The sequence below is a fragment of the Bacillus cereus group sp. MYBK15-3 genome (assembly GCF_051916765.1).
GTDB classification, from domain to species: domain Bacteria; phylum Bacillota; class Bacilli; order Bacillales; family Bacillaceae_G; genus Bacillus_A; species Bacillus_A cereus.
On record NZ_JBQAHG010000004.1, the window covers coordinates 115,343 to 173,013 of the forward strand.

The following is a 57,671-nucleotide window of genomic DNA, read 5'->3' on the forward strand; positions in this document are numbered from 1 at the left end:
TCTGTCATACCTTTTTTGATTTCGAATGATACTGGCTCTGTTAGTTTTTTGTAACCTGGTAAGCTTTCTTTCTCTACTAATTTGTACTTTCCTACAGATAAGTCTGAGATTTTTGCTTTACCATTTTTATCTGTCTTTACTTCCGTTACTACTTTTCCTTGTTCGTCTTGTACTTCGAAGACTACGCCTTCTAATGCTTTTTGATTATCTTTATCTACTTTTGTGATTTCTACATTTCCCTTGTCTAACATTTCGTTTTCTACTGTTAAAGCAAGAGATTTTGTCATGCCTTTTTCAATTTGGAAAGTAATCGTATCTACTAATTGTTTATATCCTTTTGGTGCTTTTACTTCTACTAACTTGTATGTGCCGACTGATAAATTAGTAACTTGTACTTGTCCTTTTTTATCTGTCGTTATTTTAGCGACTACTTGTCCTGCTTCATCTTGAATTTCAAAGACTACATCAGCTAAAGCATCTTTATTTTCTTTATCTACTTTTGTAATTTCTACATTTCCTGTATCCACTAATTCATTTTCTACTGTTAGCTTTAGCGCTGTTACTCTACCCTTTTCAATTTCGAATGAAATTGGCTTTTCTAGTGGTTTGTATCCTGCCGGTGTTTCTACTTCCACCAACTCATACTTCCCGATAGATAAATCTGAAACGTTTGCTTTTCCTTCTTTATCCGTCGTTACTTTTGCAACTACTTTTCCTTTTAAATCACGTACTTCAAATACAACATTTTCTAATGGTGCTTTACTATCTTTATCTATTTTTGTTATCTCGACATTCCCTGTATCCACCATTTCATTTTCTACTTTTAATGATAGGACTTCGGTCATGCCTTTTTTGATTTCAAATGATATTGGTTTTTCTAATTTTTTATAACCAGGTAAACTTTCTACCTCTACTAATTCATACTTTCCTACAAGTAAATCTGAAACATTTGCTTTTCCATCTTTATCTGTCGTTACTTTTGTAACTTCATTATCCTTTTCATCTTGGACGATGAATGTTACTCCCGCTAACGGTGCTTTATTATCTTTATCTATCTTTGTTATCTCTATATTTCCCGTATCTACCATTTCATTTTCTATTTTTAATGATAGAACTTCGGTCATGCCTTTTTTGATTTCAAACGATACTGGCTCTGTTAATTTTTTATAGCCTGGTAAACTTTCTTTCTCTACTAATTTATACTTTCCTACTAATAGATCTGAGATTTTTGCTTTACCATCTTTATCTGTTTTTACTTCCTTTACTACTGTTCCAGCTTCATCTTGCACTTCAAAGACTACGCCTTTTAATGCTTTTTTGCTGTCTTTATCTATTTTTGTAATTTCTACTGAACCTTTATCTAACTGTTCATTTTCTACTTTCAATGATAGGACTGTTGTCATACCTTTTGTAATTTCGAATGATACTGGATCTGTTAGCTTTTTGTAGCCTGGTAAACTTTTCGTCTCTACTAATTTGTACTTTCCTACTGATAGATCTGAGATTTTTGCTTTACCATCTTTATCTGTTTTTACTTCTGTTACTACTTTTCCTTGCTCATCTTGCACTTCGAAGACTACGCCTTCTAATACTTTTTGGCTATCTTTATCTATTTTTGTAATTTCTACTGAGCCTTTGTCTAACTGCTCATTTTCTACTTTTATCGATACAGCTTTTGTCATACCTTTTGTAATTTCAAATGGTACTGGTTCTGTTAGCTTTTTATAACCTGGTAAGCTTTTCGTCTCTACTAATTTGTACTTTCCTACTGATAGATCTGAAACGTTTGCTTTTCCATCTTTATCTGTTACTACTTTTCTTACTACTCCATCTTTCTCATCTTGGACTTCAAATTCGACACCCGCTAATACTGCCCCGTTTTCTTTGTCCACTTTTGTGATTTCTATATTACCTTTGTCAACCATTGCATTTTCCACTTGTATTGGGAATATGCCGTCCCCTGTTACATTTACTTCGAACTCTGTTTCTTTTAATTGGTATCCTTCAGGTGCTTTCGTTTCTTTTAAAATATATTTTCCTAGTGCTAACGGTTTAGAGGTTGCCTTACCATCTTTATCTGTAACAATATGTTCGACTACTACACCGTCTTTTACTATATCAAACTCTGCATTTGCTAATGGTTTCTCACCATTTTCCGAATCAATTTTCTTTACTTCAATTTGACCCTTTTGCACAGTATTTTTAATTTCAATTGTTTTTGTTTCTCCAGCTTGAAGTGTAACCTCTACTGGGCTTGTTAATTTTTGATATCCTTCTGGTGCTACTGTTTCATAAACTTTATACGTCCCCGGAGCTAAAGTTTGAGGTACTGAAAAACCTTTTTCGTCCGTTGTCAGTTTTGCAACAACTTCATTTGCACTATTTCGAACTTCAAATTCGGCACCTTTTAACCCTTTGCTCGGATTCTCAGAATCTATTTTATGAAGCGATACTGTACCATCTTTTGGAGCTTCAGGCGGCGTAATAGTTACTTCTTTTGATGTTAATGTTTTATCATCAAAATGTAATTCTGCTTTATTAGGAATCTTCTTATCTACGTAAGAAGATAAGTCTGCATTATTTTTAATTTTCGCCTTGATACTAAGATTAATTATCTGGTCTTCATACGACTTATAATCAAAATTCTCACCAAACGTAAATGTTACTTCACTTCTTTGTTTATCTATATTTAACGTTCCTTTAGAAGTAATATCTTGGCCATTTTGATCATACACTTTTGCCTCTAATACTTCTAAAACATCTTCTAAATCATCACTAATTACCATTGATGTGTATTTAGGAGGATCGTTTGGTATATGTGTACCAACTTGATATTGAATAACTTGATTCATTTGTGTTAGCTGCTCATTCTCTACAAGCTTGCCATTCTCATCAACTATATTTTTTTCAATGCTAGGTGGATTATCGTCACCTGAACCGGATCCTCCCCCACCACTCACAAATACTTGTCCTACTTTTTCTTCAGTTTTAATATTTTTACCTTCTAATTTCACAGTATTTTTATGAGGTTTTGCAGCAGGATTTGTAACCTTTGTTTTATATCTTAAAATATAGCCTTTTGAACTGTCTGGAAATTCAATTGTAAATCCAGTCTTTGTTGCATTTATTTTAATGTTAGATAAATTTGCTGGCTTAATATTTGTTGGTGCATAACCATCTTCAAATACAGCCTCTTCTAATAATACGCTGTCTGTAATTAACTCATGCCCAGGTCCTAATGTATCTGTTAATTTAAGATCTTGCATTTCTGTTCCAGTTGCATTTACATATACAAGCCAATCAGCAATAGACGGATCTTCTTGATTATAAGAACCCCATTTCAATAGATTTTCCGTATTGGGTTGTGGCTTCGGTCTCTCTGTCGTATTACTTACATTTACTTCTTTATTTACGATTTGACCATCAACGTTAAATTCTAATGGAATTTCTTTAACACCATCATATGCTTCTAGACCAAAGTAGAATTCTACGAATAAAGAACCTTTAATGTTGTTCTTTCCTTCTACGTAATCACCCATAGTACACGTTAATAGACCCTTTTTCATCTCACATGTACCAACTGTTTTTCCTTCAGCATCTTTTAAAGGAAAACTCATATTCATAAGGTCTTTTCGAAACTCTTTTGGCATATCAATTGTGAATTGATCTCCACTTTTTATTTTTTCTTTAGCTGACCACTTCACTTCTACTTTCATACCATCTGAGGCTTGATATGGTTCAGATGTCGTGCCATCAGTACGGGAAATATTAATTTCGTCCACTGGACTTTTCATCACAGCAGCTTGAATAACTGGAGCCCACACATTCAGCACTGAAAATAATACTAGAAAAACTAATGAAACCATTGAAATATGTCTTTTAGTACTTTTCATTTGCATAGTTCCCTCCTAAATTTTTATATTTATATAACAAAAAAAGATCGTCCGGTTGCATCAAAAATGTGCAACCAGACGATCTTAGTAACCAATATGTATTACCGTAGACTCTAAGCTTTGCGGCCTATCCTTTCGAATAGTGTGCTAAAAATATCTTTTATTCTTTTTTTGTTTCATTTTCCTCTTAAACCAAATATTACTATACCGTCTGGACGGTTATAATTCAATACTCTATAAAATTGTTCTATTTTTCTAATAAAAAAAATAATTCACCACTACATTAAAGAAGCAATGGTGAATTTTTTTAAAATTATATAGTTCGCATATTCTATTTATATGAATTACTAATAAGAGCTTGAATTACTTTTTCTCTTAACTCGGGGCTTAGTCTTCCAACCCCTAAATATTCCGAATACCATAATCCATCTGCTGCTAATCTAATAATTGTTGCACAAACTGAATCTATCTCATCATTCTCTATATTCTTTTGCAGTTGCTGAAATGATTGTTGTAATGGCTCAAGTAATTCAGGTTTTAACATGAGTGCTGCCATCATACTGCTAGACAACTCTTCTGTTCTTCTCTCATTACTTAATCTTTCCTCTACAAAAGAGCGAACCCATCTCCCTTTCCTCTCTGAGTCTTCCGCTACTTTATTGTAAATGGCCCCTTCATAATCCTCTACCCCTCGGACTATCATACCTTCTATTAAAGCTTCTTTATTTGAAAAGTGATACAATAATCCACCTTTGCTTAAACCCGCCTCTTTTGCCACTGCTTCCAAGGTTAATTTAGCAACCCCTTTACATTGTACAATTTGAGAAGCGGCCGTCAAAATCTTTTGCCGCGTTATGCTTATACTCATTCCTTTTTAAAACCCCATTTCTACTAAATTTATATAAATACGAATCTTATTTTTAATATTGTTGATTACTACTAAGTATTTTCTTTATACAACAAAAGCTTCATTACCTTTGAATTTTTAGTTACTTATTCTATTAAAAATTTCCATATCATTCAATATGATAACATTAAATATACAAAGCTGACTATACATCTATACTTTTGTATTTATTGAAAATATATCCATTAATAAAATTTACCGATTTATTCCTTCTTATTACTTTAAGACAGCATTAATTCTTTCAGTACTAAATAAAAAATGTTATTACTCCCATTAAATTGAGTAATAACATTCTACTTAACAAATTCGCTGCCAACTAGCATCCTTCACATCTTCACTAGTCGGTTTTCTAACTGATCCAATAAAGTGAAACTTTATATCCGCAACATGGACAGGTGTATTTCATTTTGTCACTCCATTATTAACTTGTTTTCCCATATATTCCGACTCACAAAGAATGTAACAGCACAAATCATAGTTATCCCCATGAAAAATGTATTAGAATCTTCATATGTAGTTGGAATGCCTACCGTTACGAAAACAATACTAAAAGCTAAAAATAGATATAATAATAAAGATATAATATAGCTTAGTTTAAATCGTAAAATGATACCTCTAAACAATAGCTCACCAAGTAGACAGCCACCTAAAATAATAGGTACTCCGAAATACAATGTAAGGACTCCCATTTGCGCAGTAGATTGAATTATCTTTCCAATTATGTTCGGCGAAACCAGCTCACTATCGTTTCCCATCCTATCATATAAATCAAGTGCTGTTGCTGAAATAAAGAAACTTAATATAGAAAATGAATACGGTATTAAAAATTTGCTCACTCTCATTCACCTCGCTTTTTTCTTTACATATATTATTCATTATTTCCTATCATTTTTACATAAAAAAATAACCCTCTATGATAAAACATAGAGGGAAGCATTTCTATATAAAAATCTATACCTTATCCTGAAGTGAATCCCGAAAATAGGACAAATATCAAAACACCTAAACCATTTGCTATCTGCTCCCTACATTCTTTAGGGTAGATAGTTTATATGTTTTATTAGAAAGTAGTGCCTTCTTTTTTATAATATTCTTTTGAAATCTCTTCATAAAATGCGGCTGATGTCGCGTAGAAATAAGGTGCTAACCATAAGAAACCGATTCCTACAGTAAGAATACTTAAAATGAACCAACCTAAGAAACTTAAGCATAGTAAAAAGTAATCCATTTTATGTCCATTCATCATATGACGACTCTCAGTAATCGCTTGATTCGCTGTATATTCTGGATGATCATTCAAAATAAAATATGTCATAGAATAAGAAAATGATTTAATAATACCTGGAATAATAAGAAGTAATGTCCATAGAGTCAAGTATACATACATTAGTAAATATGTTAAAAACGACTTTATCAACTTACTTCCATCGCTAAACCATCTAAATATATGACCAATGCGAGCATCAGTCCCACGAATTGCATTTAAAACAAGATAATAGGCACCTATTGTTAATGGACCAATAACAAGCATTACTATAATACTTACTGTAAGTGAATCACTTGCTTCTTCCCAACCCCAAAATATCGAGAAAATACCTGTTGTTAGCATTTCAACAGCTCCAATAAGGATTCCAATTAATAAGGTTGCCCCTACCGCTAATCCCCATCTTCCTTTTAATGCATCAAGTGCTTCTCTTTTCAACTGACTTATCATATATAACCTCCTAATACTATTTATATTTTAGTATACCATTTATATCAAAAACCCCATAGATTTCCCTTAAATAGAAGCTAATTACCTTTTTTCATATACTGTAGTTGTACTAATATATGGATTAAACCAATCTTTTCCCTATAACAAAAAAGCCTGCCTTTCATAATAGGCAAGCTTTCTCTGGTTAATTCTCACTTAACTTCTTCTTATACCAATCCTGCATTCTCTCCGCATCTTCTACTCTCGTATGCTCTATTTTGTAACTAGATGATGCACTCGAAAACTTATACGTACATAAATCCGCACGGCGCTGAAAATATGATTGTGTCTTCTCCATTGATTGGACGTGTCTTCTTCTAATAAGTCCTGTATATTTTCCGACGCTACGATAGACAAGTGTAATTTGTTCTCCGTTAACACTGTAGCCATTTGTTTTAAATGTTGCGTAGCCAAGTGTAAAGATAAGGATTGCGAGCGGTAGTAATGCCCACATGATGTAATACTTTTCAAAGTATACGCTTATTCCAGTAAGCGGGATTGCGAGCATAGCGAAAAAGATGAAACTATCAATGAGATAGCGGCGCAATGCTGCTTTTGGTAACGAAGTAATATTTGCATTCAGTTCGTATGGTAATTGTAAATGCGCGAGTAACTGTTGCACTCGATTTTTTCGAATGATAGGATGCAGTGTAACTTTTTCTTCTTTCCCTTCACTTTGAATGACTTCTACTTGCACAGCACAATAACCGAACGGTTGGCGTAAAATGCCTTCTTTTATCGTAATCCCTTGAATGCGGTGCAATTTTAGTACGAGTTCTTTTCTCTCCAGTAACCCTTGCGAAATACGGACTTCATCATTTTTTCGATTTACTGTGAAGTTACCGTGTTTTAACGCGTAGCCAATTGTAGATATCATCCAAGAAACAACAAGTAGAATAGCTACCATGTAAATCCAGCCATATATATCGTGGTCCATTACATATGACGTCACACTATTTTTTATCCATTTCGGAATATACTCATCTACTTGGTGATAAACGAAAAAGATTAAAGAGAACAATACTCCAAATTGACCAGATGTAACAGACGCTATTAAAATCTCTTTCCACGTTAACTTGTACTCTGTCGTTTGTTTTTCCTCTGTAACAATTGCTTTTTCTACTGTATTTTCTGCTGCTTCGTCTAACGTTTTTTCTGCTTTCACTTCTGGAGTTGGCTCATTTAGCAAAGTAATAAGCTCCGTCGCCTCTTCTACCGTAATTCCAGCTAAGCTAACTTCTGCTTCATCGCCCCCGCCAGCTGTTTCAATCTGAATTTTTTTCAAACCGAGCATTTGGTATAGTACGTTAGAACTTGTATTAATCGTTTGAACACGTTCTTTATTTAAGTAGCTCTCCTTCTTTACGAAGAGACCTTGCTTCACATGTAATACGTTATTTTCGACCCAGTATACTTTGTAATACCAGCCTACGATAGCTGAAATAATTGTGATCAACGCAAAACCAATAGGAACTAAATACCAAAATGGAAACTTTCCCCTTAAGCTAAAAAGAAAAATAATGAGTGGTATAAAGTCTGTTATTTTTAACTCTAATAACATCGTGATTGGATGCTGCCTCTTATACATCCTCATCACTCACTTTCGCTAATTCTGCGATTTTCGTTTTCAACATTTCAGCTTCATACATCGTTAAACCTGGGATGCTATGAGAAGTTGCTGCTGTTGAAATGTGTAATTCTGCTAATCCGTATTTTCTCATAATTGGCCCTTGTTCAATCGTAACGTGCTGCACACGAATCATCGGTACTAATACGCGCTTTACGACGAAAAGACCATGCTGAATTTCAAGTTCTTCTTCATTTAGTTGGTAGCTGTAATAACGTTGACGTAGTTTCGGAAACGTAAAGTAATCAAACGGTGTATATACAATTGTTAATCCGATGAGCACATAGAAAATCCAAGCCCACCAATTAAACTTAATCATAAAGAAAAGATATGCCAAAATGACTATAATACTGATTCCTAGCTCAATTAAAGAACGCGCTTTCCACACCTTGACCATGTCAGGGTGAATTTCATTTTTCAATGGATCCATGTAACCACTCCAAATCTAGTAATCTAATATATGAATACTCTTAATCTATATTTTACGTAACTTTACAGAAAATTGAAATTCAATCTTCTTTCTTCTCAGGAATAAAATATCCGAACCAAAGTAGCCAAATGAAACCGATTAACTTCATCCAATTTCCATCCGCTTGAAAAGCTTCAATCATACCTGGTATTTTATAAACCCCAATAAATCCAAGAAAACCGAGCCACCAGTTTTTTTGCATTTTCATCTTTACTCCTCCTTCATGACGTTTTTCACATTTCGAATCCAAATTTCTTTATACTTTAACTGGAATCCCATGAGCATATAGTTGCTCATATTATCAATCACGAGTGCTAGCGTATGAGCATTTTCTTCCGTTTCATGTTGTGACACAACGTCAAGTCTTGCGCCTTTCTTCAATAAATCGTGGAAACCATTTAAGAAATCTTCTTGTATTTCAAATAAGCGTTTCTGATACTTTTCATTTCGCGATGCAGTTACGATAAATTCATTGATAACGCGTAATATCCCTTCTTGCCCTTCATATTCAGAGAGCATATGTAAACCATCAGCAATTAACTTTTCTGCAAAGTTTTCTTTCGTATATTGCTCTTTATCGAAATAACTCACGAAATGATATCCAGAGAAAATTTCTTCAAATAAAAAATCGATTAACGCTTCTTTAGAAGAAAAATGATAATAAATAGCCGGTTTTGAAATACCTACCTCTTTCGCAATCATGGAAAGACTCATCTTCTCAATGCCGTGTTCTGCCATAAGTTTAAATGATGCCTCTACAATGTTTTGCGATGTTTGTAAATTCTTCGTCATACTGTACCTCACTTGTTTTTACTTACCGGTCGGTAAGTAAATTATAAAATAAAACGAAATGATTTTCAATTTAGTTAGCGTTCTAGAAGGTGTTTATTGGAAATTACAGAAAGTTATAAAGTAAAAGCAACATATAAGAATAAGGAGGATATCATATGGGACTTGGTGGTAATGGCGGTAGTGGTGGTAATGGCGGCGGTGAAGCGGGACAAGCTGGTAAGAGCGGATTTTCATTAATCATTGTACTTTTTATCGTATTGATTATAGCTGGAATTAGCTATATCGGACTTAGCTTCTAAGAAAAGGCGTCCTACATTACATATGTAGGACGCCTTGTTTTTAATCTCTATTCAGCAATCGCATACGATAACAATTCATCGTCACTTCTCCAAGCCTTTGCAGTAATTGATAGTTCGCATATGCGCCGACTGGGGCACCGATTACTGGTACGAGCTGAAGCATTTTCGCTAAATCAATATAGTCTCGGTACTCTGTTTGGAACTTTTCCCAGTCCATATGATTTTCTTTTTCTGTATCCCACGTTTCGATTGCTTTCCATATTTCTTTTCTGTGATCGTCACTTGAAAAGGCAAGTTGGAAAACGTGAAGGATAAAAAGACGCTCTTCTTGTTTACTCGTATCAAATCCGTACAATGTCGCTGCATCGAATAAAAATTTAATTTTAATTGTAAGTAAAAGCGGAAAGTCAGCAAGACCGAGGAGAATACCACCAGCTCCAGTCCCTGCTCCTTCTGCCGCTGCTATTTTTTTGTACTCATCCATTTTTTTACGAACTTCATCGTCACGTCTTTGCAGTGACCATGTCGTCTCTTTTAGCTTCGGCTTTATAAAGTTTGACCCGGCGCTAATCGTTTGCACCATCATACGAATTGTCTCTGTTAGTACCTTTTGTACTTTCGCCGGAATGAGCTGTTGCACCTTCGTCTGCACTTTTTTGGAGAACCGTGTCATCATAGAAGAATCTTTCATGAATGTAGCTTTCCACTGCTCCAATTCTTTTATAACCTTCTCTTCGTATGTAATCATAGGTTCATTCCTTTCAATTTAAACGCTCAATGCGCTTCGCCCCGTATTGGTAAACGAAACCGATACTAAATAATATGCTTACGATAAGTAAAATTCCTGTCATCATGAAATCTTTCGTTGCTAGTGCAAATATAACTGTAAAGATTACGCTTCCGATGATTAGAATCGCGTTTAATAAAGCAAGAAAATCTTTCTTCTTCTCTTCTCCCCCTACTGGATACAAATCAAGCCAAATTTTCATGCGATGATGTTTCCATAAAGTTAATAGCTGATAACCGATTAAGTATAGGAAGATAAGGCTTACGATAAATCGTCCATATAAAAATGGAATGAAGTAAAGAATTACTCCGCCAAGAGCGAGCAGACGCACATATAATCCAAAATAATTACCAGATCTTAAAAACGTTCTCGTATATAAGTATAAATATGTACGCTTTTCGCCTATCATCGACAGAATGAAATCTAGCCATTTTCTGCGGGCTACTCTTTCTTTTAATGCTGGTACATCAACGAACATGTTCGCAATGCGGTACAGTAGCATCATCTTCTTACCTTCTTCGGAAATTAAATACTCCCAGTTTAGTGGCTTTCCTTTGACCATTTGATGCATGATAGCAAGGTATAACACCATGAGAAGGACGATTCCACCAATGAAAAGAACTGAAGTACGTTCTACAAGGAAATATACAAATAAACCGTTTAGGATAAAACGAATAAACCAATCAGCCCTTTGTATATTTTGATCTGTTAAAAATGACTTTTCCCACGCTACAAATAAATTCCACGCTTTTACAATGACAAATGCGAGTACGATCCATATGTAGCCAGCTCCTGTTTGCTTCATTTGTTGGAAGTATAACGGAGCAAGCGCAGCTGCTACGATTGCGATTATGTATAACTGAATCATAAATGTAAAAAGAAATGCCTTTGTGAAGTAAGGTTTTAACTTTTCTTCAACTGGCAGTAAGTAAACGAGATCCGCTTCTTTTAATAATGTTTGAATGGATCCAGCCGTTAACACGAGTCCAATTAATACTGCCATTACGAGCGCCGCCGGAAACGAAGGTGTTAACGTTTGTAACCATTGCTGGTAATAGTACGCTCCCGCACCGATGATGAACACGAAAATAAATTTCAAATGATCATTAAATACGTATTTACTATATGTACGAACTTCTTTTAGAAAGTGACGAAATCGTTCTTTCCATAACGCTGTGCTATTCATAATCTTCTTCCTTTGTTAGCGCGATGTAAATATCATCTAACGTTGCACCTGGCATATTAAACTGTGATTGCAGTTCAGATAGCGTTCCCTTCGCTCTTACTTCACCTTGATGCAAAATAATGAACGAATCACAATAACGCTCTGCCGTCGCTAAAATATGTGTGCTCATTAAAATACCGGCACCACTCTTTTTCATTTGGTCCATCATTTGAAGAAGGGATTGAATCGCTAACGGATCTAATCCAACGAAAGGTTCATCTACTATGTAAAGAGATGGCTCCACTAAAAATGCGCTCATAATCATTACTTTTTGTTTCATTCCTTTTGAGAAATGAGATGGAAACCATTTTAAACGATTTTTCATACGAAACTCTTGTAGTAGTTGTCCTACACGTTCTTCATATTGTTTTTCATCAACGCCATACGCCATAGCTGTTAATTTCAAATGCTCTTCTAACGTTAATTCATCATATAATACTGGCGTTTCCGGAATGAATGAAAAGCTAGAACGGTACGCTGTCATATCATCACGAATTGTTTTCCCATTAATTGTGACAGTTCCTTTTTTCGGTTCCATTAAACCGATAATATGTTTAATCGTCGTACTTTTACCAGCTCCATTTAAACCGATTAAGCCGACAAGTTCGCCTTTATTAACAGAGAACGAAACGTCTTTTAATACAGGTCGTTTCGTATATCCTCCTGTAACATTTTCTACACGCAATAACTCGCTCATACGACACCACTTTCTTCATTAGTATTCATTCTATATTCATCTTACCAAAAATTATGCTGTACTACATAGTATCCATGTACTCAAAAAAAATTTTTAAATTTATTAGCATATATTTTTCCGAAAGCGGACATCATAATTATTGAAGAAGGAACACATTGAAAAAGCAACCACCAATTGATGAGTACAACAACATAGTGAAGTCATCATGAAATGGGGTGTCCAAGTTGGACAATGAAATTTACACATAACCAGATCATTTGTTTCATTTTCGAAACGGGGTGTCTCTGAAAGAGCATATACTGTTTTAAAAAATAAACAATTTCATTTTAAAAAAGATTGCAATTCATTTCACTTGAAAATGGGGTGTCTACGGCAGAAACTTTAGCCGATTTACCGTGCATTTCTTAAATAAATGAGGTGTCTGCGAAACGTAAATTACGATAATGCTTTTTCAATCCCTCTTCAGAAAACAGGAAGCTGAGTCAGCTTCCTGTTTTTCGTGTTTGTTCTCTTATGTAATTATGGTAAAATACGGCTAAGGATATTTGAAAGGATGAGATCAATGAATCATACAGCAGACAATTGTATTTTTTGTAAAATCATTGACGGGCAAATCCCTTGCTCAAAAGTATACGAAGATGAACATGTGCTTGCATTTTTAGATATTAGTCAAGTAACAAAAGGACATACTCTTGTTATTCCGAAAGTTCACAAACAAGACATTTTTGCGTTAACGCCAGAAATCGCATCACACATTTTTTCTGTCGTTCCAAAAATCGCAAATGCGATTAAAGCAGAGTTTAATCCAGTTGGCTTTAACCTACTTAACAATAACGGTGAAAAAGCTGGACAAACTGTGTTCCACTTCCACCTTCATTTAATTCCACGCTACGGTGAAAAAGATGGTTTCGGTGCTGTTTGGAAATCACATCAAAATGAATACACTATGGAAAATTTACAAAACATCGCAAGTACAATTGCAAATAGTGTGAAATAATGACACTATAAGAAGGCGTAATACATAACAAGCCACTTCCCTGAAGTCATCAAATTCCGCATGGCTTGTTTCTTTACTTAAAATGCTCAGGGATGATTGTTTGTGCATAGCACATATAAGAAAGATATGCATATTTTTCCCATCATGAATACGAACAAAAAATAAGGAGGTCTCCTTTTATGTCAAAAGCTAAATCCTTTATTACAGGTGTTATTTGCGGCGGAGCAGTTGCTGGACTAGCTGTTCTTTTCTCAACTCCTTCTTCTGGTAAAGACATGCGTGGCAAGTTAAAAGAAAAAGGAAATGATATTAAAAAGACTTTAGCTGATATTACAGCTGATACGAAATTATTAAAGCGTCAAATTGTTGAAACTGCTTCAGAAGGTAAAGAAGTGTTTCAAGAATTAAAAGATGACATGCAAGACACGCTTTCTAACTGGAAGCAAGATATTTCTCAAAACAAGCGCCATATTGAGAAAGAAATTTTGGACATCCAAAAGTCAATTGAGAAACTACAAGAAGCTGTTCCAGAAAAAGCGTAAACAAATTCCTGCTTAGTTTTTTGCATATAACAAATATTTTTTATATAAATTGACCTTGACACGGCATATCGTATAGATATGCCGTGTTTTTATGCATTTACAATATATGTTATCACTTAACATGTAAGGACAACGTATGTATTCACGACTCATAAAACGCTTCCATAGTTATGCATGATTTGTATAGAATGTCATTTTTCCGAAAAATTTTCACAATTCTCACAAAAAGACTTTATTAATTTTTATTTTACTGGCATAATAGATAGTAATGAAAAAAGAATGTTAAAGTGGGTGAGTAAATGAAAAGTGGAGAAAAAGATTACTCGGTAAAAGAAGCGATGATTTTCAGCCAACGCATTGCTCAATTATCGAAAGCGTTATGGAAATGTGTAGAGAAAGATTGGCAGCAGTGGATTAAACCTTACGATTTAAATATTAATGAACATCATATTTTAACAATCGCTTATCATTTAAAAGGGGCTTCTATTTCTGAGATTGCTAAGTTTGGAGTTATGCACGTATCAACAGCGTTTAACTTCTCGAAAAAGCTGGAAGAACGCGGCTATCTTGTATTCTCGAAAAAGGAAGATGATAAACGAAATACGTACATTGAAATTACAGACAAAGGGGAAGAATTACTACTTCGCTTAATGGAAGAGTATGACCCTGAAAATAATTCAGTGTTTAATGGGGCTCTTGCACTTCGTAATTTTTATGGGAAGTTCCCAGAAAATATCGAACTGATTGCAATCCTGCGTAACATTTACGGACAAGACTTTATCGATATTTTTGAGAAATCATTAGAAGATATTGAAGAGAACTTTACAGAATCCGATCAAAAGTTAGTTAAGAAATAATCTATTTATTTTTTCGCAATCATGCTTAAGAATTCATTCATAAGCGGCTTAAATAAACCTTGTTTTGCTAGCGCTTCCGCAGTTTCGTGTACTTCGAGCTGATGTGGAAGCGCTTTTTCAAATTGATCTAACAGCGCATCGAACAAAAGAAGCCCTTCTGTTTTCTCCACTACATATTGCTCGTTCAGTTTTTCACAAAGATTTAATATACGTTCAATATCTTTTTTACGAGCTTTTTTCTTTATGATCAAAGAATAAAATGGACACTTCTCTTCATCAATCATTTTAAATAATAAGTCTACATAGTATTCAGCTTGTTCTAATCTTCTAACAACGTCCATTTTCTCCCTCACTTTCTAACACAAAGTCTTCTATTTCTGAATTTTGTAACACGAACAAAATATCGTGTGATACAATATATGTATATGTATTTTAGCCAAAAGGAGGTCTCGCCTCATGACACTTATAACAGTTGTTTTTGTCGCATTCGCACTTCTTGTTATATTTTACACGAATTTCATGACACATACACTGTGTGAACGAAAACAAATAGCTGCGAGCCGCCAGCCCGGTGTCTTTCGGGTTATTAATGTATGTATAACAATTTTATTAATTTCTAGTTATATAGAAATTATATTTCATGGAAAGTGAGGAAGGAAAGCCCCTTCCTCACTTTTTTCCTCTATAAGCAAATTATACCTACAATAACCAATAAAATAAACAGTACAAGTAATAAAATAAGTTGAGAATTCATCCCCATCCCCTCCTCTATTCTGTATATGCGGCATGCGCCCAATATGGCACACTTTCAAAATCTGACACGTGCTGGTTAATTTTTCTTTATCAATATGAAAACGGTTCGAAATATGATATATTAAATTTTGTACATATTGCTTATACTATAGAACAAAACATTCATCAAAACTTTATCCTCAGCCACGGTAAGCCCTGTTAAGCGCGCTTTACCAATATAAAAAAGCAAAAGTATCAGTGAGACTTAATCGGGCTCTTATGAATGAAAATTCATCGGTGTAGGATAAATTAAAAATACATAATAGTAGGAGTGTTTATCGAATGAAGAAAGCTATGCTTGCCTTAGCCGCAACAAGTGTAATCGCATTATCAGCATGTGGAACATCATCATCAGACAAAATTGTTACATCTAAAGCTGGTGACATTACAAAAGAAGAATTCTACGATCAAATGAAGACACAAGCTGGTAAACAAGTACTAAACAACATGGTTATGGAAAAAGTACTTATTAAAAACTACAAAGTTGAAGACAAAGATGTAGACAAAAAGTTCGATGAAATGAAAAAACAATACGGTGATCAATTCGATACACTAATGAAACAACAAGGTATTAAAGAAGAAACTATTAAAAATAGTGTGCGTGCTCAATTAGCTCAAGAAAAAGCGGTTGAACAATCGATTACTGATAAAGATGTAAAAGCAAAATTCGAGGATTATAAAAAAGAAATTAAAGCAAGTCATATCCTTGTAAAAGATGAAGAAACTGCTAAAAAGGTAAAAGATGAACTTGCTCAAGGTAAATCTTTCGAAGAATTAGCAAAACAATACTCTGAAGATACAGGTTCAAAAGAAAAAGGTGGCGACTTAGGATTCTTCGGACCAGGGAAAATGGTAAAAGAATTTGAAGAAGCAGCTCAAAAGTTGAAAAAAGGTGAAGTAAGCGAACCTGTAAAAACACAATTCGGTTACCATATCATCAAAGTAACTGATAATCACGCAGATGCAAATTTCGATAAAGCAAAAGCTGATATTAAAAAATCACTAGTTCAAGAAAAAACACAAGATGCTCAATTTATGAACGATCTTATGATGAAAGAAATCAAAAAAGCTGACGTAAAAGTTGACGATAAAGATTTAAAAGATCTTTTCGAAGAGAAAAAAGCTGACGCTAAGAAAGACGAAAAGAAATAATGAAGTAAAAAAAGCTTGGGCTTCGGCCCAAGCTTTTTTATCCCCTCTTCTCCCGGTAGTTATATCTAGATTCGGTAAATGAAATTATATCGGCGATTTTCAAAATATATCAGCGCAACTCCAATTATATCAGCGATTTTCGAAATATATCGACTTACCGACAAAAAACGACAACAAGCGTGACTCCCTCTTCAAACACAAAAAAACCTTGATCCACGCCACGTAGAACCAAGGTTTATCTTATTATCATTGATTAAATGAAAAAACTATGTTAAATTAGAACAGAAACACGTTTTACAAAACAAAAGGAACGTATTTATCCGTATCTTAATTGTACACCAAAACACATCTTCAGTCAACCTCTATTTTTCACTTTTAAAGGAGTGCTTACCGTATGAACAAAAAACTTGATCTAGAGCAAAAAAGATTGGATACCGTAATTGAAACAATTACGGAGCAAATTGATAAACTGGAAAACGAAACTGGCAGACGCCGAGCAGAAGTAATCAATATTCGTAAACACTTTTGGGATGACGTGAAAGTGAATACTGATACTTTCGATGATTATCTTGAAACAGTTATCAACTTAAGACAACAAGCTCAGTCACTAGCTGTCACACAAATTACCCATAAGCACACCTTTAATCGACTTGCCGCATTAAGACGTATGCATAAAGCACCTTATTTCGGACGAATTGATTTCAAAGAAGAAGGAGAATCTACCGCGGATCAAATTTATATCGGCGTCGCTACACTTACTGATGCAAGCGGAGAAAACTTCCTTATATATGACTGGCGCGCACCTATTTCGAGTGTGTACTACGATTATCCACCAGGACCTGCTGAATACAGTACACCAGGCGGCGTAATCCACGGTAATGTGGAGAAAAAATTACAATACATTATTCAAAATGGCGAGATTGATTCTATGTTCGATACGAGCCTTACAATTGGTGATGAAATCTTGCAACAAGCGCTTGGAAAAGGCACGAACAAACATATGCAAAGCATCGTTGCTACGATTCAGCGCGAGCAAAATGAAATTATCCGTCACGATGAAGGCCGACTCCTTATCGTGCAAGGAGCTGCTGGTAGTGGTAAAACGTCAGCTGCCCTGCAACGAATCGCCTACTTACTATATAAATATCGCGAATGGCTAAAAGCAGATCAAATTATTCTCTTCTCTCCTAACTCTATGTTCAATAGCTACGTTTCTAACGTACTACCTGAACTCGGTGAAGAAAATATGCAGCAAGTTACATTCCAAGAATATTTAAATCATAGACTAAGTAAGTCATTTGAAGTTGAAGATCCTTATGAGCAATTGGAATATATGTTAACTGAAACGAATAGCCCTACCTATAAAACGAGAAATGCGAGCATCCGATTTAAAGCATCCACTCAATTTTTCGAGATGATTAGAGCGTACAGACAATCTCTTGAATCTTCAGGCATGCTATTTAGAGGAATGAAATTTAGAGGAAAACTGATTGTTTCTGCGAAAGAAATTACAGAACAATTTTACAATACCGACTCCTCCCTCCGCTTCCATAGTCGAATTGAGAAGTTAACGGATTGGCTAAATAAGCAAATAGATGCACTTGAAAAAGCAGAACTGAAAAAGCCTTGGGTAGAAGAAGAAATTGAATTACTTAGTAAAGATGAATACCAAAAAGCTTATAAATATTTGCAGAAAAAAGGAGAGTTTGACGACAACTCCTTTAATGATTTTGAAAAAGAAACGAGAGTACTTGGACGTATGATTGTCCGTAAAAAATTGAAGCCACTGCGTAAAGGCGTTCAAACATTACGCTTTATCAATTTCACAGGTATATATAAACAACTCTTCACAGATGCATCATGGGTTACTGAGAAAAAACCGAAAGAGTGGGATGACATTTGCTCCTTAACAATAAACATGCTTGATGAAGGAAAACTATATTACGAGGATGCGACGCCATTCTTACTTTTAAAAGAATTAATTGAAGGCTTCCAAACGAACAGATCGATTAAACACGTACTCGTAGACGAAGCGCAAGATTATTCTCCGTTTCAGTTCGAGTTTTTAAAACGTCTCTTCCCTGCCGCAAGAATGACAGTACTCGGCGACTTTAACCAAGCGATATTTGCTCATGCGAGTGAAACGGTTAATTTCGATACACTTACAAATTTATACGGTCCAGACGAAACAAACGGCATTAACTTAACTCGTAGCTATCGCTCAACAAAACCGATTATTGAATTTACACGTGCTCTCGTACCGGAAGGCAAGAACATTCACGCCTTTGAACGTGACGGCGAGAAACCTACAGTGACGAAAGTATCGAATGTCAACGAACTGCACGAACGTATTATTGCCAAAGTTGCTGAACTACAAAAAGAGCAGCACAATACGATCGCAATTATATGTAAATCTGCAGCTGAAAGCGCAGCTGCATACGAAGCACTTAATCATATCGATAATATTAAACTCGTGAAGAGTAACTCAGCCGAGTATGAGCAAGGCATTGTCGTGATCCCTGCTTACTTAGCAAAAGGTATCGAATTTGATGCTGTTATTATTTACGATGCTTCTAAAGATGTGTACAGCGACGAGAGCGTTCGTAGATTGTTCTACACTGCTTGTACGCGCGCAATGCATGAACTGCAACTTTATAGCGTTGGCGAAGTTAGTCCTTTTATACTTGGGGCTGATTCGGAGAGTTTTGAGCTTATAATGAAAACACCTTAATGATGGAAGTGCCCCCCGAAAACGGGACACATATTAAAACACCTCCCGAATTCGCATACTAAGTATGCAAATTCAATGGAGGTGTTCTTTTTATCATTTAGACTTGTAAAATGCTTCGTATTTCTTCTAAACGTAAATTTGTAAACTTTGCAATATCTTCGATTGGCATTCCATTTTTATGCATTCCACGAATTAATTGAATCTTACCTTCTTCAATTCCCTCTTTCTTTCCTTCATTACGAGCATGAGCGAACTTTGCGGCTTCATCCATCAAAGCTTTCTCTCTTGCCTCATATGCTTGTCGGAAAGAAGAATCTTGACTCATACGCTCCCATTTATTCATCGCTTTTTGTAAAATCGGATCTTGGTTCATCGCAATGTCCTCCAATGTTTGGGTTAGTTGTTCATCCTCGTTTGCCGGAAGTAATAATAACCAACGAACAAACAAATCTTCCCAAGGATTTACTTGTTCATTCCGCCACTGTTGCATAAGTTTCGAAATCTCTACGATGTGAACTTCGATATCACTACTCAATATTTTATGTTGTTGTCGATTCCATAAAACTCCTGTTGTATGGAATGCCTCGTATTCAGGAAACATAACGAAATTTAACAAATTGATTGTAATTGTTTTATGAAGAGAGCTGTATGGCATTCCCTTTTGAAGTTGAGCTGTGTATAGCCTTCCCCAATAATATAAACTGCGTTTAATCATATCATGATTATTATTGAGTTGTATTTCTACATTGACTTTTGTTCCTGTGTCTAATGTAGCTGAAATATCTAAGATAGATAACTTATCTTCTTCATGTTCCCTGTGTAAATGTGGATCTGCAAATTGTAACGAAACAATGGGTGATTCTAAAGAATCCTGTAACATCGCATTTAAAAAAGCAATTAAAATATCTTCATTTCCACTTGTGCCAAATAATTGTTTAAAAGCAAAATCAATGCGTAAATTCACTAATTGTTGGCTGGACATGAAATTTTCTCTCCCCATCTCATAAGAGGCTTTTCTTTTATTGTACATAAAATAGTGATACGCATGCAAACACGCACTTACTTAAATTTCATAAAACGCTCTGTATTTGCAGGTTATCACATCACTTCTCACGATGCAGACATTCTTACGATTGACGTACTTCTATCCTCACCTTCATTAGATCCTGACACTTCCAAAAAAGATGCGGAAGAATACTCCTATTTACAACAACTAACTGAATCGATATCTCGTTCTGAATTATGTATTTCTGTTAAAGAGAGTACACTTATTTAAACACGAAAAGAGGAGTATTTATCATACCCCTCTTCTACTATCTATTTACGTTTTTACTTGATCATAATAATGAATTCTTTTATATGCAACTTATATAAGTATCAAGGTGTCTTTCTAATCCTGAATGAAATACCCTTACGCCTATATACACTCAGCACAATCCCCATTATAAGCGCATGAAATACAGTCGGCGTTAATCCGTAACTAATAAAAGGTAAGGATATAGCAGCAAGCGGCAATAATCCTAGTATCATTCCAACATTATAAATGAACTGGAATACAAAAAGAGTCAATCCACCAACGAGTAGCAATTTACCGTACCGATCATTTATTTTATAAGAGATGACTATTAATCTTGCTACAAAAAGAGAAAGAACGAAGACAAGAATTAATGCAAGCCAATACCCATAATAGTAAGTCAAACTTGCAAATACAAAATCAGTATCCGGAGCAGGAATGAATTTCATATCTCCATATGTACCAAACCAACCTGCTGATGACATTACCTCTTTTAATCGTATATACATAAATCCTGCGCCACCTGCATCACTCTCAGGATTTAAATACCCTAAAAGTCTATCTAAGTGGTATCCTGAAGACCATGATACGGATACCTTAATAATAAATAAACAAATAGGTACAACCGTAATAATCAACGACGTTTTCTTTCCTAGCTTACTCCACCAAAGCATAACGAATACCATCGTAATATAGATAAAAATTGACGAAAGGGTGGATACAATCAAAAATAAGTACAAAGAAAATAAATATAAAACCACAAGATGTATAATCTTTAACCTACTATTATTAAAAAAAGAAGCCCAAGCTAGAAAAAAGAAAGGCACTGCCATTAGACAGTCAATTGCAATTGGACCGATTTGTATTAACGGTTCTCCAATCATTGAAGCGTTTGAAAAACAGTATAGTATTAACAGGACAACTACTCCGATTATATAAAACAACCATCCCATTCTCTCTAATTTCCGATAATCAAGTAACATCATCCCAATCGCTGTTACAACACCGAGAATAATAAATATCACCTTATTTATCATTACTTCATTCGTATATTCAAAAACAAAAACCGGTAAAAAACCTAACCCCATAGCAGCCACTAATAAAATAAGTAAAAACCAATCCACCTTTGGCTTATGAAGTTTATTAAGTTCTTGCCCTAGTTTAATCGGACTTCCCATTTGTTCCACCGCTTTATTTTCAGCGACTTCCTCACTCAAACCTTTTTCTATCCATGTGTTCTTCGCCTGTTTTAGGTGAAAATCTAGTTCCGTTGCTACAAAGCTCTTCGCTTCTTTTGATTTAATATGATTCGTAACTTCGCTTACAAAACGCTCCCCTTTTTTGTTCAATTCCGCCTCACTCCTGTACTAATCCTTTTAATATAAATCGTGCCTTCGTAGCATTCTTCTCTGCCTTTCGCAGCATCTTGTTTCCTTTATCATTTAATTGATAATATTTAGCTCCCGCATGATCCCAGCTAGATTGGATAAAGCGATTCTGTTCTAGACGATGCAATAAAGTGTATAGAGATCCTTCATCACCTTCGAATTTTTGAATTCCTCTCCCCCGCAGTAACTGCATCAATTCATAACCTGTTTTTTCATTCATAAGAAGTTGCAACACTGCTAAAAGGATATCTTCTTCCTTTTCGGACGATTGCTTAATTTTTTCGCGCACCTGCTTCTGGTGCTGATCAGAAAAACTCAAATGTTTAAACGTTGTGTTCTCCATTGATTTTCGCAAGCCTTTTAATCGATCTTCCATTTGATTATCCCTCCAATCCTTTCTTCAAAAGTTCCTTCGCTTTTTTCAGTCTCGTTTTTATCGTATTTTCCTTTACGTCTATTACCATAGCAATCTCTTTAATTGATAATTCCTCATAATAAAATAGATAAATGACTTCTCGATATTTTATCGGTAAATTCATTACCGCAGAAGCCAACCTACTATCCTCAGCATTTTGAATAACTGTTTGTTCGACACTTTCTTTTTGACTCTCCATATACGTAAAGTCATCCTCTGTCACGATAACTTTTTTGTTATACCAACTTTTTAAATAGTCCTTACATTGATTGATTGCAATTCTCCATAACCATGTTTTCAAATTCGAATTCCCTTTATATGTATGAAGAGATTTATAGCATTTCACGAATATATCTTGCGTTAAATCCTCCGCAACCTCTTTATTATTCACATACGAATACACAAGCTGCAGGACTTCTTGTCCATACTTGTTCATTATTTCGTCGATAAGGTCCTCCTTATCTTCTATTTCAAACGCTTCTATCGTTAATTCATCCACATCATTTCCTCCTTCCCATATATTAGACGACGCACTGTATGGAAAAGTTTTATAAATACATAAAAAAATACGGATGGTAATGTCCATACCGTTTTTTATGAATATTTATTTACTTCTTGTCCCCTGACACTAATGCTCTGCTTAAAAACAGGAATTTTCATCCATATATCTTGTTCCCTATTTTAAAACATAATACAATTAAAATGTAACTTAATAAGCTATAACTAGTAGGTGTGGCAATCATCTCTTCCATTTTGAAAAAAGGGGGGAGGTGATAATATAATCGCGATGTTTATAATTAAATTAGTGTATGGTATCCTAACCGGAGCTGGCGTTGTCATCGGTAGAAGATACGTCGGTCCGTGGCTAATTTCTGTATACAAAAAAGCGAGAACCACCCTGCTTCGTGGAAAAGGTAAGGGCGGTTCTCGGCTAAAACGTTAATGTAATTGTCTTATAACCGCACCTACTACCACCACAATAGCAAGTTAGGTTACACAAGGCAGAAGTTTCTCAGGCTTCTGTCTTTTTTATTTTATGCAAAATTCACACTACATACTCTATCATTATTGTAACACATTTTATTTATTTTTAGTCAAGAGAAAAACTACCTAAAGGGCTCCCCTTCAGGTAGTTCTCTATTTTACGCTAACGCAGCTAGACTTTTTCAAGTTCAGCTGTGCCGCTCTCATCATTTATAGCACCAATAAAGACGGATTATGTACCCGCTTCATAACAGTATGAGTAAACAAGGAACAACACCTATTACGAATATAAAAAATCCTCTCACTATATAGCACCTATGTTTTCAGCAATACTCTATTACCATCAAACTAAATTTGTATAATTTAAACTACAGAATAGCAAGCTAATTTTCAAATATCTTCTTGCGCATTATCCTAAATTTATTATCTATTTGTATCATGCTTATAAATAAAAGATATCCTACCGACGCACCGAGCATATTTATAGCAATCCGCCACACATCAAAAACATCAGACAAAGTTAGTAAATGTAATATCTCCCAAACAAGAAAGGTCATAACATACCACTTACGAGCTTTCTTATAGTTAGTCACTTTATTAATCAGCACTGGAACGAAAAATCCAAATGGAACTACTAATATTATATGTTGTAAAACACTTAACCAATAAGTTGAGTTTCCCCAAGGACCTGGATGTGCAATAAAATCTTTAACTTGCCAAAGTGTTATTCCAAAAAGTTGTAATAACGTTTCTAAATCAGATATATGTAAAAATTGCTGCCAAAATTCAATGGGATGATAGACAGTCCCACCTGTCAAACTGCGAACAGAGTCAAATGTAGAAGTTGAAATAAACGTTCCTAAAAAGACAATAAAACAAATGATTATATAAGGAATACATAAAATTTTTGATAATACCTTTAATGGTCTAGGAACTTCGTATACCGATTTATTAATCTCTACGCCAATAACTTTTGATTCTCCAAAACTTTGAATCGCTTTATAAATCGCTTCTTTTTCATTCATACCTTGTTCCATATATTCTTCTTTCAAGCTGTTCAAGTGATCATACATTTCTAGAAATAACTCATCCTGTTCAATATCACTAAGTTCTGAATAGGCTAAAATAGACTTAATATACTCATCAAATTCACTCATAAATAACTCCTTTCTGACAAGCTTGAATTAATGCTGTTACACTCTCCCAAGAATTCATTTTCTTCTGTAATTCTTTTTTCCCTTTATCTGTAATAGTATAGAATTTCCTTTTCATCCCATTCTCAGATTCATTCCAATAAGATTCAAGAAACTCCTTTTTCTCTAATCTCTTTAAAGCAGGATACAAAGTTCCCTGCCCCATACTATACAAATCTTCACTTGCATCCTTTAAACTTTGAGCTATTTCATATCCATATGTATCACGTTTTGCAATGATAGAAAGTAATAAAATATCTATACTTCCCTTCAAGATTTCTTTGTCCAACAATACCACCACCTTATATACATCGTATAACAACATATGTCGTTATGCAATATAGTTAGAAGAATATTCCATAAAAAAAGAACCACCTAAAGGCTCCCCTTCAGGTGGTTCTCTATTTTATGCTAACGCAGCTGCCTGTTCTTGTTGATCTACAGGAATTACAGCGTCTGTTAATGCTTTTTCTAGTTCTGCTGTATATTTCATTTGTTCTTCTTTGCTCCAGCCTAGTTTCGCAGCCATGTAGTTGATTACTGCTTCTTTCCACTCGTATACCCAGTGGATGTTGAAGAATACAGCGCCTCTGCGGCGTACGAAGAAGTCAACTGGTTTTGCTGTCATTTCATAATCCATTGCGTATACAAGTGGGATTAGAACGTCAAGCGGCATGTTGTATTCTTTCGCTTCGTCTTTATGTTTTTTCGCTAAGTCAAATAGTACGTCAACGTTAGAACCGTAGAATTTCGCGAATTCTTCTGCTTGTGCTGTTGTTAAACCATATTTCGTACCTTCGCCAGCTTTTTTCGCAACGAATGCTGGGAATCCGTGTGAACCATCTACATGTCCACCAGAGATTGGCATATGTTTCGTGTCGCTCTTCGGATATGCGCTATGACCTTCTTTTTGTAGTAAGTTCGTTACGTAGTCTACTACCATTTCAGCCATTTTGCGGTATCCTGTTAATTTACCACCTGCGATTGTAATTAAACCAGATTCAGAAGTCCAAATTTCATCTTTACGAGAAATTTCAGATGCACTCTTACCTTCTTCATAAATTAACGGACGTACACCAGCCCAGCTTGATTCAATGTCTTTCTCTGTAATTTTCACGCTTGGGAACATGTAGTTAATCGCATTAATGATGTAGGTGCGATCTTCTGTTGTCATTTGTGGTACAGCTGCGTCTTTATCGTAGAACGTATCTGTTGTACCTACATAAGTTTTTCCGCCGCGAGGAATCGCGAACACCATACGTTTATCTGGTGTATCGAAGTAAATCGCTTGACCTAATGGGAAACGTTTTTGGTCAATTACTAAGTGAACACCTTTTGATAACTGAAGTACTTTTCCTTTTTTCGAGTTATCTTTTTCACGAAGTGTATCTACCCAAGGGCCAGCTGCGTTTACAATTTTCTTACCGTAAACTTCGTATACTTCTTCGTCTAGTAAATCGATTACACGTACACCGCATACTTTTCCATCTTTATATAAGAAACTGTCTACTTTTGCATAGTTAACAGCTTTTGCGCCATGCTCAATTGCTTCTTTCATTACTTCAATTGTAAGACGCGCATCATCTGTACGATATTCTACGTAGTAACCGCCGCCTTTTAATCCTTCTTTTTTTACAAGAGGCTCTTTGTTTAATGTTTCTTCACGGTTAAACATCTTTCTGCGCTCGCTTCGTTTTACACCTGCTAAGAAGTCGTATACACGAAGACCAATTGATGTACTAAATGATCCAAACGTACCGCCTGTATGGAACGGAAGTAACATCCACTCTGGTGTTGTTACATGGGGACCGTTCTCATATACGATCGCACGCTCTTTACCCACCTCTGCTACCATTTTCACTTCAAGTTGTTTTAAATAACGTAGACCACCGTGTACAAGCTTCGTTGAACGACTTGATGTACCTGCTGCAAAGTCCTGCATTTCAAACACAATTGTTGATAACCCGCGTGTTGCTCCATCTAATGCAATACCAGAACCAGTAATACCTCCACCAATTACGATCACATCTAACTCTTGTTTATTTACTCCGTTTAATACGTCTTTACGTTGTTTACTTGAAAATTTCATGGTAATTCCTCCCTTTGATAACGAAAAAAGAGACCACAAACTCCGCTATAGATTTCGCCTCTATAGCGCGTTGTGGTCTCTCCAAATCTCCTACCGAATTATTAACTTGTCACCATTATAACACTGTTTATGATTATTTGAAAGCTTTTGTTGCTTCAATTGCTTTTTTCCATCCAGCATATAGCTCTTCGCTTGTTTTCGCTTCCATCGTTGGTTCAAAGCGTTTGTCCATATGCCACTGTTCTTTAATTTCATCTTGGTTTTTCCAATATCCAACCGCAAGACCAGCTAAGTATGCTGCACCTAGAGCCGTTGTTTCGTTGATCACTGGACGCTCTACAGGAACATCTAAAATATCACTTTGGAACTTCATTAAGAAGTTATTTTTAACTGCTCCGCCATCAACGCGTAATGTTTTCAGTTCAATACCTGAATCTGCTTCCATTGCGCATAATACATCTTTCGTTTGGTAAGCTAAAGATTCTAGCGTTGCACGAATGAAGTGCTCTTTCGTCGTACCGCGCGTTACACCAAACATAGCGCCGCGTACTTCACTATCCCAATAAGGTGTTCCTAGTCCAACGAATGCTGGTACAACGTATACACCGTCAGTTGATTCAACGCGACTCGCATACACTTCACTCTCACTTGCATCTTTAAACATACGCATTCCGTCACGTAACCACTGAATTGCAGAACCTGCTACGAAAATACTTCCTTCTAATGCGTAGTTTACTTTACCATCTATTCCCCATGCAATTGTTGTTAATAGACCGTGCTCAGAAGCTACTGCTTTTTCACCTGTGTTCATTAACATGAAGCAACCAGTTCCGTAAGTATTTTTCGCCATACCTTCACCGAAACAAGCTTGTCCAAATAATGCTGCTTGTTGGTCACCAGCTACACCTGCAATCGGTACATTTTGACCGAAGAAGTGGTAATCAATTGTTTCTCCGTAAATTTCAGATGATGGACGTACTTCTGGAAGCATGCTCTTTGGTATTGTTAACATTTCTAGAAGCTCATCATCCCACTGTAAGTCGTGAATGTTAAACATTAACGTACGTGATGCGTTTGAGTAATCTGTTACGTGTGCTTTACCACCAGATAGTTTCCATACAAGCCACGAATCAATTGTTCCGAATAATAGATCGCCGTTTTCTGCTTTTTCTCTTGCACCTTCAACGTTATCTAAAATCCATTTTACTTTCGTACCAGAGAAGTATGCATCAATTAAAAGACCTGTTTTTTCGCGAACCATTTCGCTATAACCTTTTTCTTTTAACTCATCACAAATTTCAGCTGTTTGGCGAGATTGCCATACGATTGCGTTGTAAATTGGTTTACTAGTTGTTTTATCCCAGACAACCGTTGTTTCACGTTGGTTCGTAATACCGATACCTGCGATTTGTTCTGGTTTTACATCTGCTTCGCTTAAGCAAGTTGCGATAACTGCTAAAATAGATCCCCAAATTTCTTGTGCATTATGCTCTACCCAGCCCGGCTTTGGAAAATGTTGTGTAAACTCTTTTTGAGCTGAATGAACAATTTCACCTTTTTTATTGAAAAGAATTGCGCGTGAGCTTGTTGTTCCTTGGTCTAATGAAAGAATATATTTTTTCATATCGGTTTCCCCCTTATGCTACTTTTCTACTATTTGTATTGCTTCCGCTTTTTTTACTTGTCATATAAGAGATTGCTAGTACAATCACAGTTGCGATAATCACATAAATAAGTGCTGAATTTTGTTTTCCTTCAAATACAACTTGATGGAATAAACCTGCAAGTGATCCACCTAAAATTGGACCAACTACTGGAATCCATGCATACTTCCAGTTTGAACCGCCTTTTCCTGCAATCGGAAGGAAGAAGTGTGCGATACGCGGACCTAAATCACGCGCTGGGTTAATTGCATATCCTGTTGTCCCACCTAATGATAAACCAATACTTACAATTAAGAAACCTACGATAAATGGATTTAATCCATCTGCAAATTTATTTGCACCAATTGCTAATATACCAAATACTAAAACGAATGTTCCAATCATTTCACTTAAAAGGTTTGCAAATGTGTTCGGAATTGCTGGACCTGTTGCAAATACACCTAACTTTGTTCCTGGATCTTCTGTTTCTTTCCAGTGTGGTAAGTAATGTAAATATACGATAACTGCCCCGATAATTGCCCCAATCATTTGTGCTGCGATATAACCTGGTACATCACTCCATGGGAACGCTCCCTTAAATGCTAATCCTATTGTTAAAGCCGGATTCAAATGTGCCCCACTAATTGATCCAACCGCATACGCTGCAACCGCTACTGCTAAGCCCCAGCCCATTGTAATAACAATCCAACCTGAATCTTTCGCAAACGATTTCTTTAAACTTACACCAGCACAAACGCCGCCACCAAGTACGATTAACAACGCAGTCCCTATTAACTCTCCTAAAAATGCTGACATAGTATCCCTCCACAATCAATTTAAACGCTTCCAAATGTGATAGAGGTAAAATGAATGGCCATTCGTTTTTGTCAAAAGAAAAAGACCCACAGCTTGCACGCTTCTATATAAATTTATATAGAAACAATGAAATGTGGATCTCTACTTTTCTCCGTCACGTTTATTAACTTGTCTATAATGTTAACCGTAAATGAAAGCGGTGTCAACGAAAAAATTCACATTTTCGTCACTTTTTTTGGTAATGTTTCCATAGTTCGCGTTTTGATGTCGTAATTGCTGTCGCACCAGCGTTTAAAGCTCTTTCCACATCTTCTACAGTACGAATAAAACCACCTGCTAAAATCGGTACACCAGTACGCTCTTTCACTTCAGCGATAACGTCCGTTAATGCTCCAGGAAGTACCTCAATATAATCCGGTTTCGTCTTATCTAAAAGATTGCAGCTCTTCTCCATCGCACTCGAATCGATTAAAAAGATGCGTTGTATTGCCACAACACCTTTTTGCTTCGCCTTCATAATAACGCTCGCCTTTGTTGAAAGTAACCCGTACGGTCTAAACTCCTGACATAAATATTCCGTCGCATGCCCATCACTCTGCAAACCATGAATTAAATCCACATGTAAAAACACCTTTTTACAATATTGCTTCGCAAGCGATATAACACTCTTCAATTGGCCGACATGAATATCTAAAATAACAATATATTCATACGAACTATGTAATAGCTTTTCCAAATCTTTAATTTGCCTCACTGCCGGCAAAATCTTCTGTTCATGAAATTCCATTCTCTATATCCCCTTCTTTATGTCATCCTATCCTTTATAGTACACAATTTAAGTGAAAAGAACAGCTAGTGTAGGGGATTTCTTTCAAATCTTTCCTCTATCTATATATTTTCTTCAACTTATCCGATCCCATACCACCTATAATCATGAATGCAAGGGGTAAAAGATTCATTACATATGGCGCATCTGCTACAATTGTAATACTTGCTCCTGCAAACTTATTTAGCATCCATACAACGATTTTTGCAATAAACAAAAATACCCCTATCATAAATAGACTATCAAAAAACACCTTCCATTTTGGATACGCCAATTGCTTACTATCTTCAATTACTTTCTGCGTCAATTCTTCATCACCCCTTAGCAATTCATCAATTGTAATAACGAACAAATCACTTAAATGAATAATAATTTCAATGCTCGGATAGTTCTTTCCCGTCTCCCATTTCGAAACAGATTGCCTGCTCACATGAAGTTTTTCAGCCAAATCATTTTGCGACCAATTTCGTTTTTCTCGTTCTTCTTTTAAACGTTCGCTAAAAATCATACTGTGTTTATCACCTCTCTACGTCTAGTATGGACAAATACATAATGAAGAGTAAAGCGAGTTGTCGTTGCGTTAGCTGTGCAACTTGTGCGTTACACCTGAAAATAAAGCTGTGTAGTATGTCGATTTCATATATTTTTCTTCTATAATAATTTCCCGAACAATAATACAACGAACAGATACTAGTTAAGACTAGATTAGGCATAAAAAATACGCCATCCCTTCTTATCAGTCTCCAGAAAGAATAGCGCAAATTTTCATTTTTACTAATCATTTTTCGGACTATATGAAAACCCCGGATATTTCACAACAGGCCACTTCTCCTTACGCAGGGAATCCATTACTTGCGGGCCAACATGTATATTACTCTCCACTATTTCTTTAGGAGTCAGTGCCATCCATTGATTTAACGATACATCTTCAAAACGATTGCTTCTGAACATCTCTAAAAACCATAATGTTTCGGTACCTGTATTTTGAATATAATGCCCTGTCGCAAACGGTACATACCCGACATCGCCAGCTCTATAATCAAATGTACGAGCGGTACCATTTCCAAGAAACACAGTCATTCTCGCTTCCCCTGTCAAATAATATTGCCATTCATCATTATTCGGGTGCCAATGAAGTTCTCTCATTCCACCAGGCTCAACCTCAACGAGCGCTGCTGCGATTGTTTTGGAAATAGGGAAATTTGTAGAATCTACAATTCGGACGCTACCACCAGAAGTCTTAATCGGCTTTTGTTTTAACAATTCATGTTTAAATGTTAAAGGAACTTCTCCTTTCGGCGATTGAATTTCCTGACTTTCAAGCAAACCTGGCACCTCTCCTTGATAAATATAAACTTGATCTGAAGGAATAGAACGAAAAGCACTCTCAGGTACTCCGAAATTAGCCGACAACACTTCTTTTGGCGTATGCGCAAACCAATCAGAAATAGCTAAAGTAGATAAATCAGAAAAATGCCCATCATCGAAAACGAGTAGAAATTCACAATGTTCCAATCCTTGAATGGAATGCGGAATACCAGGAGGAAAATACCAAAGATCACCTGGCCCAACATCAGCAATAAAATTACTCCCATTTTGATCAACAGCCGTTATGCGCGCCCGTCCTAAAAGCATATACGCCCATTCCGCTTCTTTATGCCAATGTAGTTCTCGTACTCCACCGGCCGTTAAACTCATATTTACTCCCGCAATCGTCGTCGAAACCGGTAGTTCCCGAGCAGTAATCTCCCGAGACCACCCGCCTTGTTTCAAAATCATAGAAGTGTCCGAGAATGAAAACTTCAAGTTAGGAACTAACCCTGCATCCGTTATAGGCGGAACAAGCATATTCGGATTTTGAATATCCCGCATAACATTACGAGGTCCAGAATCAATCGCACCAGCTCCGTCGCTGCGGATTGGTTGTGGCACATTCCCTCCCGCTTCATTAACAGTACGTTTCTTCATGATTACACTCCTTTTTCATCCGATTAGTAAGTAAAAAGCCTCCATCATAGTGTATGAATTGGGCTTTAGATGGTTACAGTTACTATAGAGTTACATCATCTGCCTATCATTATCGTTTTGTTCATTTCTCAACTTATACTAGTATGCTTAGCGCTTAGGAAGACAAAAAATAAACTAGAACTAACAAAAAACCCTGTAAAATTTATTACAGAGTTTTTCACCAATTATTTATTGTTTTACATATCGAATACGAACATTATCGTCCATTTGATAAATTTGTAATGTGTTCCCATAACTAATTCCTAACTCTTCACTTGCACCAACTGTACTTACAAATACCCCTTTAAATACTTTATTTTTAGTTGGTTTTACTACCGATACTCTTCGCTGCCTCTTCAAACAGTTTCGAACCTTCTTGTGCTTTACTTAATGATTGATGCATTTTACTTTCGTCTTCTTGGTCCAATGCATCAAAGAGAAGTTGAAAACAATCCGCATACAGTTCCATCGACTGCTTTATCTTCGCCTGTTCTCCCTGTAACTCAGGAGGCGCTTGTAGATTCTTCAGTTTCGTTGCAGTTGCCTTTGCTCCACCTAAACTCAGTTGTACTTCACTTTTCTTTTGTTTGTATGATTTTACGTCTGAATCTGCTATTCCTTCAATTAATTTCATTGTATCTTCAATTTGAGTAGCACTATTTATGATATCTGCCTTGTACCTTTCAACATCTGAACCAGTTACCTTACTAGTTGAAGAACTAGAAGAAGTTAAATTATTTGAAGAAGAACTTGGTTGACTACTTGATGAACTACTGTTTGTACCTTCACCTTTCGCTACAGATAAGCTATCCTCTTTCTTGCTATCAGTTGACTTACTCTCTTTTTCAGAAGTCTTATTCTCTTTCTCTACCTTTTGCGTTTCTTCTTTCTTTGGTTCAGCTTTCTTACCATCAGTTTCAATTGTAATACAACCACTCAATAACATAACTGGTAACGCTAAACTTACTAATTTCTTTGCTTTCATGATTACTAATACCCCTTTATTTGTAAAATGTAGTGCAAACAAGTTAATATACTTAACTAATAAATTTCCCCCGAATAATTTATTAAAATCTACTATCCATAGATTTCCTGTATATTCATAATCTTTCCATATATATCATTTTACAAAGAATTACATATTTGGTCAAAGGGATTTATGTAGTCCTTAAAAGAAAATTTTAATCAAAAAGAAAAGAAGCTAACAATAAATTGTTAACTTCTCAGCTTAAGGAAAAAATAGTATCTTTCCTTATCTTCTAATATCTAGGTTGTGATTGAATATTTGTAAGATGAACATCATACATATCAATGATTTCAAGAAATCTATCAGCTTCACGGAAAACATGGTCTGCTAATAACGGATGAATGATACTCTTTATTTTACATTGCTCAATTAAATCACGTGCTGTTTTCTTAAAATCCCGAAGAGATGCAACCGACACACGATTTTGATCTAAAAATTGATCTAAAAGAGGGGCTGTTTGGGATTGTGGTTTCATAGATTCTAAGTCAATTGCTTGATACATCAATTCATCAAAATCATTGCTAAAATTCCGTGCTGTATCTACAAGCTTTCTTTCCGATGGATCAAGAAGATGACCAATAAATTTAGCATGGTCTGCCATAATCCGTAAAAAGAAAACATTTTCTTTAATAATAGCATCAGGAAGAGCATCTAATTTACCTTCATTTAATTGTATTAAACGTTTTCTAAAATAATCAGCTTCCCTACTTGTATGGTCAACTAAAAGTGGAAAGTTATTTTGTCCTGGCAATTTACATGTGAGAATTAACCCTAAAATTTTTCGTTTAAATCCCCAAATATTAGTTGCGGCTTGTTGTACTTCTGCATTAAATCTTTTTATTTGCTCAGGATCTGTTTCATTTGTATAGGAATGCGCTATTTGTTCAATATGTTCAAACAATCGATAAAATTGATTCGCCTCTTCGATTAGTTGAGTATCCTCGCATCTAAATCCTAAACGAAGAAAAAAAGAATGCTCCTTCATGATTCTAGACCAAAAACGAATTTCATTTAATGAACGCTCAACAAACATTACAGATGTAACACCTGTATCCGGATGTAATGAAGTTTCATCCCTATGCATTGTTAATCCCCCCCCAGTAAAATCCCCACTAGTTCCATTCTTATGAGTAAAAAAATATATAAATACCATCAATAAAAGTTTATGATGACTCTCTTATACATGTAAAATTAAACTAATATAACCTTAGCTTGATGAACATATACTGCTCCCGCAGAAGAAAAAAAGCTACCACCGAGATGTAAAATCCTACTAGGTGGTAACCTTTCAAAATTTCTATTAAAGCAATACAGAATCCTTATCACTATCCTGATTACGTTTCTCACGCTCTTCTTCTAAGCGCTTCATATATACTTCGCCTTCTTTTTCGATAAACTCATTATCCATATCTTGCTCTTTTTTCGAAGTATATAAAACCATGTAGCCACTTAGTACAATCCCAACAATTACAAGATACACCCACCATGGTAAAGTTTCCAAATCACTTCATTCCTTTCCTTAGACAAGCCTTATTAGTTTCACTTTATGAGGAAAGAATTGGATTTATGCTTAAAATTTTTATTGTGGATGCTTCGCGAAAAATGCTTGTACATATTCCATAAACTCAATTGGTTCCTGACGAAACGGTGCGTGGTATCCTTTTTCAATAATATGAAACGTACTATTCGCAAATAGCTCATGATACAGTTCACCATTTTTCCAAGAAACACTTTTATCATGTCGTCCCCATATAATTAAAGTCGGTACCTTAATTTTATCAGCTTCCATCGCAATGCGGCGCTCTCTCATTTTCGTAAGCTGATCATAATGCTCTTTATCATCACGACTATTTTTCACTTCATTTTTATTATACTTCGTAATCTCAGTTACAGTTTGTAAGTCCGTCGATAGCGGTGGTACTTCATAACTTTCTTTTTGCTGGAAAGACTCTATCCCTGTAGCATCCGCCAAGATGAGATGCGTCACTGCGTCTGGATATAAATACGCTAAATTGAGGGACATCTCTCCGCCCATCGAATGGCCAAGCACCGCAAACTGATCGTATCCGAGCTTCTTCATTAACTTATAATATAAATTCACTTGCGCAGGAAACGAATACTGAAAATCAACTGGCTTAGAAGAACGCCCAAACCCTAAAATATCAACCGCAATAATCGTATGGTCTCGCGCTAGTTCCGGATAAATATCACTAAACCCATCAGAAGAACCACCAAACCCATGCAACATGAGTAACGGCGGTTTTCCCTCACCAATTTGCTTAAAATAAATCGTCTGCCCATCAATTTGCGCCATACTCTCTTTCGTATTCAGCTTCATCATAACAGTATCTTTCACTTCTTCAACCTTCGCAATCGGCTTATCAACGAAGTTACATACGATAAGCAAAACAAGCACAATACCGCTAATCAAATAAAACTTAAACCGTTTCAACATTCCCGTCTCCTTTCTCTTGTTGCTATTTAAAAGTTTTTACATTTTTTGGTTATTTTATGTTCTCTTTTTAATTGTAACTGAAATAGTTACAATTATACTAAAAAAATATAACTCATTTCTATTACTAATGGTTATACTGTAACTATTATAGTTACATATTTAAAGTAAGTCAATTCTTTTCTCTACATGGCCTGAAAATAGAAAAAGGGACTTCATGTTGAAGTCCCTTTCTTTGTTATTATAGTTGGCTTACTCCGCCGCCGTCGCCTTTATTATCTGCTGGTGCTCCTCCTGTGTCGCCAATGTTAACGTAGTCTGGTCTTGCTGGTGCTCCGCCACCATCACCTCTATTTAAAGCATGTTGTTCAGACTCTGTAAAAGCAGTAAGCCCTAATGAAAGTAGTATTACTAAACCTGCTATCAATACATTAATTTTTTTCATTTATTTTAGCGCTCCTTCTTTTAAAAGTTTTTTTCGAGCTTGGCTACTAATATAAAAGTATTTACTAGCCTTTTCATGTTTTTCTTCTTGATAAAATTTATAAGCTAATATTTCTGCGTATTCCTTAACACAATCTAAAAGGGAGTGTTCTTCAAAATACGAAATACTTTCCACAGTTACTTTTTCTAACTCATTAGCACTCGAATTAATATTTAATTCCTTCAATATCATAAAGCGATGTTGAAATTCTTTATTTTGCAACTCATTACAAATTTTCAGCCCTAGTTCTATTAAGTTATTAGCAATTTCTATTTTGCCCAGTTTATAATTTTCCTCTGCTTCAGTAAAAATCGCTTTAAAATGCTTAGGCATTTTCTTAGTCACTTCACTTAAATGTCTAATTGCCAAATCTGATAAATTCTGACTACTATATAACCACCCTAAGTTACTTCTAACCATTAAAATATGTTTTTCTTCTTTATCATGTTGTTGAAGTAAATGGATTGCGGTATTAAAACTTTCCTCCGCTAACTCAAACTGTTTAAAATCAATACAACATAATCCTATGAAGTTATGACACAACGCCACGTTTCCTTCGTAACCTTTATGTTCACAAAATATTTCTTTCGCCTTTTTGATATAATCTAAAGCTAACATTTGCTGATATACTTGATAGTAAAAATATCCCATCCGATAATTAAACTCCGCATGTTCTATCGGATCTGCAATATATTTCAATAACTTCTCAGCTTGCTCATACTGTTCTTTCGCTTCGTTATAATTTGAAATTAATGTGCAATGAAACCCTTTAAAAAAGTGATAATAATAAGCTAAAAAGCCCTCTGTTGGAATTTCGAAAGATTCCACTTTATCAAAACTATCTTCTCTAACTGAAATCCAATCAACTAATGCATCATATCTAAAATTCAACAACGCATGATAAAGTAATACATCCTGATCCACATCCAACCCACTAATCTTACTTTCAATCTCCTCTTTCATTTCCGTGGCCTTCTCTATATTTTGCTGCAACATTACACGATACCAATCATCTAAAGAATGTTTCATTTGCTCCCGCGTTACTACATCTGCTCCCATACACTCGCATCCCCTTTTCTCCAAAATTACAAAATTAGGATTTTTATACAATTATTAAAATTGTATATTACCACTCCTTTTCTATGCATTGAAAAATAATTATCAGAAAATTTAATGTTTTAATTAATTATACCAAAGTTTTCCTTTTTAATAACTTGAGAAATAATTGTCAGAAAACTTACTAGGATAAATAAAAAAGCAAGTAGTTCCAGCACTCCGCTAAAACTACTTGCTCTCCTACTTACTATCTCTATTTTTACTCTTTAATAAATTCCTTCGTACTTCTCACTGTATCAATTGGACGAACTAATTTTTCAATTTCTTCACGTTTTGGCTCTAGGAATGGAGGTAAAGATAATTTTTCGCCAAGTGTTTCGTATGGCTCATCTCCCATAAATCCTGGGCCGTCTGTTGCAAATTCAAATAAGATTTGTGGTGCAACTCTTGCGTATAATGATTCGAAGAAGTGACGGTCTACATAGCCAGATGAAGGAAGTCCAACGCTACTGATTCTCTCAATCCATTCTTCTAATACAGCGCGATCTTCTACGCGGAATGCAGCATGGTGAACCGTACCAAAACCTTGTCGTGCTTCTGGAAGAACCGTATTATGTTCTACAATGACAGAAGCACCGTTTCCACCTTCGTTCACTTCAAATAAATAGAATTCTCCTTCTTGCGCAACCTCTTTAAATAATAAAACTTTTTCTAACACTTCTTTGAAGAAACTAAAGTTCGCGATACGAATGAATACAGGGCCTAAACCAGTAATTGCATATTCTAATGGAACTGGTCCATTTTGCCATGGTGTACCTGATTCGATCCCTTTATCAAGTTCATCTGAGATTAATTGATAGTGTTGTTCATCAAAGTCAACGAAAGAAAGAGTTTTCTTACCAAATTGCTCTTTAATTCCTGTATGTTCTACTTCAAGACGGTCAAAACGTTTCACCCAATATGCTAACGCTGCATCAGTTGGCACTCGGAATGAAGTTTTTGAAATTTCATTTGTACCGTGTACTCCTTTTGGAATACCTGGGAAGTCAAAGAATGTCATATCTGTTCCTGCACTACCTTTATCATCTGCAAAGAATAAATGATACGTTTGAATGTCATCTTGGTTTACTGTTTTTTTAACTAAACGCATTCCTAAAACGTGAGTGAAAAACTCATAGTTTTTTTCTGCACTACTTGTAATCGCTGTAACGTGGTGAATTCCTTTTAATTGGTTCATTTTATATTCCTCCAATGGGTTTCATTTATATGTTAAAGTTGTATATTTTCTTCTATTACTTCTCTTCAATAGGTGCTAAATTCGCTTCAATCTCTGCACGCTGATTTTCTAAGAACGGTGGTAAATCAAGTTTTTCTCCTAAATGTTCTACATCTCCATCAACTGTAAACCCTGGTCCATCTGTCGCAATTTCAAATAGGATTCCGTTTGATTCACGGAAATATAAGCTTTTAAAGTAGAAACGGTCAATGATTCCTGAAGAATGGAAGCCTCTTTGTTTCACTTGTTCTTCCCAATAGGCAAGCTCTGCATCGTTTTTCACACGAATTGCTAAGTGGTGGATGCTACCGCGGCCGGGCTTTTCAGTAGGACCATCTAAATATTTCACAACGATTTCTCCAAAAGCCTCTCCTTTAATGGACTGAAAAATTGCTTCCTCTTCGCTTCGGCTAACCTCTGTATAACCAAACATCTCTGTAAGTGTACTCGCCATTTTATCAAGTCTACGAACTGTCATTTCCACAGAACCCATTCCTTGAATTTGATGCTTTGCAGGAACTTCTGATTTCTCCCAAGTTTCCCAGTGCTCTACTTTTTCTCCGTTTGAAACGAGTAGTACTAAGCGAAGACCTTCAGCATCCTCAAATTGTAAAGCAGGACGATTTGCATATGTTGTCATCTCACTATGTTTCACATCAAATTTCTCAAATCGTTCTTTCCAGTAATGTAAGCTTTCCTCTGAAGGAACGAGTAATCCAATTCGAGTAATCGCATTTGTACCGCGATATGTTCTTCCTACTAAAGGAATTTCAAAAAATGATAACTCTGTACCCGGACTTCCTGTTTTATCTCCGTAAAATAAATGATACATTGACGGATCATCTTGGTTTACTGTCATTTTCACACGACGTAATCCAAGCACATTTTTATAAAAGTGATTATTTTCATTTGCATTTTTCGTAACCATTGAAATGTGATGATGCCCTTTAATTTTATACATTTTTAATTCCTCCACTTCGTTTTACTAGTCAAGTGATGATAAAAAAATAATATGTTTTTTAGCTTTTCAATTTATCCTCATTAATGTTTTCGTAAATTCATCTTAGTTTTTACTGTATAAGTTACTTTGTTTTTTAATCGAAAACAACTGAGTATATGTTTTTCATATGGCTCAATTGCTTTCGTTACTATCACTTTACAACTCAAGTGATTAAAAAGCAAGTGTTTTATCTCGAATTCGAGATATTTTTTTATTAAATAACATTTTGGACTAAAAACACGAGAAATTCTTGGTTTGAGGACATTATAAAATTCATAAGTTGATGGATGTGAGATATCGCCAGCATTTTTGAAAAAAACACGCTAAGAGTATGCGAGATTTTATACAGTTTTTTCGTTAATCCAATAACAGACAAGAACCCTAAAACCGCACCAGAATAGGAATGTATAAAAAATTGCATAGATTGATAGAACAAAAAAAGGAGGTTCCCTTGTGAGAGTAGGGTTCCTCCTTTTTCCTTGCTACCGATAATAGGACGTTATGTTAACTGATCATGTATAGGATATTCATATAGAAATTGTTTCTATCAATGCTGAATTATACAAAGAAGGAGGCATGATAATGAAAAAAGAACAATTAATATTAATTGCTAGTCTTACTCTTTTATTTCCTGTCCTTGAATTTTTCTTCCAGAAATATGATTACTTCAATTTTTACGCACATATAGGTATTATAGCCATTGCTGTATCAACTGTTGTATTCACACTCCATTATATAAAACAAATTTATTGGAAATTATCGATCGTATGAGGAAATTATGAAAGAATAGAATTTAATTGAATATGTTTTCTATTACCCGTTTCAAGCTTTTCCCCATACCTTTTACTGCCCATACTAGTTTAAGGAACACTTTAAAGATAGCATCCCATACGTGTTCATTAATAAAAAATTCGTATACTTTCTTTAACCACTCTTTCGGGGATTTACTCTTACGTTTAAACCTTTGCCAATGCGTTTCTTCACTAGTTTTCATAACTACCCCTTCTTTCTTAATCGAATATGCTTTCTATTAGAAGTTTTAACACCTCGCTATAATGATGAAAAGAACGAGGTTTATCATATCTGGCAATTTAATCACTCCTAATTTTAAATTAAATTCATTATATAACGATTTCTAAATTTTTAGTTAATTACTAGTGAGAATTAAGCAAAATTTAAACAAAAACACCTATCTTAGGCTTTAGTTACAGGTTTTCCCCCTATAAAATCAACTATTTGCGCCACCAACTATGGGGTACGCGAATTACTTTGATATTATCTTTGAACGAACAAAATAACTCCTTTCGAAAAACAAATGAACTGATATTAATCAACTTCCAATATCGAGAATTATGTAAATAAGCTGCCCATATGGACAGCTTACTGTATTGTTTGCTTAACATATTTTTTCTGAAATGCTGGCGGTACTCAATTTAAAAGTTGATATGCCCCCATTCTAGTGGCAAGATATGTTTTATTAGTTCTTCGTTACACCCATGCGTACTTCTTAACTATTTTATTTCATTTTTAATAAAGTGAAACTTTAATCAGTGGGGGTTTTCTTCCCCCCCCACTGATTATCAGCCCTCACCAATCGGACTTTAATGACTTAACATTATGCTTATCTTAGGAGCGAGGTATTTTATCGGTGAGTGTATACAAACCATGTAATGCTTGCTGTTAATAATGCTGACGAAATCAAAGCTGTAAGAACACTATATGTTTGCCACATAAGTATTGTTGACCAATCGAAAGCGCAGCACAGTATACCCAGAGCAATCGTAGCGATCAGGAAAATAACTGTTACGGTTATTCTCTTTTTTGTCATTGGCTGTCGCTCATTCGTTCTCCTTCTGCGTAATCCTAAGAGAAATAGCAAAACGGCCAATAGGCAAAAAATAATTGTGATAGACGACAAAATGATATCCAAAAGCTGTGTGCCGCTTATTTCATATGACTGAGTTAGATTGCCTTCTAATATATCTTTAACTTTTAGTACCATGTTTGTATTGGTATTTGTGCCGTTGCTCAGCAAGGAGACGGCTGTTCGTTCATTTGGCAGTATGACTACTTCGGTTCTGAAATTTGGATTGCCCCCAGTGTGTTCTATAATCGTTTGTTCGGCATTTACGGACCAACCTGCCGCATAATACATACCGTTGATAGCCGAAACAGACATATCACCCCTATGTGATTTTTCGATAACCGTGTGAAATATTTCGGGTATGTCCTGCACGATACCCATCTGTATGCCCAGCCAACGAGCCATATCTTTTGTATTAGAAATGATGTAGCCTGCGGGTTTATTCCCAGCATAATCCGGAGCTTTAAATGGAGTTGTCATAAAAAAGGAAGAACGGTAGCCCTGTGCCAACTGTCCAGTAGCTTGAGCATCTTCTTTATAAACATACGTCTGGTGAAGACCTAGCGGCTGAAATACCTGTTCCTTCATAAAGTCTTCATAGCTTTGTCGCGACACAATCTCAATAACCAAACCCAATACGTCATAATTAACGGTTCCATAGTTATACTGTTCACCGGGAGGGAACGCCAATTCAGCATCAACGAGCATTTCCACAGTCTTTTGCAACATATCCGGTGTATTGCCTTGTGGAATATTTTGAAGATGCCTAATATTTGTTAGACCACTGGTATGGTGAAGAAAGTTATTTAGTGTAAGACTTTGCATATCAACAGGTTTCCCTTGATACTTTAATGTAAACCAAGGTAAATATTTTTGGACAGGGTCAGTCATTGAGAGCAGCCCTTGCTCTTCCAATAGCATAATACCCATACCGGTAAAAGCTTTACTGACCGAGGCTAACTCATAGAGTGTATTTTCACTTGCAGACAACCCCTTTTCACGGTCTGCATACCCTGAAGAAAAGTAGAACACTTCATCATCAGCAAGTATTGAGATTGACATTCCCGGCACACCTGATATACGACAGGCATCATCTAGCAACGCTTGTATTGCCGCAGATTGCGAATCTGACAACGCATAACTTTGTGTTGCGAATCCTGAGAATAATATAAATATCGTTAATACAAAAACATTAATCTTTTTCATAAACTCTCCCTTTTGGAAAAATTATAAGAGAATAATATAAATAACCTCCTTTTACAACTACGAAACTAATTTTTAATGTATCTTTCTATTCACCTATATAATATCAAATAATTGCGAATAGTTACACTTGAACGAACAGATGGATGTAATTTGAAACAACTTTAAAGAGCCTTGCTACGTAGAATGTAGTAAGGCTCTTAGCTTTTTAATAATCAAAATTCAATAACTTTATTATCATTATACAACAGCCCCACTAAGCGTATTAACACTTAATGAGGCCACTTTATTCACACTATTAATTATGGAACGTCGGTTTATAGAACGAACGATTATCAAGTGCAAAGACACGCTCTGTGTATTCGCCTGGTTTTGTGCGTCCTAATGCGCGGTCCATCATGTTCATTTTTGCATCTAAGTTATCGATGTAATGCAGAATTTCTGCTTCTTTTACTAATGGTGGTTTTGGGCTACCCCATTCCGCTTTTCCGTGGTGAGAAAGGACGATGTGTTGAAGAATTAATACTTCTTCTGCATCGATTTGCAATTCGTCTGCTGCTTTACCAATTTCGTTCACCATAATAGAAATGTGGCCTAGTAAATTTCCTTCTAACGTATACGTTGTAGAAATTGGGCCAGATAGTTCGATTACTTTACCAAGGTCATGTAAAATAACGCCTGCATATAGTAAGTCTTTATCTAACGATGGGTATAGATTTGAGATAGCTTTCGCTAAATCAAGCATTGATACGACGTGATAAGCTAGTCCAGATACGAACTCGTGATGGTTCTTTGTCGCTGCTGGATAGTCTAAAAATTCGTTTTGATGCTTATTTAATAAATGTCTTGTTAGACGCTGAATGTTCGGGTTTCTCATTTCAAATATGTATTGCGTAATTTTCTCAACCATATCTTCTTTTTTCACTGGTGCTTTTTCTACGAAGTCTGAGATATCTGTTACTTCATTTTCATTCGCAACACGGATTTGTTTCACACGTAATTGAATACGTCCTTTGTAGTTTAAAATATCTCCAGCTACTTTCACGATTGTTTCCGCTACATATTGTTTCTCAACTTCTGGTGATACGTCCCACAATTTCGCTTCAATATCTCCACTTGGATCTTGTAAGATTACTGTTAAAAATGGCTTTCCATTGCTTGCGATACCTTTTGTCGCTGTTTTAATTAACAAGAAAATATCGACTTGTTCACCAACTTCATACTCTGCAATTTTCTTTTTCATTCGAATTCCTCCACCAAATCAGTTACTTTTAGTATAGCACACTACAACTCATTTTCTTTACGCATATGTGTTAATTTTATAATCTGTTTTTCTGGAAAATACGCAAGTAAATGCGCATGACATGTAAAGAATATGACTTGTCTATCCTTTGCAATTTCCTTTATAAGTTCAATCGTTCGATTCGTCCTTACCGCATCAAAATGCACGAAACTATCATCAATAATAAATGGATAATCATGTTCGAATGTTTTCGCGAGTGCAAATCTCAGCGATAAATATAACTGCTCCGCTGTCGCTTGGCTTAGTTCATGACTGTAAAAACGCATACCGTCGTTACGTTCAACGATAAACGGTTCTGCCTCTGACGGTGAAAAGATTTTACTATAGCGTCCGCCTGTTAAATAGACGAAATACTCTTCTGATTTTTGTAAAATACGAGGAAGATGAACTTCATGATAATAGTGCTTCGTTTTCGTTAACACTGTCTTTGCGGCCGCATAAGCAGCCCACTTCTTCACTTGTTCACGCACTTGCGCTTTTTTCATTTCCCATTCATGCATTAAATCGCCGTACGTACTACCTTCTTCTAAATTCGCAATTTCCATACGATGTTTCGCAATACGCTCTGTCAATTCTTTCTCTTGCGCCAGACAGTTTTGCACGACTGTCATTTCTCTCTTTAATTTCTCTTCATAACCGTCAGCTTCATAATGTTCAGCTAATGATAAACTCGTTAAACGCTGTTCCAACAGATCAATTTGCGGTAATAAACGCCCCACTTGTTTCTCTGCATCCTCACGTTTTTCCGCCAGTTTACCTGCTTCTAAAAACATCTCTTCATCTGTAGACTCTGCAATATGCCATAAACCATCTCGTTCTATTAGTAATTGCTTTAATTGTTCTTGCATAAACTCATATTCTTCTTGCCATTCCGCCAGTTTTTCTTTTAACTGCTTACAAGTTTGGCGCTTCTCTTTCTCATTTTGCATACGGCTTTGTGCCTCGTGTAGCTTACTATACTCCGCACTACCGATAACAGTTTCTAGTTTATGTTCAAATTGCGAAATCATTTCATATAATGAAGATTTTCGCGTACCTTGCTTCTCTAACTCCCGATATAATTGCTGCATTTTTTCAATACGCTCAAACGCCGGCAATATGTGTGCATACGTATAAAATTCAGGAAACATATAGCGCATTTTATATGCATCGACTTGTTCTCCCGCCTGGAACGTTTCTCTCTCCCATTCCTCATACGATGAAACGACTTTATCATACGCTCGTTCCAACTGCTGTAACTTATAAGACTCGCGCTCAAATAACTTCCGAATCTCTTCATCTTTTTCTAACTCATAGCGTACAGACATCGCTTCTTCACTTTGTCTCCCGCCGGCACTTTGCTGAAGAGTAAGAAGCTCTTCTTGTAATCCGCTTGATGGATCTTTATATAAAACAAGGGCGAGAACAATCCCTACAAATACGATGACACTAATAAATAAAAGCGGGCGATTGTCTATAAATAAGCTCGTGAATAAAATGCCTGTATTAATAAGGAGTAACAGAAGACAAACTCTTTGCCACTGCTTTTTCTTTTGCATAGCCGCTCCTGCTTTTTCCTCGTACTTGCGCTTCATTCTCTCTGCGCCCATACCGATAAACGCCGCATCTTGGAACGAATTCTCTTTCTCAGCTAACGCATTTCGCTCTTCATCCGCTAACATTTGTTGCTTAATCTGTCTTATATTCTCTTCTTGTTCTTCTAATTGCTCCTGCGCTACTTTAAAACGATCATCAAGCTGTGCTTTTTGCGTTTCTAATTCACGCGCCTTTTGCACTGTTTGCGTAATTAACTCTTTCGTTGCCAAACTCATATCAAACGACAGAACTGTTTCCTTTTCAAAAGTAGCACCAATTTGTTGCTCTAGTTCTGCCAGTTCTTCTTTTATATTCGTAATACTTCCTGTCAAATCACGCATTTCTTGGCGTGCATTTTCGTAAGACATATGCTGCATACGAAGTTCTTCTACATAACTTTCTTTTTGTAAAAACTCTTCATCTATTTGAATCGAGGCAATTTCCGATTGCACTGTCTCAATTTTCTTGCGGAGCGAATCAACTTGTAATTGAAGCGGCTCCATCTTCGCCTTAATTGCTTCATAACGCGCCATTCCGTTTACAGGAAACTGCCCGCTCTCGTTCTCTAACACTTTCTCGTGCGCACGCTTTTCAATAACGAGAGGCTCAAGCGCTGCTAATATTTCATAATCTTGCTTCCGCTTTTCTGCATTCTCTTTTTCCCCGCGAACAGAAGCAAGTTTCTCTTCACTTTCTTTTAACTGCTCCACTTGCTTTTCATACGTGCCAATTTTCCCTTGCCACTCTTTCATCTTCTCTTCCAGCTTCTTCATCTCTTGCAATGATACGTTAATTTCTGGTTTACGACCACTCGGCTTGAAGCGCTGGTCCATTTCTTTTTCTAGCTTTTTATCTAACTGCAATAGAGCATCACTTCCGACTGCACTTGCCGAAAATAAATAATTGCCAATATCCGCTTCGCCGAGCTGATGAATGTTTTGAAGGCCATGCATATCAAATGAAAAGACAGATTCAAATAAACTTTCATTCATCCCGCTTAATATATCGTTTAAAATTTCTTCTCCGCCCGTTTTCCCGTCTTCAAAATAAACGGTCACCTCGCCAGCTGCCGTCTTTGGCAATCGCTCAATTTTCAAACGACCGTACTGCTCTGTTTGCACAGTGATCGCACCGCCATATTTCCCGCCTTCTTTCGGCTCATAACGGCGCTGTCCTCTCGTCGGAAAACCGAATAAAATACTTTTCATAAATGAGCGAATTGTCGATTTCCCCGCTTCATTTTCACCGTATAACACTGTCAGCAAGGAAAGATCCATTTCCACATTTTCTAATTTTCCGTACCCATAAATATGGAGTTTTTCAATTCTCATTTTTTATCCCTCTCTTGCTGGAATAATTGTTCTAAAATAATATTTTCTGCTTCCTTTTGAATCTCTTTCTTCTCTTCTTCTGTAAAAGATTCAATACTATTACGCGCTACAGGAGATGTCCAAATAGTGCGCAATACTCCGTCCATATTGGTGAAAGCTTCTAACTCCTTTAGCACACTACCGACGAAATGATTTTCCGCTTTCAAACGTTCGATTTCCGCAAAAGAAACCGTCTCATTTTTCCACTTCATTGCATATACGAAATCTTTTCGCTCTTCTCCAGATGCTAAAATGTGAAAAATCTCTTCCACACGCTTTTCGTCGCGCAAATAAGGTGAAAGTGGGCCTTGTCCTGTAAATACGACAGTTAATAGCGTACCTTCCTCTTCTCTTCGGCATTCATTCATCGCGGTAGATATGCTTGTCATAAGTTCATCAACAGTGTCAAGTCCATCAATACCAACCTCGATTTCGTCCCATACAACATCTGCCGTATGGAAAAATGAACACTGCGATCCTTTTTTCGTAAGTTCAATAAGGTATGCACCCTTCTCGCCTGTTTCCTTACGATGACGACCTTGTATGTTCCCTGGATAAATAATGTATGGTTCTTCTGATAAAATTTCACGTTTATGTATATGGCCAAGAGCCCAATAATCAAACTGTTTTTCTTTCAACTCACGAATTTGAAACGGTGCATAGCGATTATGCTCTGCATCTCCTTCCACACTTCCGTGAAGCATACCAATATGAAAAGGCGCATCACTCATTTTCGTATACTGCGCTGTCATATTATCCGTTACCGCTTGCTGCAAATAACTAAAACCATAAATAGAAGCTAATAGCTCACCATTTTTATAAAATGATTTCTCTTCTACATAAGGCTCAGTAAATACATGAACATTTTCCGAAAACTCAATTGCTGCCCAGCTTCCCCCTAAATGATCATGGTTACCGTGAATAATAAAAACAGGGATATCGTATTGCGAAAGTCTCTTCATTTGCTCACGCACAAACACTTGCGCCCTCAAACTTCTCGTCTCCGCATCATACAAATCCCCAGCTAGTAATACGAAATCAACGCGCTCTTGAATCGCTTTATCAACAATACGCTCAAATGATTCAAACGTACTTTGCTTCATTCTCTCCCACACAGACTGCGTAACATTCATCTCCATCCCTTTAAACGGACTATCCAAATGCAAATCAGCCGCATGTATAAACTTTACTTGTTTCACAAATAACGATCCTTTCTATCTTTCAAAAGTTTCATTTTATCAAAATTTAAATCGCTGAAAACTAATAATCATCGAGAATAAAAATATTCTCGATGATTAAAGTTTCATTCTATTTTACCACGCAATGTCATATATTTCTTTGCATATTGTAGCATTTTATGTCAAAATAATTATAAGATTCTGATTTTAAATATTGGAGGGAATTTTCATGGGAGTATACGTTCTAACAGTCTTTGAAAAAGATGGTTCAAAAGCATTAGACGAATCATTCGAGGCGGCAACTGAAAAAGAAGCGAAAGCAAAAGGTGAATCTATCTTACAAGAAAAAGGATTGTATGAAAAAACACATCGCTGTACATCTACTGCAGGTAAGCTCGTTTTATTCCAGCGCTAAAAAAAGAAGCGTCATCCGCTTCTTTTTCACTCTACTATATCTTCGTCACACCACGTAAACACCACATCTAGAATACGATTACCGATACGTACGCGTTTATTCCATTTACCTGTTTGGATCTGATGTTGCAACTCTGCTTTCATCTTTTCCGTCCAGTCGTGAATCGTTTCACTACCGTCGTACGGATATACGCTCGGAAACTCTTTCTGCAGTAGATGCAAGCTCTCTGCATCAAAATGAAAATGGAAGAAGTAGTTTGCTGTAAGCGATGGTTCTTGCAATCGTAAAAAATGATCATCAATTTGCTTTCTATTTCGATAGAAAGTAAAGATATTCACTTTACCGCTCGTAATTTGGTCAATTTGAATTTCGTGCTTCTCTATAATCACGTCTTGTCCACCTCGTTATATACTATCCTTAGTATATATGTCTTTTGCAACAAAGTTAACCATTTTCGCGCGAAATTCATTTCCTTCATTATATTACCTGTACCTCCATATGCAATCAGAATAAATAAAACAAAGTTGAAGGGGAGCGATCACATGTATTTCGGAAGCAAAGGTTGGTATGTAAAAGAACTTAAAAAATTAGGTATCCGTACTTATGAAGGTAAAAAACTAGAATCGTATCGTACGCATGTGTTGTCTAGTTTACTTGAGAGAATGAAGAAGGCTTCGGCTTAATAGAATAGCAAGAAGTAAACCTGAATATTGATAAATGATAAAAAACACCTCCTAAATTCGCATACTAAGTATGCAAATTAAATGGAGGTGTTTTTATCAATCTCGCTTTTTCAGGGGCGCTTCAGTTTTCATAAAATATTTTTTGTTTCCGCTGAAACGGATAAGTTTTAATCTCAGCTGTATCTAAATTTTCATTGAATAAATGAATAGCTATAATTTGTCTACAATCGTAAGTATGGTAATAATATGTTCCAGATTCCATACACATTGCACTCGTATAGATGGTATTATCTAATGTTCCGTCTTCTGTTATTACTGCCCCTTTAGGGACCTCACAATTTGATAAGATATGAAAAATAGCAGATATCCCCTCTTCTTCGTTCTCTATACCTTGAATGTTTTGTTTTCCATATGCTGCCCGCACAAATCTTGATGGCGGGGTAAAATCTCCAGGAAGTCCCATCGTTCCTGAACCTTGGCCAAAAGCACTTAATGGTACATCTCCCCACTCCGTTGGCGCAAATGGCTGCGATTTAAGTCCAATATATTGTCTTAAATTTTGTAAATGCCAATTAAACTCCGGACTATTAGTCATCACTCCTAATGGATTGTCATACATTTTTAGTCCATCAGTTGTCGGCTCAAGTACAATACAATCTCCCCATTTATCTGCTAAAATCCAATGTAGCGGTGGGGTAATTCCTAAAACTGGTAATGGTATATCTATAAGGGAAATGTTATCAACAGATTTTTTTAACTCTTCAACAGAATTAAATTGCGTGAGGCTCCAAGCCACAAAATCAAATGGCGCTAAATTCGTTTTATGGTTATCTATACTGTTACTATAAGTAGCGAATCCCGGGAAATAGAGAGTAGCACACGTCATACCAGCTTCATTTACTCCGTCCGCCATAATGACCCTTCCTTCATGATTAATTCCCATTCCGACAACAGCCTTTTTCGCTCGGATAGTTTCACCAGTTATATTGTTCCACTGATAACGCCGAGGAATGATTATTACTTCCTGATTCATATCTAATGTGAAATCCATTGTTCTCGCAAAAAGATGTTGGAAATTTTTAGTTTGTAACGTCAAACTAGTACACATGAAGAAATCCCCCCATTTTATAGTTATATACACATTTTATAAAATTCTGATAAATACGTAAATTAAAAACCCTATTTATCACTAACAAAGTAACCACCCAAACTAAAAATGCTATAATAAACCCAATCAAACTAAGGGGGCAAATTACTTTGCTTGGAACATGCATTCAATTTCATAAGTTTGGCAATCCAAAAGACGTATTACAAGTTGAATATAAAAATATAGAACCACTGAAAGATAATGAAGTTTTCGTCCGTATGCTAGTTAGACCGATTAATCCATCTGACTTAATTCCCATTACCGGAGCGTACGCACATAGAATTCCGTTACCTAACATACCTGGTTATGAAGGTGTTGGTATTGTAGAAGATGTTGGTGCGGGCGTTACGAGAGAGCTTATCGGTAAACGAGTGTTACCTTTACGCGGGGAAGGTACTTGGCAAGAATATGTGAAGACATCAGCTGATTTTGTAGTCCCTATTCCTGATTCCATTGATGATTTCACAGCGGCACAAATGTATATTAATCCCCTTACGGCGTGGGTTACTTGTACAGAAACGTTAAACTTACAGCGTAATGACGTTTTATTAGTGAATGCTTGTGGGTCCGCTATTGGACATCTATTTGCGCAGTTATCCCAAATTTTAAATTTCCGATTAATTGCCGTTACAAGAAATAATAAGCATACAGAAGAATTACTGCGCCTTGGTGCTGCATATGTAATTGATACTTCCACTGCCCCGCTTTATGAAACTGTTATGGAATTAACAAACGGGATTGGTGCGGATGCTGCGATTGATTCTATCGGAGGACCGGATGGAAATGAATTAGCTTTTTCCTTACGTCCAAACGGGCATTTTTTAACGATCGGTCTTCTATCAGGAATACAAGTGAACTGGGCCGAGATTGTCACAAAAGCAAAAGTACACGCAAACATATTTCATTTACGACATTGGAATAAAAATGTGTCAGCATATAAATGGCAGGAGACGTTTCGTCACTTAATTCGTCTAGTAGAAAATGAGCAATTACGTTTTATGAAAGTCCATTCTACATATGACTTAGCGGATGTGAAAACGGCGGTTGATGTTGTGCAATCTGCGGAGAAAACGAAAGGGAAAGTTTTTTTGACGGGTTACTGACTACAATTGAAGGAGTCTTTTTGATTGGCCATTTAAATAGACTAGATAGTACGTTTAGGAACACCTAATTGTAAGTATCTGGTATAATCCTATTAAAAGGTGAAAGGAGATTTTCACATGTGGCTAATCACGGCAATCGCGCCTGTTGTAATAGTTGGTGGAATTGTAGTATTTGTAATTAAAAGATTGGAACATAAATATAAGAACGGAAAATTAGGTAAGAAAAAATCTCAAAAAGCTCAACTGTTATTAGATAGTTTCATACCTATGGGAATGCTTGTCGGCTGTATGATTGGTTTGATTTCCGGTATGTTTTCCCCAGATTTCTCACTGTTTTCCATTAGTTTAGGGTCTGGAATAGGCTATTTATTTGGTTATTTCGCCTATGAAATTTATAGCAAGACAGGCAACAATTTTTCATAATCCAAAAAGAATAAGCGGAACAGTACATAATCGTCATATAAAATATGTACTGTCCTTTATTGTTGCATCAACATTATCACCTTACCTTCCACATCCTATACACCTTTTTTATTGACTTTCCTCTCCTCCCTCTTTTGTATATCCACTTTTTTATTTTCATTGGATCTATACCCATAGTAAAGTAGAGCACATGTAATAACTGAACCTACAATATATCCTAAAAAACACCCTAACCAAAACATAATGTAACCGCCTCTATTCATTATAAATTTTATGTAATACAACCCTTTACATGCTCAATCGTTTATTTCTATAAACTATACACTCTCGTTATTCATACCATTATTTCTCCCCTTACCTCAAATAACAATTTTTTTATTTATCATAAAGTTAACACTCTCGTTAAACAAATATAAAGATTGCTGTATTTCTTACTTTTCTCCTTGAAAACGATATATACTATATTTGAAATAAGCGGGTGCGTCTGCTTAGTATCTAAATTCCCGTGCAATACCCCCAATCCTAGCATCTTTTACAATAACGTTTTGCTTATTTTTTGTACTTATAATACGCCATCAACTCTTCTTCATTTTAACTTTAATCATGAAACAAAAAAATCCCCTCAAAGCATGAACTTTAAGGGGGAGCCTGTTTTTTATTTACTTATATACGTACAGCTGTACCACTTACAGCAACCATTAACATTCCATCACGAACAACTTCGTAATCTACGTCAATACCAACGATAGCGTTCGCACCTTTTTGTTTTGCAAGTTCTTTCATTTCATCCATTGCGATATCACGAGCTTCTTTTAGCTTGCTTTCGTAAGAACCAGCACGACCACCGACAACATCACGAACGGAAGCGAATAAATCGCGGACAATATTTGCACCCATAATAGCTTCACCATTTACAATATCGATATACTCAATAATTTCTTTACCTTGAATTCCAGACGTTGTTGTTACAATCATGACTGACACTCTCCTAATAAGTTGTAGTTTTTTAATGCGCTTTCTTATGTCTTTATTATGACACAGAAAAAATATCTAATCTATTGAATTACCTTACAGGAGTGTGACAATTTTGTAAGAATAAAACCCCCATTATGTTCAATAAAGCGCTTTAACATTAGGATACATAAACGAGTCTCTATTTTCTTTCCAATCCTTTTCTACTTCTTTAAAAGTTGGTCGCCCTAATTCTTTATTATTTTCATGTTTACTAAACCATTTTTTCACATACTGATCTCCATTTTTACTTTGAACTGTGCAAAGGAAACTATTGCTACTATCCTTTAATATTTTTACAATCACGAATAGACACCTCTTCCCTTCTCAATATCATAATAGGACTTGATTTTTTACTATAAGCCCTTCCTCTCTTATAGTCATACGACTCCTCGGCCGCGCCAAAGTTGTAAGATCAAAAACGATATTCACTTTGTTTACATTTTATTTAAAGAAATCAGAGTTATAGGCATTATGCTTATCAAATATTTTATAGATTTCTAACTTATCATCTAATTTTGCATCTACTAAAATTAATATATTTCCATCGTAAATATATTCTTCATACTTTTTAGCATGGTCTTCAGGGATTCCTAAGCCGATAAATGCTCCTATTAAACTTCCAGCTCCTCCGCCAATACCAGCTCCTCCAATAGCTGCTGCGATTGGTCCTGCTGCTACAATTGGACCCATTCCAGAAACGGCAAGTATACCAAGACCTGTTAATAAACCACCGAGTCCGCCTGCTACTCCTCCAGCTACAAGCCCTGTCGCTGAAAAGATATCTGCTTTATGTGCAGTTTCGCTATTCACTTTTTCACCCGATTTTTCTTCCAGATGTTCAATTTCCTTTTGATCTTTCGCAATAGCTGAAATGTTATCTGCTGAGTATCCTTTTTCATTTAATTCATTAATAACGAGTGCCGCATCATCAATTGTTCTAAAAACACCTACTATTTTTCTATCTACATTCATAACTATTAACCTCCTAAAGTTTTATATAATGTATCTTTATTTTTCTTCATTTCTGTATACACTAATCTTTTTATTAACATAACCATTTACGAAAAAAGCGAATAGTAAAAGCACTACAAGTGAACTACTTAACAAGTAAATTAAATCAAACGTAATATTAATCATCATTTCATTCATGTATACCAGGCTCCTTTTTATTTAAAGTAAAAGTATATTTTGATAGACTAATCTACTAAACATAGACATCTTACAATTCATCTTCAGTTAATCTCTTTGTAGTATATGTATACCCTTCCTAACCTTTTCTAAACGTAAAAAACTATAATTATATTTTTTCTTATTTATATGTTTAACACTTTTTAAAACGGGTATGTTTATATTGTTATGCTTACTATATGGAAAGGAATATTACGATGAACGCCATTCACTCTACTACTATTTCTTATAATGAAACACCTACAATAACTCAGATTCATCATTTTTATGCTTTAATGACAACATTTCAAACGAATGTATTTATAAGTAAACACGGAACACTTACTTCTATTAAAAACTTAAGCACTCTAGTATCCTTTTTCCTTACTGTAAAAAAGAGAGATCTTGTATTATTTATTTTTGAAGGAATAGATGCAAAAAGAGCTTTAAGAACACTCTTTCCTTCTTAAAAGTTTTGTTATCCCCTGTTCCCTCGATTGTTACTTTTCATATATAGTTTTATATTTCAAAATGATTTCCTCTATGAAAAACGCCCCCCTAATATAATAGGGGGATTTCTAGTTTGGCCTTATGAAAACTGATATAATATATATTACGTTTTCATTCTTTACGATTGAAAACTTTTAATAATCTTGAAGGTAGGAATTTTTGATGAAATCAAAAGCAAAATTTAGTATTCGTTACAAAATTATGGCTGGTTATTTAGTTATCATTTTGTTCTTACTTATTTCTTTCATTATGTTGAACAATGAGATTTCTAATTTACAAAAATCTCGTAATTTTATTATTGAGCACGATTTTAAAGTTCTCAATTTAACAAATCAAGTGGAGAAAGATTTACTAACAATTGAAAATAAAGCGAAAGGGTTTATCATTTCTAATAATCCAAATTACGTACAATCTCTTAATTCTGCGGAAAAGGATTACGAAAAGCATTATCAAGATCTTTTCTCATTATTAGAGGATAACCCATCTCAGCAAGAAAAATTAAAACAGATTAACGAAAATATTATTAGTTGGATAAATAAAGAGATTCACCCGTTAATTGCAAATCATAATAGTAATAATGTACAAACAATCGACACGACTCAAATTCAGTCCTTACAGTCACAGGTAACTAACTTCCGTAGCACTGAGGAGCAATTAACGAAAAAAAGAGCAGCACAATTAGATACTGAAAATAATAAATTAGAGATTTGGTTATACAGTTTATTGTTCTTACTTTCTTGCATTTCCATTATTGTTTCCCTTTATATTTCTAATTCCATTACAAAAACGATTAAAAATGTAATTCAAGCTATTAAATCCATTTCTTCTAAAGAAAAAATCACGGAAAGAATTCATGTAAACACACGTGATGAAATAAAAGATCTTGCTCATACAACGAATCACTTACTAGACGAAATATCGAAAAGAGAATGGTTACAAACTGAGCTTGCAGAATTAATTTTAATGTATCAAGGTGTATCTTCTATTGAGATGTTAGGTAACAAAATTCTTAGTGGAGTGATACAAAAAACGCAAACTTCTTGCGGTGCATTTTATGTACGTGAAGAAATTGAAGACACTGTCTATTATGTGAAGAAAGCTTCTTTCGCCGATCAAGGTGCTGATATTGGGAAACAATCCATTCAAATGGGTGAAGGTTTCATTGGACAGTCTGCCTTAGAAAAGAAAAGTTTTATTCTCAGAGACATACCCGAAGAGTTTCGTTATGTCACTAGTGGAGTATTAGAAATACGCCCTAAAAATCTATTAATCATCCCTATCTTATTTGAGGATGAAGTGATCGCAGTAATGGAGTTAGTAAGTGTAACTGAGATTTCAGATTTACATCAAGATTTAATTCAACAAACCGTTGATAATCTAGGTTTAACAATCCATAGCATTATGGGACGTATGCGAATTCAAACTCTTTTACATGAATCACAAGCAATGACAGAAGAGTTACAAGTTCAATCAGAAGAATTGCAAACGCAAGCAGAAGAACTACAAATGCAAGCAGAAGAATTAAGAACAACGAATGAACAATTAGAGTCTAGAACGGAAGAGGCGGAGCAAAAGACAGCTGACTTACAAATTACTAAATCAGAATTAGAAGAAAAAGCAAGTGAGTTGTTGCGTAGTTCAAAATACAAATCTGAATTTCTAGCCAATATGTCACATGAATTACGCACACCGTTAAATAGTATTTTACTATTATCTGAAATGTTAAAAGAAAATCATGATAATCATTTATCCGATGATGAAATTGAATTAGCAACCGTCATTCATTCATCAGGGAAAGATTTACTTACTTTAATTAATGACATACTAGATTTATCGAAAGTAGAAGCTGGGAAACTAGATGTCATTTTCGAAGCAACGAATATAAGTGATATGGCAGCAAGTATGCATCAAAACTTCTTACATATCGCTGCACAAAAAAATGTCGAATTTACGATTAAAGACAGTGACACCATTCCGGATCTGTTTTATACAGATGCAAAACGGATTGAGCAAATTATTAAAAACTTATTATCCAATGCATTTAAATTCACCGAAAAAGGATCCGTTTCTTTACATTTCGATTCAATAGAAATAAGTAATTTGAGTCATGATATGCAGTCTATAAGTAAAGATTGGATTACAATTTCAGTAAAAGATACTGGTATTGGTATCGCTAAAGAACAGCATCAACTTATTTTCGAAGCCTTTCAGCAGGCAGATGGCGCAACGATTCGGAAGTATGGTGGTACAGGATTAGGTTTATCTATTTGTAAAGAGTTTGCTAGATTGTTAGGTGGTTGGATTACGTTAGAGAGTCATGTAGGAGCAGGCAGTACTTTTACAGTATATATTCCTAACCTTCCAAATGGATTACATGATATACAGTTATCCAATTTAGAAGTCGCGGCAACGATAGAAGATGTTATTCCTGCTGAAGTTGTTGAAGAAACTATCGTTACTACCGAAACAAATAACGTCTTCCAAGAGAAAACCATTTTAATTGTCGATGATGATCATCGAAATATATTTGCGTTACAAAATGCATTAAAAAAACAAAATGCCAACATTATTACTGCCCAAAACGGCTTAGAGTGTTTAGAAATACTAAAAAGCAATACAAATATTGACCTTATTTTAATGGATATTATGATGCCTAATATGGACGGTTATGAAACGATGGAAAATATCCGAATGAACTTAGGGTTAAGTGAAATACCTATTATCGCATTAACTGCTAAAGCAATGCCAAATGATAAGGAAAAATGTTTATCTGCTGGCGCTTCAGATTATATAAGTAAACCATTAAATCTACATCAACTCTATTCGGTAATGAGTGTATGGTTAATAAAATAAGTGAGGTTTAGTTGGAGTGGAAAATAAGTATTATAATTTTGATCCATCAGTAGATACAGATGAGCGCACGAACTTAGAAATTGAATTACTATTAGAAGCAATATTTAAACTATCAGGATTTGATTTTCGCCAATATGCTCGCACATCTATTTATAGAAGAATTTGTAATAGAATGCAGCTCTCTAATATCCCTACCATTTCAAAATTAATTGAAAAAGTAATTCACGAGGAAGGGGTTTTAGAACAGTTATTAAATGATTTCTCGATTAATGTAACTGAGATGTTCCGTAACCCTGCCTTTTTTAAAGCGCTTAGAGAGCATGTTATTCCTGAATTAAAAAAGCAACCTGAAATTAGAATTTGGCATGCTGGATGCGCAACTGGTGAAGAAGT

Annotated in this window: 60 protein-coding genes, 1 pseudogene and 1 riboswitch (2 of these 62 running past the window's edge); of the genes and pseudogenes, 17 read left to right on the forward strand and 44 right to left on the reverse strand. The window is 35.5% G+C overall.

Annotated features, from left to right (window positions below; all coding sequences use genetic code 11):
* The 8 genes from ACTFR8_RS17975 to ACTFR8_RS18010 form a co-directional block, all read right to left on the reverse strand.
* Positions 1–3,899 carry the 5' portion of a SpaA isopeptide-forming pilin-related protein gene (locus ACTFR8_RS17975; protein ID WP_252209851.1) on the reverse strand. 1,924 nt of this gene lie to the left of the window's left edge, so only the first 3,899 of its 5,823 coding nucleotides appear in the window; the start codon lies at positions 3,897–3,899; the stop codon falls past the left edge of the window.
* Between the two features lie 60 nt (positions 3,900–3,959).
* Positions 3,960–4,052: riboswitch (cyclic di-GMP riboswitch) on the reverse strand.
* Positions 4,053–4,224: 172 nt separating this feature from the next.
* Positions 4,225–4,761, reverse strand: a complete 537-nt coding sequence (locus tag ACTFR8_RS17980; protein WP_009327226.1) for a TetR/AcrR family transcriptional regulator — start codon at positions 4,759–4,761, stop codon at positions 4,225–4,227.
* Between the two features lie 449 nt (positions 4,762–5,210).
* Positions 5,211–5,636, reverse strand: a complete 426-nt coding sequence (locus ACTFR8_RS17985) for a hypothetical protein (RefSeq protein WP_002098741.1) — start codon at positions 5,634–5,636, stop codon at positions 5,211–5,213.
* A gap of 224 nt (positions 5,637–5,860) precedes the next feature.
* Positions 5,861–6,514, reverse strand: a complete 654-nt coding sequence (locus tag ACTFR8_RS17990; protein ID WP_000625397.1) for a DUF975 family protein — start codon at positions 6,512–6,514, stop codon at positions 5,861–5,863.
* Positions 6,515–6,698: 184 nt separating this feature from the next.
* The gene (locus ACTFR8_RS17995) at positions 6,699–8,141 is read right to left on the reverse strand and encodes a PH domain-containing protein (RefSeq protein WP_000278203.1); all 1,443 of its coding nucleotides are present in this window, start codon (positions 8,139–8,141) and stop codon (positions 6,699–6,701) included.
* Entirely contained in the window at positions 8,134–8,610 is a 477-nt protein-coding gene (locus ACTFR8_RS18000) for a PH domain-containing protein (protein WP_000371346.1), read from the reverse strand. Before ACTFR8_RS18000 ends, ACTFR8_RS17995 begins: the two co-directional genes overlap by 8 nt.
* 79 nt (positions 8,611–8,689) lie before the next feature.
* Complete coding sequence (locus tag ACTFR8_RS18005; RefSeq protein ID WP_000783813.1) at positions 8,690–8,857, reverse strand: hypothetical protein; 168 nt, start codon at positions 8,855–8,857, stop codon at positions 8,690–8,692.
* Between the two features lie 2 nt (positions 8,858–8,859).
* On the reverse strand, positions 8,860–9,441 hold the full coding sequence (locus ACTFR8_RS18010; RefSeq protein WP_000164830.1) for a TetR/AcrR family transcriptional regulator: 582 nt from the start codon (positions 9,439–9,441) through the stop codon (positions 8,860–8,862).
* Positions 9,442–9,596: 155 nt separating this feature from the next.
* On the opposite strand from ACTFR8_RS18010, the gene ACTFR8_RS18015 reads away from it, so the two are divergent.
* The gene (locus ACTFR8_RS18015) at positions 9,597–9,740 is read left to right on the forward strand and encodes a YjcZ family sporulation protein (RefSeq protein ID WP_000522758.1); all 144 of its coding nucleotides are present in this window, start codon (positions 9,597–9,599) and stop codon (positions 9,738–9,740) included.
* A 40-nt stretch (positions 9,741–9,780) separates the two neighbouring features.
* Here the strand turns inward: ACTFR8_RS18015 and ecsC are convergent, their stop codons facing one another.
* From ecsC to ecsA, 3 genes are read right to left on the reverse strand one after another with little or no spacing between them, the layout of a single operon-like run.
* Positions 9,781–10,488 (reverse strand): ecs operon protein EcsC, encoded by a 708-nt coding sequence (ecsC, locus tag ACTFR8_RS18020; RefSeq protein ID WP_000634142.1) that lies wholly within the window; start codon positions 10,486–10,488, stop codon positions 9,781–9,783.
* 13 nt (positions 10,489–10,501) lie between these two features.
* Entirely contained in the window at positions 10,502–11,713 is a 1,212-nt protein-coding gene (gene ecsB, locus ACTFR8_RS18025; RefSeq protein WP_001089102.1) for an ABC transporter permease EcsB, read from the reverse strand.
* Positions 11,706–12,449, reverse strand: coding sequence for an ABC transporter ATP-binding protein EcsA (ecsA, locus tag ACTFR8_RS18030; protein ID WP_001292603.1), 744 nt, complete (start codon positions 12,447–12,449; stop codon positions 11,706–11,708). The genes ecsB and ecsA overlap by 8 nt, the downstream gene beginning before the upstream one ends.
* Before the next feature lie 562 nt (positions 12,450–13,011).
* Between ecsA and ACTFR8_RS18035 the strand changes: the two genes are divergently transcribed.
* The 3 genes from ACTFR8_RS18035 (at position 13,012) to ACTFR8_RS18045 (ending at position 14,845) form a co-directional block, all read left to right on the forward strand.
* The gene (locus ACTFR8_RS18035; protein ID WP_001016835.1) at positions 13,012–13,446 is read left to right on the forward strand and encodes an HIT family protein; all 435 of its coding nucleotides are present in this window, start codon (positions 13,012–13,014) and stop codon (positions 13,444–13,446) included.
* A 179-nt stretch (positions 13,447–13,625) separates the two neighbouring features.
* On the forward strand, positions 13,626–13,988 hold the full coding sequence (locus ACTFR8_RS18040) for a YtxH domain-containing protein (protein WP_000030302.1): 363 nt from the start codon (positions 13,626–13,628) through the stop codon (positions 13,986–13,988).
* Positions 13,989–14,287: 299 nt separating this feature from the next.
* Positions 14,288–14,845, forward strand: a complete 558-nt coding sequence (locus tag ACTFR8_RS18045; RefSeq protein WP_000834924.1) for an HTH-type transcriptional regulator Hpr — start codon at positions 14,288–14,290, stop codon at positions 14,843–14,845.
* A 5-nt stretch (positions 14,846–14,850) separates the two neighbouring features.
* Here ACTFR8_RS18045 and ACTFR8_RS18050 read toward each other — a convergent pair whose 3' ends face one another.
* On the reverse strand, positions 14,851–15,186 hold the full coding sequence (locus ACTFR8_RS18050; protein WP_000383658.1) for a DUF1878 family protein: 336 nt from the start codon (positions 15,184–15,186) through the stop codon (positions 14,851–14,853).
* A 115-nt stretch (positions 15,187–15,301) separates the two neighbouring features.
* On the opposite strand from ACTFR8_RS18050, the gene ACTFR8_RS18055 reads away from it, so the two are divergent.
* The 3 genes from ACTFR8_RS18055 to helD all read left to right on the forward strand — a co-directional run bounded on the left by ACTFR8_RS18055 (position 15,302) and on the right by helD (position 19,520).
* Positions 15,302–15,496: a hypothetical protein gene (locus ACTFR8_RS18055; protein WP_000172690.1), complete on the forward strand. Its 195-nt coding sequence runs from the start codon at positions 15,302–15,304 to the stop codon at positions 15,494–15,496.
* A gap of 423 nt (positions 15,497–15,919) precedes the next feature.
* A complete protein-coding gene (gene prsA / locus ACTFR8_RS18060; RefSeq protein ID WP_000710063.1) occupies positions 15,920–16,789 on the forward strand; it encodes a peptidylprolyl isomerase PrsA in 870 nt (289 codons plus the stop codon).
* 394 nt (positions 16,790–17,183) lie between these two features.
* Positions 17,184–19,520: an RNA polymerase recycling motor HelD gene (gene helD / locus ACTFR8_RS18065; protein WP_100619879.1), complete on the forward strand. Its 2,337-nt coding sequence runs from the start codon at positions 17,184–17,186 to the stop codon at positions 19,518–19,520.
* 97 nt (positions 19,521–19,617) lie between these two features.
* On the opposite strand, the gene ACTFR8_RS18070 is transcribed toward helD, so the two are convergent.
* On the reverse strand, positions 19,618–20,502 hold the full coding sequence (locus tag ACTFR8_RS18070; protein ID WP_000098344.1) for an Rpn family recombination-promoting nuclease/putative transposase: 885 nt from the start codon (positions 20,500–20,502) through the stop codon (positions 19,618–19,620).
* Positions 20,503–20,592: 90 nt separating this feature from the next.
* Here ACTFR8_RS18070 and ACTFR8_RS18075 point away from each other — a divergent pair.
* Positions 20,593–20,796 (forward strand): annotated as a pseudogene (locus ACTFR8_RS18075) (hypothetical protein); the annotation flags it as partial.
* Positions 20,797–20,897: 101 nt separating this feature from the next.
* Here the strand turns inward: ACTFR8_RS18075 and ACTFR8_RS18080 are convergent.
* Genes ACTFR8_RS18080 through ACTFR8_RS18090 form a run of 3 tightly spaced genes read right to left on the reverse strand, consistent with a single transcriptional unit; the run spans position 20,898 to position 23,116 of the window.
* The gene (locus ACTFR8_RS18080) at positions 20,898–22,163 is read right to left on the reverse strand and encodes an FtsW/RodA/SpoVE family cell cycle protein (RefSeq protein WP_001034645.1); all 1,266 of its coding nucleotides are present in this window, start codon (positions 22,161–22,163) and stop codon (positions 20,898–20,900) included.
* Positions 22,164–22,170: 7 nt separating this feature from the next.
* Entirely contained in the window at positions 22,171–22,578 is a 408-nt protein-coding gene (locus ACTFR8_RS18085; protein ID WP_000390149.1) for a PadR family transcriptional regulator, read from the reverse strand.
* Between the two features lie 4 nt (positions 22,579–22,582).
* Complete coding sequence (locus ACTFR8_RS18090; protein WP_048568207.1) at positions 22,583–23,116, reverse strand: sigma-70 family RNA polymerase sigma factor; 534 nt, start codon at positions 23,114–23,116, stop codon at positions 22,583–22,585.
* 288 nt (positions 23,117–23,404) lie between these two features.
* Here ACTFR8_RS18090 and ACTFR8_RS18095 point away from each other — a divergent pair, with 288 nt between their 5' ends.
* Positions 23,405–23,560, forward strand: a complete 156-nt coding sequence (locus ACTFR8_RS18095; protein WP_000469930.1) for a hypothetical protein — start codon at positions 23,405–23,407, stop codon at positions 23,558–23,560.
* 424 nt (positions 23,561–23,984) lie between these two features.
* Here the strand turns inward: ACTFR8_RS18095 and ACTFR8_RS18100 are convergent, their stop codons facing one another.
* The 17 genes from ACTFR8_RS18100 to ACTFR8_RS18180 all read right to left on the reverse strand — a co-directional run bounded on the left by ACTFR8_RS18100 (position 23,985) and on the right by ACTFR8_RS18180 (position 39,431).
* Positions 23,985–24,758 carry a VanZ family protein gene (locus ACTFR8_RS18100; protein ID WP_001288383.1) on the reverse strand — a complete coding sequence of 258 codons (774 nt, stop codon included), beginning with the start codon at positions 24,756–24,758 and terminating at the stop codon, positions 23,985–23,987.
* Positions 24,751–25,083: a PadR family transcriptional regulator gene (locus ACTFR8_RS18105; RefSeq protein WP_000356629.1), complete on the reverse strand. Its 333-nt coding sequence runs from the start codon at positions 25,081–25,083 to the stop codon at positions 24,751–24,753. Before ACTFR8_RS18105 ends, ACTFR8_RS18100 begins: the two co-directional genes overlap by 8 nt.
* Before the next feature lie 117 nt (positions 25,084–25,200).
* The gene (gene glpD, locus ACTFR8_RS18110; protein ID WP_000672818.1) at positions 25,201–26,883 is read right to left on the reverse strand and encodes an aerobic glycerol-3-phosphate dehydrogenase; all 1,683 of its coding nucleotides are present in this window, start codon (positions 26,881–26,883) and stop codon (positions 25,201–25,203) included.
* 133 nt (positions 26,884–27,016) lie between these two features.
* The gene (gene glpK / locus ACTFR8_RS18115) at positions 27,017–28,507 is read right to left on the reverse strand and encodes a glycerol kinase GlpK (protein ID WP_000760008.1); all 1,491 of its coding nucleotides are present in this window, start codon (positions 28,505–28,507) and stop codon (positions 27,017–27,019) included.
* 13 nt (positions 28,508–28,520) lie between these two features.
* Positions 28,521–29,342: a glycerol uptake facilitator protein GlpF gene (glpF, locus tag ACTFR8_RS18120; RefSeq protein WP_001272195.1), complete on the reverse strand. Its 822-nt coding sequence runs from the start codon at positions 29,340–29,342 to the stop codon at positions 28,521–28,523.
* A 226-nt stretch (positions 29,343–29,568) separates the two neighbouring features.
* The gene (gene glpP, locus ACTFR8_RS18125; RefSeq protein ID WP_000394285.1) at positions 29,569–30,129 is read right to left on the reverse strand and encodes a glycerol uptake operon antiterminator GlpP; all 561 of its coding nucleotides are present in this window, start codon (positions 30,127–30,129) and stop codon (positions 29,569–29,571) included.
* A 97-nt stretch (positions 30,130–30,226) separates the two neighbouring features.
* The gene (locus tag ACTFR8_RS18130; RefSeq protein ID WP_074595983.1) at positions 30,227–30,676 is read right to left on the reverse strand and encodes a helix-turn-helix domain-containing protein; all 450 of its coding nucleotides are present in this window, start codon (positions 30,674–30,676) and stop codon (positions 30,227–30,229) included.
* Positions 30,677–30,942: 266 nt separating this feature from the next.
* Positions 30,943–32,136: an oxalate decarboxylase family bicupin gene (locus tag ACTFR8_RS18135; protein WP_144608343.1), complete on the reverse strand. Its 1,194-nt coding sequence runs from the start codon at positions 32,134–32,136 to the stop codon at positions 30,943–30,945.
* Between the two features lie 228 nt (positions 32,137–32,364).
* On the reverse strand, positions 32,365–32,535 hold the full coding sequence (locus ACTFR8_RS18140) for a hypothetical protein (RefSeq protein WP_162841976.1): 171 nt from the start codon (positions 32,533–32,535) through the stop codon (positions 32,365–32,367).
* Positions 32,495–33,160 carry a DUF7018 domain-containing (lipo)protein gene (locus tag ACTFR8_RS18145; RefSeq protein ID WP_074595985.1) on the reverse strand — a complete coding sequence of 222 codons (666 nt, stop codon included), beginning with the start codon at positions 33,158–33,160 and terminating at the stop codon, positions 32,495–32,497. The genes ACTFR8_RS18140 and ACTFR8_RS18145 overlap by 41 nt, the downstream gene beginning before the upstream one ends.
* Before the next feature lie 274 nt (positions 33,161–33,434).
* Positions 33,435–34,286 carry a DUF2935 domain-containing protein gene (locus ACTFR8_RS18150; protein ID WP_000554479.1) on the reverse strand — a complete coding sequence of 284 codons (852 nt, stop codon included), beginning with the start codon at positions 34,284–34,286 and terminating at the stop codon, positions 33,435–33,437.
* A 216-nt stretch (positions 34,287–34,502) separates the two neighbouring features.
* Positions 34,503–34,703: a sporulation YhaL family protein gene (locus ACTFR8_RS18155; RefSeq protein WP_000449223.1), complete on the reverse strand. Its 201-nt coding sequence runs from the start codon at positions 34,701–34,703 to the stop codon at positions 34,503–34,505.
* A 78-nt stretch (positions 34,704–34,781) separates the two neighbouring features.
* A complete protein-coding gene (locus tag ACTFR8_RS18160; RefSeq protein WP_000919245.1) occupies positions 34,782–35,657 on the reverse strand; it encodes an alpha/beta fold hydrolase in 876 nt (291 codons plus the stop codon).
* Positions 35,658–35,895: 238 nt separating this feature from the next.
* The gene (locus ACTFR8_RS18165) at positions 35,896–36,099 is read right to left on the reverse strand and encodes a hypothetical protein (protein WP_000723609.1); all 204 of its coding nucleotides are present in this window, start codon (positions 36,097–36,099) and stop codon (positions 35,896–35,898) included.
* On the reverse strand, positions 36,100–37,197 hold the full coding sequence (locus tag ACTFR8_RS18170) for a RapH N-terminal domain-containing protein (RefSeq protein ID WP_000500590.1): 1,098 nt from the start codon (positions 37,195–37,197) through the stop codon (positions 36,100–36,102).
* Between the two features lie 256 nt (positions 37,198–37,453).
* A complete protein-coding gene (locus tag ACTFR8_RS18175) occupies positions 37,454–38,431 on the reverse strand; it encodes a ring-cleaving dioxygenase (RefSeq protein WP_001072544.1) in 978 nt (325 codons plus the stop codon).
* A 55-nt stretch (positions 38,432–38,486) separates the two neighbouring features.
* The gene (locus tag ACTFR8_RS18180) at positions 38,487–39,431 is read right to left on the reverse strand and encodes a ring-cleaving dioxygenase (RefSeq protein ID WP_000276678.1); all 945 of its coding nucleotides are present in this window, start codon (positions 39,429–39,431) and stop codon (positions 38,487–38,489) included.
* A 621-nt stretch (positions 39,432–40,052) separates the two neighbouring features.
* On the opposite strand from ACTFR8_RS18180, the gene ACTFR8_RS18185 reads away from it, so the two are divergent.
* Positions 40,053–40,241, forward strand: a complete 189-nt coding sequence (locus tag ACTFR8_RS18185; protein ID WP_000712159.1) for a hypothetical protein — start codon at positions 40,053–40,055, stop codon at positions 40,239–40,241.
* Positions 40,242–40,263: 22 nt separating this feature from the next.
* On the opposite strand, the gene ACTFR8_RS18190 is transcribed toward ACTFR8_RS18185, so the two are convergent.
* The 5 genes from ACTFR8_RS18190 to ACTFR8_RS18210 form a co-directional block, all read right to left on the reverse strand.
* Entirely contained in the window at positions 40,264–40,464 is a 201-nt protein-coding gene (locus tag ACTFR8_RS18190) for a hypothetical protein (protein WP_000858032.1), read from the reverse strand.
* 648 nt (positions 40,465–41,112) lie between these two features.
* Entirely contained in the window at positions 41,113–42,540 is a 1,428-nt protein-coding gene (locus tag ACTFR8_RS18195; RefSeq protein WP_000723591.1) for a serine hydrolase domain-containing protein, read from the reverse strand.
* Positions 42,541–42,835: 295 nt separating this feature from the next.
* Complete coding sequence (gene yhaM / locus ACTFR8_RS18200; RefSeq protein ID WP_000726639.1) at positions 42,836–43,780, reverse strand: 3'-5' exoribonuclease YhaM; 945 nt, start codon at positions 43,778–43,780, stop codon at positions 42,836–42,838.
* Between the two features lie 41 nt (positions 43,781–43,821).
* Positions 43,822–46,746 carry an ATP-binding protein gene (locus tag ACTFR8_RS18205; protein WP_144608344.1) on the reverse strand — a complete coding sequence of 975 codons (2,925 nt, stop codon included), beginning with the start codon at positions 46,744–46,746 and terminating at the stop codon, positions 43,822–43,824.
* Positions 46,743–47,984, reverse strand: a complete 1,242-nt coding sequence (locus ACTFR8_RS18210) for a metallophosphoesterase family protein (RefSeq protein WP_000815728.1) — start codon at positions 47,982–47,984, stop codon at positions 46,743–46,745. Before ACTFR8_RS18210 ends, ACTFR8_RS18205 begins: the two co-directional genes overlap by 4 nt.
* Positions 47,985–48,192: 208 nt before the next feature.
* Between ACTFR8_RS18210 and ACTFR8_RS18215 the strand changes: the two genes are divergently transcribed.
* Entirely contained in the window at positions 48,193–48,378 is a 186-nt protein-coding gene (locus ACTFR8_RS18215) for a YhzD family protein (protein WP_000539552.1), read from the forward strand.
* A 26-nt stretch (positions 48,379–48,404) separates the two neighbouring features.
* Here the strand turns inward: ACTFR8_RS18215 and ACTFR8_RS18220 are convergent, their stop codons facing one another.
* Positions 48,405–48,767: a hypothetical protein gene (locus ACTFR8_RS18220; RefSeq protein WP_000582785.1), complete on the reverse strand. Its 363-nt coding sequence runs from the start codon at positions 48,765–48,767 to the stop codon at positions 48,405–48,407.
* 153 nt (positions 48,768–48,920) lie between these two features.
* Here ACTFR8_RS18220 and ACTFR8_RS18225 point away from each other — a divergent pair, with 153 nt between their 5' ends.
* Positions 48,921–49,061, forward strand: a complete 141-nt coding sequence (locus tag ACTFR8_RS18225) for a YflJ family protein (protein WP_000273536.1) — start codon at positions 48,921–48,923, stop codon at positions 49,059–49,061.
* A gap of 121 nt (positions 49,062–49,182) precedes the next feature.
* Here ACTFR8_RS18225 and ACTFR8_RS18230 read toward each other — a convergent pair whose 3' ends face one another.
* Entirely contained in the window at positions 49,183–50,169 is a 987-nt protein-coding gene (locus tag ACTFR8_RS18230; RefSeq protein ID WP_000337593.1) for a choloylglycine hydrolase family protein, read from the reverse strand.
* A 149-nt stretch (positions 50,170–50,318) separates the two neighbouring features.
* Between ACTFR8_RS18230 and ACTFR8_RS18235 the strand changes: the two genes are divergently transcribed.
* Together ACTFR8_RS18235 and ACTFR8_RS18240 are read left to right on the forward strand one after the other, a co-directional pair.
* Positions 50,319–51,311 carry a zinc-dependent alcohol dehydrogenase family protein gene (locus tag ACTFR8_RS18235; protein WP_144608345.1) on the forward strand — a complete coding sequence of 331 codons (993 nt, stop codon included), beginning with the start codon at positions 50,319–50,321 and terminating at the stop codon, positions 51,309–51,311.
* 117 nt (positions 51,312–51,428) lie between these two features.
* On the forward strand, positions 51,429–51,734 hold the full coding sequence (locus ACTFR8_RS18240) for a hypothetical protein (protein WP_000266269.1): 306 nt from the start codon (positions 51,429–51,431) through the stop codon (positions 51,732–51,734).
* 663 nt (positions 51,735–52,397) lie between these two features.
* Here ACTFR8_RS18240 and ACTFR8_RS18245 read toward each other — a convergent pair.
* From ACTFR8_RS18245 to ACTFR8_RS18260, 4 genes are all read right to left on the reverse strand, one after another.
* Positions 52,398–52,709: a YbjQ family protein gene (locus ACTFR8_RS18245; RefSeq protein WP_000637510.1), complete on the reverse strand. Its 312-nt coding sequence runs from the start codon at positions 52,707–52,709 to the stop codon at positions 52,398–52,400.
* A gap of 138 nt (positions 52,710–52,847) precedes the next feature.
* A complete protein-coding gene (locus tag ACTFR8_RS18250) occupies positions 52,848–53,051 on the reverse strand; it encodes a DUF4028 family protein (RefSeq protein WP_000635861.1) in 204 nt (67 codons plus the stop codon).
* Positions 53,052–53,189: 138 nt separating this feature from the next.
* Positions 53,190–53,720, reverse strand: coding sequence for a general stress protein (locus ACTFR8_RS18255; RefSeq protein WP_001100100.1), 531 nt, complete (start codon positions 53,718–53,720; stop codon positions 53,190–53,192).
* Positions 53,721–53,756: 36 nt separating this feature from the next.
* Positions 53,757–53,897, reverse strand: coding sequence for a hypothetical protein (locus ACTFR8_RS18260; protein WP_001004571.1), 141 nt, complete (start codon positions 53,895–53,897; stop codon positions 53,757–53,759).
* 236 nt (positions 53,898–54,133) lie between these two features.
* Here ACTFR8_RS18260 and ACTFR8_RS18265 point away from each other — a divergent pair, with 236 nt between their 5' ends.
* The 3 genes from ACTFR8_RS18265 to ACTFR8_RS18275 all read left to right on the forward strand — a co-directional run.
* Positions 54,134–54,385: a hypothetical protein gene (locus tag ACTFR8_RS18265; protein ID WP_000991357.1), complete on the forward strand. Its 252-nt coding sequence runs from the start codon at positions 54,134–54,136 to the stop codon at positions 54,383–54,385.
* Between the two features lie 202 nt (positions 54,386–54,587).
* Positions 54,588–57,278 carry an ATP-binding protein gene (locus tag ACTFR8_RS18270; RefSeq protein WP_000836698.1) on the forward strand — a complete coding sequence of 897 codons (2,691 nt, stop codon included), beginning with the start codon at positions 54,588–54,590 and terminating at the stop codon, positions 57,276–57,278.
* A 16-nt stretch (positions 57,279–57,294) separates the two neighbouring features.
* A protein-coding gene (locus ACTFR8_RS18275; RefSeq protein ID WP_000429034.1) for a CheR family methyltransferase crosses the window boundary here: on the forward strand, positions 57,295–57,671 show its 5' portion. The gene runs 481 nt beyond the window's last position; only the first 377 of its 858 coding nucleotides appear in the window; it begins with the start codon at positions 57,295–57,297; its stop codon lies beyond the right edge, outside the window.

Bases quoted from the DNA above. Each gene is read 5' to 3' on its own strand.
- ACTFR8_RS18015 (WP_000522758.1), top strand. From the start codon at position 9,597: ATGGGACTTGGTGGTAATGGCGGTAGTGGTGGTAATGGCGGCGGTGAA.
- ACTFR8_RS18180 (WP_000276678.1), bottom strand. From the start codon at position 39,431: ATGTATAAAATTAAAGGGCATCATCACATTTCAATGGTTACGAAAAAT.
- ecsB (WP_001089102.1), bottom strand. From the start codon at position 11,713: ATGAATAGCACAGCGTTATGGAAAGAACGATTTCGTCACTTTCTAAAA.
- prsA (WP_000710063.1), top strand. From the start codon at position 15,920: ATGAAGAAAGCTATGCTTGCCTTAGCCGCAACAAGTGTAATCGCATTA.
- ACTFR8_RS18005 (WP_000783813.1), bottom strand. From the start codon at position 8,857: ATGAAAATGCAAAAAAACTGGTGGCTCGGTTTTCTTGGATTTATTGGG.
- ACTFR8_RS18135 (WP_144608343.1), bottom strand. From the start codon at position 32,136: ATGAAGAAACGTACTGTTAATGAAGCGGGAGGGAATGTGCCACAACCA.
- ACTFR8_RS18070 (WP_000098344.1), bottom strand. From the start codon at position 20,502: ATGTCCAGCCAACAATTAGTGAATTTACGCATTGATTTTGCTTTTAAA.
- ACTFR8_RS18205 (WP_144608344.1), bottom strand. From the start codon at position 46,746: ATGAGAATTGAAAAACTCCATATTTATGGGTACGGAAAATTAGAAAAT.
- ACTFR8_RS18100 (WP_001288383.1), bottom strand. From the start codon at position 24,758: ATGAGTGAATTTGATGAGTATATTAAGTCTATTTTAGCCTATTCAGAA.
- ACTFR8_RS18165 (WP_000723609.1), bottom strand. From the start codon at position 36,099: ATGAAAAAAATTAATGTATTGATAGCAGGTTTAGTAATACTACTTTCA.
- ACTFR8_RS18040 (WP_000030302.1), top strand. From the start codon at position 13,626: ATGTCAAAAGCTAAATCCTTTATTACAGGTGTTATTTGCGGCGGAGCA.
- ACTFR8_RS18170 (WP_000500590.1), bottom strand. From the start codon at position 37,197: ATGGGAGCAGATGTAGTAACGCGGGAGCAAATGAAACATTCTTTAGAT.
- ACTFR8_RS18270 (WP_000836698.1), top strand. From the start codon at position 54,588: ATGAAATCAAAAGCAAAATTTAGTATTCGTTACAAAATTATGGCTGGT.
- ACTFR8_RS17990 (WP_000625397.1), bottom strand. From the start codon at position 6,514: ATGATAAGTCAGTTGAAAAGAGAAGCACTTGATGCATTAAAAGGAAGA.
- ACTFR8_RS18035 (WP_001016835.1), top strand. From the start codon at position 13,012: ATGAATCATACAGCAGACAATTGTATTTTTTGTAAAATCATTGACGGG.
- ACTFR8_RS18190 (WP_000858032.1), bottom strand. From the start codon at position 40,464: ATGAAAACTAGTGAAGAAACGCATTGGCAAAGGTTTAAACGTAAGAGT.
- ecsA (WP_001292603.1), bottom strand. From the start codon at position 12,449: ATGAGCGAGTTATTGCGTGTAGAAAATGTTACAGGAGGATATACGAAA.
- ACTFR8_RS18230 (WP_000337593.1), bottom strand. From the start codon at position 50,169: ATGTGTACTAGTTTGACGTTACAAACTAAAAATTTCCAACATCTTTTT.
- ACTFR8_RS18010 (WP_000164830.1), bottom strand. From the start codon at position 9,441: ATGACGAAGAATTTACAAACATCGCAAAACATTGTAGAGGCATCATTT.
- glpK (WP_000760008.1), bottom strand. From the start codon at position 28,507: ATGAAAAAATATATTCTTTCATTAGACCAAGGAACAACAAGCTCACGC.
- ACTFR8_RS17980 (WP_009327226.1), bottom strand. From the start codon at position 4,761: ATGAGTATAAGCATAACGCGGCAAAAGATTTTGACGGCCGCTTCTCAA.
- glpF (WP_001272195.1), bottom strand. From the start codon at position 29,342: ATGTCAGCATTTTTAGGAGAGTTAATAGGGACTGCGTTGTTAATCGTA.
- ACTFR8_RS18175 (WP_001072544.1), bottom strand. From the start codon at position 38,431: ATGAACCAATTAAAAGGAATTCACCACGTTACAGCGATTACAAGTAGT.
- ACTFR8_RS18050 (WP_000383658.1), bottom strand. From the start codon at position 15,186: ATGGACGTTGTTAGAAGATTAGAACAAGCTGAATACTATGTAGACTTA.
- ACTFR8_RS18055 (WP_000172690.1), top strand. From the start codon at position 15,302: ATGACACTTATAACAGTTGTTTTTGTCGCATTCGCACTTCTTGTTATA.
- ACTFR8_RS18185 (WP_000712159.1), top strand. From the start codon at position 40,053: ATGAAAAAAGAACAATTAATATTAATTGCTAGTCTTACTCTTTTATTT.
- ACTFR8_RS18145 (WP_074595985.1), bottom strand. From the start codon at position 33,160: ATGAAAGCAAAGAAATTAGTAAGTTTAGCGTTACCAGTTATGTTATTG.
- ACTFR8_RS18260 (WP_001004571.1), bottom strand. From the start codon at position 53,897: ATGAATGAAATGATGATTAATATTACGTTTGATTTAATTTACTTGTTA.
- ACTFR8_RS18045 (WP_000834924.1), top strand. From the start codon at position 14,288: ATGAAAAGTGGAGAAAAAGATTACTCGGTAAAAGAAGCGATGATTTTC.
- ACTFR8_RS18085 (WP_000390149.1), bottom strand. From the start codon at position 22,578: ATGGAAGATCGATTAAAAGGCTTGCGAAAATCAATGGAGAACACAACG.
- glpP (WP_000394285.1), bottom strand. From the start codon at position 30,129: ATGGAATTTCATGAACAGAAGATTTTGCCGGCAGTGAGGCAAATTAAA.
- glpD (WP_000672818.1), bottom strand. From the start codon at position 26,883: ATGAAATTTTCAAGTAAACAACGTAAAGACGTATTAAACGGAGTAAAT.
- ACTFR8_RS18255 (WP_001100100.1), bottom strand. From the start codon at position 53,720: ATGAATGTAGATAGAAAAATAGTAGGTGTTTTTAGAACAATTGATGAT.
- ACTFR8_RS18150 (WP_000554479.1), bottom strand. From the start codon at position 34,286: ATGCATAGGGATGAAACTTCATTACATCCGGATACAGGTGTTACATCT.
- ACTFR8_RS18130 (WP_074595983.1), bottom strand. From the start codon at position 30,676: ATGATTTTTAGCGAACGTTTAAAAGAAGAACGAGAAAAACGAAATTGG.
- ACTFR8_RS18095 (WP_000469930.1), top strand. From the start codon at position 23,405: ATGTTTATAATTAAATTAGTGTATGGTATCCTAACCGGAGCTGGCGTT.
- ACTFR8_RS18195 (WP_000723591.1), bottom strand. From the start codon at position 42,540: ATGAAAAAGATTAATGTTTTTGTATTAACGATATTTATATTATTCTCA.
- ACTFR8_RS18225 (WP_000273536.1), top strand. From the start codon at position 48,921: ATGTATTTCGGAAGCAAAGGTTGGTATGTAAAAGAACTTAAAAAATTA.
- ACTFR8_RS18245 (WP_000637510.1), bottom strand. From the start codon at position 52,709: ATGATTGTAACAACAACGTCTGGAATTCAAGGTAAAGAAATTATTGAG.
- ACTFR8_RS18265 (WP_000991357.1), top strand. From the start codon at position 54,134: ATGAACGCCATTCACTCTACTACTATTTCTTATAATGAAACACCTACA.
- ACTFR8_RS18000 (WP_000371346.1), bottom strand. From the start codon at position 8,610: ATGGATCCATTGAAAAATGAAATTCACCCTGACATGGTCAAGGTGTGG.
- yhaM (WP_000726639.1), bottom strand. From the start codon at position 43,780: ATGAAAAAGAAAATTGCAGAGTATGAAGTTGGTGAACAAGTCGATATT.
- ecsC (WP_000634142.1), bottom strand. From the start codon at position 10,488: ATGATTACATACGAAGAGAAGGTTATAAAAGAATTGGAGCAGTGGAAA.
- ACTFR8_RS18215 (WP_000539552.1), top strand. From the start codon at position 48,193: ATGGGAGTATACGTTCTAACAGTCTTTGAAAAAGATGGTTCAAAAGCA.
- ACTFR8_RS17995 (WP_000278203.1), bottom strand. From the start codon at position 8,141: ATGTATAAGAGGCAGCATCCAATCACGATGTTATTAGAGTTAAAAATA.
- ACTFR8_RS18240 (WP_000266269.1), top strand. From the start codon at position 51,429: ATGTGGCTAATCACGGCAATCGCGCCTGTTGTAATAGTTGGTGGAATT.
- helD (WP_100619879.1), top strand. From the start codon at position 17,184: ATGAACAAAAAACTTGATCTAGAGCAAAAAAGATTGGATACCGTAATT.
- ACTFR8_RS18160 (WP_000919245.1), bottom strand. From the start codon at position 35,657: ATGTTGAAACGGTTTAAGTTTTATTTGATTAGCGGTATTGTGCTTGTT.